This window comes from Nocardia glycosmidis (assembly GCF_052545115.1).
The window spans coordinates 230687-288357 of the sequence record NZ_JBQWRH010000003.1 but is presented as its reverse complement, the minus strand read 5'-3'; the positions used below and the strand labels follow the sequence as shown (position 1 = coordinate 288357).

51 protein-coding genes (2 of these 51 running past the window's edge) are annotated in these 57671 nt (G+C 67.2%); 20 read left to right on the top strand and 31 right to left on the bottom strand.

Going from position 1 to position 57671, the window contains the following annotated elements; all coding sequences use genetic code 11:
* Window positions 1–243, bottom strand: the 5' end (the start) of a protein-coding gene (locus ACT86A_RS05350; RefSeq protein ID WP_445090865.1) for a response regulator. The gene continues 393 nt to the left of window position 1, outside the view; only the first 243 of its 636 coding nucleotides appear in the window; its start codon is at window positions 241–243; the stop codon falls past the left edge of the window.
* 182 nt (window positions 244–425) lie between these two features.
* Window positions 426–1718: an ATP-binding protein gene (locus ACT86A_RS05345; RefSeq protein WP_445090981.1), complete on the bottom strand. Its 1293-nt coding sequence runs from the start codon at window positions 1716–1718 to the stop codon at window positions 426–428.
* A 466-nt stretch (window positions 1719–2184) separates the two neighbouring features.
* Between ACT86A_RS05345 and ACT86A_RS05340 the strand changes: the two genes are divergently transcribed.
* Window positions 2185–3879, top strand: coding sequence for a PspC domain-containing protein (locus ACT86A_RS05340; protein WP_445090864.1), 1695 nt, complete (start codon window positions 2185–2187; stop codon window positions 3877–3879).
* Complete coding sequence (locus ACT86A_RS05335) at window positions 3872–4078, top strand: hypothetical protein (protein ID WP_445090863.1); 207 nt, start codon at window positions 3872–3874, stop codon at window positions 4076–4078. Before ACT86A_RS05340 ends, ACT86A_RS05335 begins: the two co-directional genes overlap by 8 nt.
* Window positions 4079–4094: 16 nt before the next feature.
* Here ACT86A_RS05335 and guaA read toward each other — a convergent pair whose 3' ends face one another.
* The gene (gene guaA, locus ACT86A_RS05330) at window positions 4095–5669 is read right to left on the bottom strand and encodes a glutamine-hydrolyzing GMP synthase (protein WP_445090862.1); all 1575 of its coding nucleotides are present in this window, start codon (window positions 5667–5669) and stop codon (window positions 4095–4097) included.
* A gap of 118 nt (window positions 5670–5787) precedes the next feature.
* Here guaA and ACT86A_RS05325 point away from each other — a divergent pair, with 118 nt between their 5' ends.
* Complete coding sequence (locus ACT86A_RS05325; protein WP_445090861.1) at window positions 5788–6588, top strand: alpha/beta fold hydrolase; 801 nt, start codon at window positions 5788–5790, stop codon at window positions 6586–6588.
* Window positions 6589–6887: 299 nt separating this feature from the next.
* Here the strand turns inward: ACT86A_RS05325 and ACT86A_RS05320 are convergent, their stop codons facing one another.
* A complete protein-coding gene (locus ACT86A_RS05320; RefSeq protein WP_445090860.1) occupies window positions 6888–8051 on the bottom strand; it encodes a GuaB3 family IMP dehydrogenase-related protein in 1164 nt (387 codons plus the stop codon).
* A 293-nt stretch (window positions 8052–8344) separates the two neighbouring features.
* Window positions 8345–9889, bottom strand: coding sequence for an IMP dehydrogenase (gene guaB, locus ACT86A_RS05315; RefSeq protein WP_445090859.1), 1545 nt, complete (start codon window positions 9887–9889; stop codon window positions 8345–8347).
* A 226-nt stretch (window positions 9890–10115) separates the two neighbouring features.
* On the opposite strand from guaB, the gene ACT86A_RS05310 reads away from it, so the two are divergent.
* The gene (locus ACT86A_RS05310; protein WP_011207424.1) at window positions 10116–10529 is read left to right on the top strand and encodes a DUF5319 domain-containing protein; all 414 of its coding nucleotides are present in this window, start codon (window positions 10116–10118) and stop codon (window positions 10527–10529) included.
* Between the two features lie 196 nt (window positions 10530–10725).
* Here the strand turns inward: ACT86A_RS05310 and ACT86A_RS05305 are convergent, their stop codons facing one another.
* The 3 genes from ACT86A_RS05305 to ACT86A_RS05295 all read right to left on the bottom strand — a co-directional run bounded on the left by ACT86A_RS05305 (window position 10726) and on the right by ACT86A_RS05295 (window position 13441).
* Entirely contained in the window at window positions 10726–11856 is a 1131-nt protein-coding gene (locus ACT86A_RS05305) for an anti-sigma-D factor RsdA (protein WP_445090858.1), read from the bottom strand.
* Window positions 11849–12427, bottom strand: a complete 579-nt coding sequence (locus ACT86A_RS05300) for a sigma-70 family RNA polymerase sigma factor (protein ID WP_445090857.1) — start codon at window positions 12425–12427, stop codon at window positions 11849–11851. The genes ACT86A_RS05305 and ACT86A_RS05300 overlap by 8 nt, the downstream gene beginning before the upstream one ends.
* A gap of 129 nt (window positions 12428–12556) precedes the next feature.
* Window positions 12557–13441, bottom strand: a complete 885-nt coding sequence (locus ACT86A_RS05295) for a hypothetical protein (protein WP_445090856.1) — start codon at window positions 13439–13441, stop codon at window positions 12557–12559.
* Window positions 13442–14069: 628 nt separating this feature from the next.
* Between ACT86A_RS05295 and ACT86A_RS05290 the strand changes: the two genes are divergently transcribed.
* The 3 genes from ACT86A_RS05290 to ACT86A_RS05280 all read left to right on the top strand — a co-directional run bounded on the left by ACT86A_RS05290 (window position 14070) and on the right by ACT86A_RS05280 (window position 15681).
* Window positions 14070–14363, top strand: coding sequence for a WhiB family transcriptional regulator (locus ACT86A_RS05290; RefSeq protein ID WP_445090855.1), 294 nt, complete (start codon window positions 14070–14072; stop codon window positions 14361–14363).
* Between the two features lie 489 nt (window positions 14364–14852).
* Window positions 14853–15428: a sigma-70 family RNA polymerase sigma factor gene (locus ACT86A_RS05285; protein WP_445090854.1), complete on the top strand. Its 576-nt coding sequence runs from the start codon at window positions 14853–14855 to the stop codon at window positions 15426–15428.
* Between the two features lies 1 nt (window position 15429).
* A complete protein-coding gene (locus ACT86A_RS05280; protein ID WP_445090853.1) occupies window positions 15430–15681 on the top strand; it encodes an RskA family anti-sigma factor in 252 nt (83 codons plus the stop codon).
* 217 nt (window positions 15682–15898) lie between these two features.
* Here ACT86A_RS05280 and groL read toward each other — a convergent pair whose 3' ends face one another.
* Both groL and groES read right to left on the bottom strand, forming a co-directional pair.
* Complete coding sequence (groL, locus tag ACT86A_RS05275; RefSeq protein WP_445090852.1) at window positions 15899–17515, bottom strand: chaperonin GroEL; 1617 nt, start codon at window positions 17513–17515, stop codon at window positions 15899–15901.
* Window positions 17516–17657: 142 nt separating this feature from the next.
* Window positions 17658–17957 carry a co-chaperone GroES gene (gene groES / locus ACT86A_RS05270; protein ID WP_014981824.1) on the bottom strand — a complete coding sequence of 100 codons (300 nt, stop codon included), beginning with the start codon at window positions 17955–17957 and terminating at the stop codon, window positions 17658–17660.
* 601 nt (window positions 17958–18558) lie between these two features.
* On the opposite strand from groES, the gene ACT86A_RS05265 reads away from it, so the two are divergent.
* Entirely contained in the window at window positions 18559–20112 is a 1554-nt protein-coding gene (locus ACT86A_RS05265) for a DUF7159 family protein (protein ID WP_445090851.1), read from the top strand.
* A gap of 224 nt (window positions 20113–20336) precedes the next feature.
* Here the strand turns inward: ACT86A_RS05265 and tsaD are convergent, their stop codons facing one another.
* The 7 genes from tsaD to ACT86A_RS05230 form a co-directional block, all read right to left on the bottom strand.
* Window positions 20337–21401, bottom strand: coding sequence for a tRNA (adenosine(37)-N6)-threonylcarbamoyltransferase complex transferase subunit TsaD (gene tsaD, locus ACT86A_RS05260; protein ID WP_445090850.1), 1065 nt, complete (start codon window positions 21399–21401; stop codon window positions 20337–20339).
* On the bottom strand, window positions 21398–21913 hold the full coding sequence (gene rimI / locus ACT86A_RS05255) for a ribosomal protein S18-alanine N-acetyltransferase (protein WP_445090849.1): 516 nt from the start codon (window positions 21911–21913) through the stop codon (window positions 21398–21400). Before rimI ends, tsaD begins: the two co-directional genes overlap by 4 nt.
* On the bottom strand, window positions 21910–22602 hold the full coding sequence (gene tsaB, locus ACT86A_RS05250; RefSeq protein WP_445090848.1) for a tRNA (adenosine(37)-N6)-threonylcarbamoyltransferase complex dimerization subunit type 1 TsaB: 693 nt from the start codon (window positions 22600–22602) through the stop codon (window positions 21910–21912). The genes rimI and tsaB overlap by 4 nt, the downstream gene beginning before the upstream one ends.
* 54 nt (window positions 22603–22656) lie before the next feature.
* Window positions 22657–23109, bottom strand: coding sequence for a tRNA (adenosine(37)-N6)-threonylcarbamoyltransferase complex ATPase subunit type 1 TsaE (gene tsaE, locus ACT86A_RS05245; protein WP_445090847.1), 453 nt, complete (start codon window positions 23107–23109; stop codon window positions 22657–22659).
* The gene (locus ACT86A_RS05240; RefSeq protein ID WP_445090846.1) at window positions 23102–24175 is read right to left on the bottom strand and encodes an alpha/beta fold hydrolase; all 1074 of its coding nucleotides are present in this window, start codon (window positions 24173–24175) and stop codon (window positions 23102–23104) included. Before ACT86A_RS05240 ends, tsaE begins: the two co-directional genes overlap by 8 nt.
* 11 nt (window positions 24176–24186) lie before the next feature.
* The gene (gene alr, locus ACT86A_RS05235) at window positions 24187–25410 is read right to left on the bottom strand and encodes an alanine racemase (RefSeq protein ID WP_445090845.1); all 1224 of its coding nucleotides are present in this window, start codon (window positions 25408–25410) and stop codon (window positions 24187–24189) included.
* 518 nt (window positions 25411–25928) lie between these two features.
* Window positions 25929–27374, bottom strand: coding sequence for an NAD(P)H-hydrate dehydratase (locus tag ACT86A_RS05230; RefSeq protein ID WP_445090844.1), 1446 nt, complete (start codon window positions 27372–27374; stop codon window positions 25929–25931).
* A 42-nt stretch (window positions 27375–27416) separates the two neighbouring features.
* Between ACT86A_RS05230 and ACT86A_RS05225 the strand changes: the two genes are divergently transcribed.
* Window positions 27417–27836: a cupredoxin domain-containing protein gene (locus ACT86A_RS05225; protein ID WP_445090843.1), complete on the top strand. Its 420-nt coding sequence runs from the start codon at window positions 27417–27419 to the stop codon at window positions 27834–27836.
* Window positions 27837–28181: 345 nt separating this feature from the next.
* Here ACT86A_RS05225 and glmS read toward each other — a convergent pair whose 3' ends face one another.
* The gene (gene glmS, locus ACT86A_RS05220) at window positions 28182–30065 is read right to left on the bottom strand and encodes a glutamine--fructose-6-phosphate transaminase (isomerizing) (protein ID WP_445090842.1); all 1884 of its coding nucleotides are present in this window, start codon (window positions 30063–30065) and stop codon (window positions 28182–28184) included.
* Window positions 30066–30101: 36 nt separating this feature from the next.
* On the opposite strand from glmS, the gene ACT86A_RS05215 reads away from it, so the two are divergent.
* Window positions 30102–30956, top strand: coding sequence for a poly(ethylene terephthalate) hydrolase family protein (locus ACT86A_RS05215; protein ID WP_445090841.1), 855 nt, complete (start codon window positions 30102–30104; stop codon window positions 30954–30956).
* 10 nt (window positions 30957–30966) lie between these two features.
* On the opposite strand, the gene ACT86A_RS05210 is transcribed toward ACT86A_RS05215, so the two are convergent.
* The 5 genes from ACT86A_RS05210 to ACT86A_RS05190 form a co-directional block, all read right to left on the bottom strand.
* Window positions 30967–31317 carry a hypothetical protein gene (locus tag ACT86A_RS05210; RefSeq protein ID WP_445090840.1) on the bottom strand — a complete coding sequence of 117 codons (351 nt, stop codon included), beginning with the start codon at window positions 31315–31317 and terminating at the stop codon, window positions 30967–30969.
* A 49-nt stretch (window positions 31318–31366) separates the two neighbouring features.
* Window positions 31367–33061, bottom strand: a complete 1695-nt coding sequence (locus ACT86A_RS05205) for a hypothetical protein (RefSeq protein WP_445090839.1) — start codon at window positions 33059–33061, stop codon at window positions 31367–31369.
* A 58-nt stretch (window positions 33062–33119) separates the two neighbouring features.
* Window positions 33120–33431: a hypothetical protein gene (locus ACT86A_RS05200; protein WP_445090838.1), complete on the bottom strand. Its 312-nt coding sequence runs from the start codon at window positions 33429–33431 to the stop codon at window positions 33120–33122.
* 363 nt (window positions 33432–33794) lie between these two features.
* Window positions 33795–34103, bottom strand: coding sequence for a DUF6802 family protein (locus tag ACT86A_RS05195; RefSeq protein WP_445090837.1), 309 nt, complete (start codon window positions 34101–34103; stop codon window positions 33795–33797).
* A 208-nt stretch (window positions 34104–34311) separates the two neighbouring features.
* Window positions 34312–34503 (bottom strand): PspC domain-containing protein, encoded by a 192-nt coding sequence (locus ACT86A_RS05190; RefSeq protein ID WP_445090836.1) that lies wholly within the window; start codon window positions 34501–34503, stop codon window positions 34312–34314.
* Between the two features lie 148 nt (window positions 34504–34651).
* On the opposite strand from ACT86A_RS05190, the gene ACT86A_RS05185 reads away from it, so the two are divergent.
* Window positions 34652–36304: an ABC-F family ATP-binding cassette domain-containing protein gene (locus ACT86A_RS05185; protein ID WP_445090835.1), complete on the top strand. Its 1653-nt coding sequence runs from the start codon at window positions 34652–34654 to the stop codon at window positions 36302–36304.
* Between the two features lie 112 nt (window positions 36305–36416).
* Here ACT86A_RS05185 and glmM read toward each other — a convergent pair whose 3' ends face one another.
* The 5 genes from glmM to ACT86A_RS05160 form a co-directional block, all read right to left on the bottom strand.
* Complete coding sequence (glmM, locus tag ACT86A_RS05180; RefSeq protein WP_445090834.1) at window positions 36417–37793, bottom strand: phosphoglucosamine mutase; 1377 nt, start codon at window positions 37791–37793, stop codon at window positions 36417–36419.
* Between the two features lie 286 nt (window positions 37794–38079).
* Complete coding sequence (gene rpsI, locus ACT86A_RS05175) at window positions 38080–38589, bottom strand: 30S ribosomal protein S9 (protein ID WP_445090833.1); 510 nt, start codon at window positions 38587–38589, stop codon at window positions 38080–38082.
* Window positions 38586–39029, bottom strand: coding sequence for a 50S ribosomal protein L13 (gene rplM, locus ACT86A_RS05170; RefSeq protein ID WP_445090832.1), 444 nt, complete (start codon window positions 39027–39029; stop codon window positions 38586–38588). Before rplM ends, rpsI begins: the two co-directional genes overlap by 4 nt.
* Window positions 39030–39206: 177 nt before the next feature.
* Window positions 39207–40955, bottom strand: a complete 1749-nt coding sequence (locus ACT86A_RS05165) for a hypothetical protein (RefSeq protein WP_445090831.1) — start codon at window positions 40953–40955, stop codon at window positions 39207–39209.
* Between the two features lie 118 nt (window positions 40956–41073).
* Window positions 41074–43566: an FHA domain-containing protein gene (locus ACT86A_RS05160; RefSeq protein WP_445090830.1), complete on the bottom strand. Its 2493-nt coding sequence runs from the start codon at window positions 43564–43566 to the stop codon at window positions 41074–41076.
* Between the two features lie 106 nt (window positions 43567–43672).
* Between ACT86A_RS05160 and ACT86A_RS05155 the strand changes: the two genes are divergently transcribed.
* A complete protein-coding gene (locus tag ACT86A_RS05155; RefSeq protein ID WP_445090829.1) occupies window positions 43673–45118 on the top strand; it encodes a neutral zinc metallopeptidase in 1446 nt (481 codons plus the stop codon).
* Between the two features lie 156 nt (window positions 45119–45274).
* Here the strand turns inward: ACT86A_RS05155 and ACT86A_RS05150 are convergent, their stop codons facing one another.
* Window positions 45275–46600, bottom strand: a complete 1326-nt coding sequence (locus ACT86A_RS05150) for an FHA domain-containing protein (RefSeq protein WP_445090828.1) — start codon at window positions 46598–46600, stop codon at window positions 45275–45277.
* Between the two features lie 144 nt (window positions 46601–46744).
* On the opposite strand from ACT86A_RS05150, the gene ACT86A_RS05145 reads away from it, so the two are divergent.
* The 7 genes from ACT86A_RS05145 (at window position 46745) to ACT86A_RS05115 (ending at window position 54491) form a co-directional block, all read left to right on the top strand.
* Window positions 46745–47950, top strand: coding sequence for a DUF7373 family lipoprotein (locus tag ACT86A_RS05145; protein ID WP_445090827.1), 1206 nt, complete (start codon window positions 46745–46747; stop codon window positions 47948–47950).
* Between the two features lie 101 nt (window positions 47951–48051).
* Window positions 48052–49281 carry a DUF7373 family lipoprotein gene (locus ACT86A_RS05140; RefSeq protein WP_445090826.1) on the top strand — a complete coding sequence of 410 codons (1230 nt, stop codon included), beginning with the start codon at window positions 48052–48054 and terminating at the stop codon, window positions 49279–49281.
* Window positions 49282–49311: 30 nt separating this feature from the next.
* Entirely contained in the window at window positions 49312–50511 is a 1200-nt protein-coding gene (locus ACT86A_RS05135; protein ID WP_445090825.1) for a DUF7373 family lipoprotein, read from the top strand.
* Window positions 50504–51739 (top strand): DUF7373 family lipoprotein, encoded by a 1236-nt coding sequence (locus ACT86A_RS05130; RefSeq protein ID WP_445090824.1) that lies wholly within the window; start codon window positions 50504–50506, stop codon window positions 51737–51739. Before ACT86A_RS05135 ends, ACT86A_RS05130 begins: the two co-directional genes overlap by 8 nt.
* Window positions 51740–51870: 131 nt before the next feature.
* Complete coding sequence (locus ACT86A_RS05125) at window positions 51871–53454, top strand: serine/threonine-protein kinase (protein WP_445090823.1); 1584 nt, start codon at window positions 51871–51873, stop codon at window positions 53452–53454.
* 373 nt (window positions 53455–53827) lie between these two features.
* Complete coding sequence (locus ACT86A_RS05120) at window positions 53828–54151, top strand: WXG100 family type VII secretion target (RefSeq protein WP_445090822.1); 324 nt, start codon at window positions 53828–53830, stop codon at window positions 54149–54151.
* A gap of 34 nt (window positions 54152–54185) precedes the next feature.
* Complete coding sequence (locus tag ACT86A_RS05115) at window positions 54186–54491, top strand: WXG100 family type VII secretion target (protein WP_445090821.1); 306 nt, start codon at window positions 54186–54188, stop codon at window positions 54489–54491.
* Window positions 54492–54596: 105 nt separating this feature from the next.
* Here the strand turns inward: ACT86A_RS05115 and ACT86A_RS05110 are convergent, their stop codons facing one another.
* On the bottom strand, window positions 54597–55325 hold the full coding sequence (locus tag ACT86A_RS05110; protein WP_445090820.1) for a type VII secretion-associated protein: 729 nt from the start codon (window positions 55323–55325) through the stop codon (window positions 54597–54599).
* A gap of 213 nt (window positions 55326–55538) precedes the next feature.
* On the opposite strand from ACT86A_RS05110, the gene ACT86A_RS05105 reads away from it, so the two are divergent.
* Entirely contained in the window at window positions 55539–55802 is a 264-nt protein-coding gene (locus ACT86A_RS05105; RefSeq protein ID WP_445090819.1) for a hypothetical protein, read from the top strand.
* Window positions 55803–56050: 248 nt separating this feature from the next.
* Here the strand turns inward: ACT86A_RS05105 and eccCa are convergent, their stop codons facing one another.
* Window positions 56051–57671: the final stretch of a type VII secretion protein EccCa gene (gene eccCa / locus ACT86A_RS05100; RefSeq protein WP_445090818.1), read on the bottom strand. It continues 2417 nt past the right edge of the window; 1621 of the gene's 4038 nt are visible here — the last part of the coding sequence; its start codon lies off the right edge, out of view; the stop codon is at window positions 56051–56053.

Below are 57671 nucleotides of genomic sequence, written 5' to 3'. Positions count from 1 at the left end.
GTCGGAAACGCTCAGCGCCAGACACACCGGCCCCGGCTCGATGCCCGACAGCACCGCGACGCCGCCGCCGTCGGGCATGTGCACATCGAGCAGGACGACGTCCGGGCGCGCCGCGGTGATTCCAGCGATCGCTTCGGCCACGCCACCGGCCTCACCGACCACCTCCATGTCGGTCTCCCGGCTCAACTCCGCACGCACACCCGATCGGAAAACGGCATGGTCATCGACCAGAAATACCCGCACTGCCCGCCTCCTCCCGCGCCTGTCCGGGCCTCTAGGCGGTACTGGTTGAGTAGCGCCGGATTTCCGTTCAGGTCCTGCGTTGGGTGCCGCTCGGGTTCTGGACGTACCCGACGAGTTACCCATGTCCGCACGAAATCAGTTGTCCGGTTTGCCCTGCCACTTTAACCATCCGTCAGCCCCTGTCACCTGCCGGGGCGCACCGGCTGTCCGGGCATCGGCACCGGTTCGGTCATCGCCGTGGCCGATACAGGAGAATCCTCGGCTGTGGCGGTGGCGTTCGCTTCGCCATCCTGATCGCCGGAATCGCTGCGGGGCATGACGATCCGCACCTCGGTGCCGCGGCCGGGGGCGGACCGGATGTCCACCTGGCCGCCGCGGCGCTCGATCCGGCCGCGAATGGATTTGGCCAGACCCTGGCGGTCCTCGGGCACCGACGCGAGGTCGAATCCGTCGCCGCGATCGCGGACGAAAACGCTCACCTGGTGCGGCTCGGTCTCGGCGAACAGGTCGATCTCCGGGACACCCGCATGCTTCGCGGCATTGACCAGCGCTTCCCGACTCGCGCCGAGCAGCGCGGTGAAATGTTCCTTCGCCAAGCCGGCCCCGGAGCCGTCGACGTCCATCGACACATCCCCGACGGTCACCGGCGCCACCTTCACACCGTGCTGGTCCTCGACCTCGCCCGCGATGGTCCGCAGCGCCGCGGCCAGACTCGACTGAGCCGGACCGGAATCCTCGAACAGCCATTTGCGCAGTTCCCGCTCCTGGCTGCGGGCCAACCGCAGCACCTCCTGCGGGTCGTCGGCCTGCCGCTGGATGAGGGCGAGCGTCTGGAGCACGGAATCGTGCAGGTGGGAGGCGATCTCTTCGCGTTCTTCGTTGCGGATGCGGGCGGAGCGCTCAACGTTGAGCGCACGCATCATGCGCAGCCACAGCGGAACCGTCAGCAGTCCCGCGCCGATCAGCGTGACCGCCACCGCCAGCAACGCGGACCCGAGCGAACTCAGATCGATCCTGGCCAGCACCACCACGCCCAGGCCGACCACGATCAGCGTCGCCCCGCCGACGATGCGCGACCAGGTCACCACCGACGGTCGCGCGGGCAGCCCGAGCAACGAGCGTGGACCGTCGACGTCGTACTCCCGCCAGACCAGCGCCGCGCCGACCGCGACCACGACGATCGGTGCGATCACCTTCCCCGCCGTGCCACTGAACACCCAGGACACCGCCACCGCGAGCCCGAGCCCGAGCAGTGCGAGCCCGATTGCCTGCCGCCGTTCCGCACCGGAGGGCTTCGCCTGGTCCGAGCCGCCCGGCGTGAAGATCCAGAGCAACCCATAGGCGAGGATGCCTGCCCCCGCCAGCGCGGACAGCAAGACGAACGCCATCCGGACCTTGAACACGTCGATACCGAGGTGATCGGCCAGACCACCTGCCACCCCGCCGACGATCCGGCCCCCCGATCGGCGCACCATCCGCACCTGCGGCGGCTCGGGAATCAATGCCGACGCTGGGCCGCGAGCAGCATCGATCCCCCAAGCGTCGAACACGGGAACAGACGGGTACATATCTTCGATACTGGCACGACCACCGGGCGGCCAGCCATCGGTAATCACCCTGATCTCGCCCTATGGGTACCGCCTCGACCAGGCACGGAGCAGTCGTGCCCGTCCACAGTCCGCCCCCGGCGGTGCGGCGTTGCGAGGGTCGCTGCACTGCGTTACTTGCTGCGGATAGCAGCAGGGAATCATAGCTATGTTGTTGCCGTACTGGGCGAATTCCCATCGAGCGAAGCAACCAGCCAGAATTTCCCCCGTATTTACGACATCAGAAAAGTAACTAATTAGTTGCTAAATCGGTTGATCGGTCCAAAGTGTGCGGAATATTTTTCAGGGTTCCCCCCGATGTGCCGATACACAGATCAGGCCCACCATGGGAAACATGACGAAAACCAGCTTCGGCGATCAGCTCCAGCGGATGTGGCAGACGCGCCCGGTACGGTTGCCGCGGCAGGGCCCGATCGCGGGCGTCGCGGCGGGGTTCGCGCGACGCTACGACATCGACCCGGTGCTGGTTCGCGTCGCGTTCGTGGTCTCGACGATCTTCGGCGGCGCGGGCCTGGTGCTCTACCTGCTGGCCTGGCTGCTCCTGAGCGCCTCGGGTGACCCGGCCTCGGCGGCCGAGTCGCTGGTCGGCAAGGGACACAGCTCGCAGTCGCAGACCAAGAGCATCGTGCTGATCGTGGCGCTGGCCATCGCGGTCAGCACCATGGGGCCGGTCGGCGTCGGTCTCGGCGGATCCGGCCTGATCAGCTTCGCGCTGATGCTGGCGGGCTGGTGGATGCTGCACCTGCGCACACCGGTGCCGCCGCCGGGCACCACCGAAGCGTTCGGTGGGTCCACTGCCGACGCCGGGATCACCGCCACCGGTTACCCCGGCGCGGTCTTCCCGCACGGCGCGCCTCGCACCGCCGGCGACATGTACGTGCCGCCCAGCGCCATGTACACGCCGTACACCACCCTGCCGGACGCGTACGTCCCAGAGGCGCCGGTCCGAGCAGCGGATGGCGATGCCGAGACGGTTCTGCTGGACAAGAGAGTGGACGACGCCGAAACGTCGGTGCTCGGCAAGTCCGCCGCGAGTACCTCTGCCGAGCAGGCCGGACCGGCCGAATCGCGGACCCCGCAAGCCGGACCCGACGCGCCTGTCAGCGCCGACTCGATCGACGACCGAGCCGACCTGGCCGCGTCGGTGAGCGACGGTTCCGAATCGGGCGAGTCCGCCCAAAACGCCGGACCGAGCGCGTCCGTCCGCGGTAGCGTCGACCGGGATTCATCCAGCGCCGACAAGGGCGGACCGAGTACGTCGGTCGAACGCGATAGCCACCGCTCGCTCGGCAAAGACTTCGCCGAGACCCCGACCGGCACGAACCACCCCGTAGCAGGGCATCCCTCGATCGTCGGCGCGACCCCACCTTCCTGGGATCCGCTCGGCGTCGCCCCGCTCGCTTGGGACCTTCCGGAACCCGCACCGGTTCGCACCGTCGTGGCGCCACCGGCGAAGCGTCCTCGCTCGCGACTGACCCCGGTGGTGATCGGTCTGGCCATCTTGGCGGCGGCCGGTGCGGGCGCGGCGGCGGCCTCGGGTGTGGAGTGGATGACACCGGGCCGGATCGGCGCGGCAGCGCTGGCGGTGATCGGTCTCGGCCTGGTGCTCGGCGCGTTCCTGCGCCGCGGGTACGGCCTGCTGGTGTTGATCGCGCCGCTCGCCGGATTCGTGCTGCTCGCCTCCGCCGTCGGCCCGATCGATTTCGATCGCGGCGCGATGGGCGACCACATCTGGGCGCCGACCTCGGTCACCGACCTGGCGCCGCAGTACACCGTGACCATGGGCTCCGGCACGCTGGACCTGCGTTCGCTGAAACTGACCGAGAACCGCGCCGTGGACATCGACGCCCACCTGGCCGAGGTCCGCGTGCTGCTGCCCGCGGACCTGACGGTCCGCACCCACTGCACGACGTCCATGGCCGAAGCCCGCTGCGACGACGGCATCAGCGGCCCGAACACTCCTGGCGCACCGGTGCTCGATCTGAACGTCGACGTCCGGTTCGGAAACGTGGAGGTGCGGCGTGGCTGAGCAGAACGACACCGGCGAAGCCCGCCGCGGCCCGGCCGCCTCCCTGCTCATCACCGGACTGCTGGCCCTCGCGGTGAGCGTGTGGGGCTTCATCGGGGCCGCACCTACGTCCAGCATGCTCCCGGTCGGCTGGATCGTGGTGCTCGCCGCGATCGTCATCGGCATCGTACTGGTGATCTCGCCCCGTAAACGCTCGTGATCGACGGAGTGGGCAATCACTCCCACTCAATGGTGCCCGGCGGCTTGCTCGTCACATCGAGGACCACCCGGTTGACTTCCGCCACCTCGTTGGTGATCCGGGTGGAGATGCGTTCGAGCACGTCGTAGGGCAAACGGGTCCAGTCGGCGGTCATCGCGTCCTCGCTGGAAACCGGGCGCAGCACGATGGGATGGCCATAGGTGCGGTTGTCGCCCTGCACGCCGACGCTGCGGACATCCGCCAGCAGCACGACGGGGCACTGCCAGATCTGGCCGTCCAGTCCGGCCGCGGTGAGCTCCTCGCGGGCGATGGCGTCGGCGCGGCGCAGCGTCTCCAGGCGGTCCGCGGTGACCTCACCGACGATCCGGATGGCGAGACCGGGACCCGGGAACGGCTGGCGGGCAACGATTTCCTCCGGCAGGCCGAGTTCGCGCCCCACCGCGCGGACCTCGTCCTTGAACAGCAAACGCAGCGGCTCGACCAGGTCGAATTCCAGGTCCTCGGGCAGCCCGCCGACATTGTGATGGCTCTTGATGTTCGCGGTGCCGCTGCCTCCGCCGGACTCGACGACATCCGGATACAGCGTGCCCTGCACCAGGAATTCGACCTTCGGCGTCGCGCCGTCCGCGGCGCCGTGCTCGAGCACCACCTCGGCCACCGCATCCTCGAAGGACCGGATGAACTCCCGCCCGATGATCTTGCGCTTCTCCTCCGGGTCGGTGACGCCCTTCAACTCGCGCAGGAACTTGTCCACCGCGTCGACGGTCACCAGCTTGGCGCCGGTCGAGGCGACGAAATCCTGCTGCACCTGCTCGCGCTCCCCCGCCCTCAGCAAGCCGTGGTCGACGAAGACACAGGTCAACCGGTCACCGATGGCACGCTGCAGCAGAGCGGCGGCGACCGCGCTGTCCACGCCGCCGGACAGCCCACAGATCGCGTGCCCGGCACCGACCTGCTCGCGCACCGAAGTGATCAGCGATTCGGCGATGTTCGCCGGGGTCCACGCGGCGGGGATGTCCGCGAGTTCGTGCAGGAACCGGCTGAGCACCTGTTGGCCGTGCGGCGAGTGCAGCACCTCCGGGTGGTACTGCACCCCGGCCAGGCGGCGTGCGCGATCCTCGAACGCCGCGACCGGGGCACCGGCGGTGGTGCCGGTGACCTCGAAGCCTTCCGGCGCGGCGGTGACCGCGTCACCGTGACTCATCCACACCGGCTGAATGGTGGGCAGGCCGCCGTGCAGCAGACCACCGTCGATATTGAGTTCGGTGCGGCCGTACTCGCGCGTGCCGGTGCGCGCGACCGTGCCGCCCAGCGCCTGCGCCATCGCTTGGAAGCCATAGCAAATGCCGAATACCGGCAGTCCCAGCTCGAACAGCCGCGGATCCAGCTGCGGCGCGCCCTCGGTGTACACGCTGGCCGGACCACCGGAGAGGATCACGGCGAGCGGTTGCTTCTCGGCGATCTCCTCCACCGTCGTGGTATGCGGTACCACCTCGGAGAACACACTCGACTCGCGAACCCGCCGTGCGATCAGCTGCGCGTACTGGGCTCCGAAGTCGATGACAAGTACTGGTCTCTGGGTTTGTGCCACCCACCCAGTTTAGTGAGCGGCGAAACGCGCGAATCATCGGCCGCAGCGTCCTCCACCCCGAGGAGTCGACAGACCGAATCGTCCCGCGCGACCCGCCTCGCTGGATATCCTTCTGCTCGTGCCCTTCGCCCGCGCGATCGATGCCGACATTCACTACGAGGACAGCGGCGGGGACGGCCCGGTGGTACTGCTAGCGCACGAGTTCTTCATGGACCGCACCATGTTCGCCGCCCAAATGGCCGCGCTGGCACCGGAATTCCGGATCGTCTCCTGGGACGCACGCGGCCACGGCCGCACCCGGGACGAGGGCCTACCGTTCACCTACTGGACCGCCGCACGCGACGCGCTGACCGTGCTCGATCACCTCGGCGCTGAACAGGCTGTGGTCGGCGGCACCTCGCAAGGCGGTTTCACGGCGCTGCGTACCGCTCTGATCGCGCCGGAACGGGTCTCCGCGCTGATCCTGATCAGCACCGAGGCGCACGGCCCCACGCCGGAGCAGTCCGCCGCCACCCAGAAGTTCCTCGAACAGTGGTACGACACCGGTTCCCGCGAACGTGCCGCGCAACAACTCGCCTCCTGGCTGATCGGCGACGATGAGTGGTATCGCACGATATGGACCCAGCGCTGGCTGGTGCGCGACGGACGCGACCTCGAAGCCGCCGCGGGCTGCCTGCTCAGCCGGGACTCGGTCATCGACAGGCTCCGCGAAATCGCCTGTCCCGCCTTGGTGATTCACCCCACCGACTGCGGTATGGACCGCGAGCGGGCGCGGCAGCTTGCCCACGGCCTGTCCGGCGCCACATTGGTCGAAATCGCAAACGCCCGCCTGGCGGTGACGATGACCCATCCGGAGCCGGTCAACCACGCGATCCAGCAGTTCCTGCGCACTGGAACGAAACCCACCCGAGTGCCGTGAACACCCTCGCGAGTACTCCGTAGGCAACCGAAACCCGTTACAGGACAACACCTGTGAAGCATCCGCGGCCACCGCCGGCAGCGCGCGAACCGTGACTGGAGTGCGTCACGACGTGAACTGCCTGCTTCCGCAGGCACCCCGTGCGAGTCCTACGAGCGCCGCACCCGACCCCACCCGCATCAAACCCACCACCCCTGCGCCACCGAGGCGCGAGTCTTACGAGCGCCGTTCGCGGCCCGGCTCGCGGTCCAGCGGCCGAAGCGCATGCGCCGCAGGCGCTGCAAATAAAACACAGCACCTCAAGCGCGGACGCTGAGACCGACCTTCTGGAACTCCTTCAGATCCGAGTAACCGGCCTTGGCCATCGAACGCCGGAGACCGCCAACGAGATTCAGCGCCCCGAACGGGTCGTCCGACGGACCGTAGAGAACGCGCTCCAGGCTAGGGCGCACGACACCGCCCTCCGGCTCGCCGCCGAGGTCCCACGGATCGTCCACATGCAGCAGCGAACCACGCGGCACCGACGGATGCGCCGCTGCCGACGGCCAATACCAGCCGCGACCCGGCGCCTGCGCGGCCGCGGCGAGCGGCACCCCGAGCATGGCGGCATCCGCCCCGCACGCGATGGCCTTGGCCAACTGGCCGGAGGTGGCGATATCTCCGTCCGCGATGACATGCACATAGCGGCCGCCGGTCTCGTCGAGGTAGTCGCGGCGGGCGGCGGCGGCATCCGCGATCGCGGTCGCCATCGGCACCCCGATGCCGAGTACCTCACCGGTGGTGGTCGCACCGGGGTACGAACCGTAACCGACGATCACGCCGGCCGCCCCGGTCCGCATCAGGTGCAGCGCGGTGCGGTGATCGCTCACACCACCGGCGACCACGGGCACATCCAGCTCGGCGATGAAGGTCTTGAGGTTCAGCGGTTCACCGTCGCCGACATGCTCGGCGGAGATGATCGTGCCGTGCACCACCAGCAGATCGATACCCGCCTGCACCAGCGCCGGGGTGAGAGCGCGCGCGTTCTGCGGGCTGACCCGCACCGCGACCGTGACTCCGGCGGCACGGACCTGCGCGACCGCTGCGGCGAGCAGATCCGCCTGCATCGGCGCGGCGTGCAATTCCTGCAGCAACGCTACGGCGCGCTCGTAGCCGCCCTTGCCGACGAGTTCGAGCAACTGGTCGATCTTCGCGGAGACATCCGCGTGCCGCGCCCACAGGCCCTCGCCGTTGATCACGCCGAGCCCGCCGAGGCGCCCGAGTTCGATGGCGAACTCCGGCGACACCAGCGCATCGGTCGGATGCGCCAGGCACGGGATCTCGAAACGGTAGGCGTCCAGCTGCCAGGACAGCGACACCTGCTTCGACGAGCGGGTCCGGCGCGAGGGGACGATGTCGACGTCGTCCAGCTCGTAGGTACGCCGGGCGGTGCGGCCCATGCCGATCTCCACCATGTCGCGCACGCGAATTCTCCTTGTCTAATTTGCAGCGCCTGCGGCGCTGCGGGGTTCGCGGCCCCTTTATGGCTCGCGTTCCAGCGGCCGAGACTCGCGCCTGCGGCGCATGCGCTTCGGCCGCTGGACCGCGAGCCGGGCCGCGAACGGCGCTCGTAAGACTCGCGCCTTCAGTCCTTGACCAGTGCGGACAGTCAGCGAATGTCGTGCCGCGATGACTGTCGGATTGCTCGCGCCGCCCGTAGCTCGGAGCAAGCTCAATCATGCACGGACCGGTCGGTCCTGTACATGAACGTAGCGGGCTAGCCGCGGCCGGTGTAGTTCGGGGCCTCGACAGTCATTGTGATGTCGTGCGGGTGGCTCTCCTTGAGACCCGCCGCGGTGATCTGCACGAACTGCGCCTGCTGGAGGTCCGCGACCGACTGCGAACCGGTGTAGCCCATGGCGGCGCGCAGGCCCCCGACCAATTGGTGGATGACCTGGTTGACCGGCCCACGGAACGGCACGCGGCCTTCGATCCCCTCTGGCACCAGCTTGTCCTCGGCCAGCACGTCGTCCTGGAAGTAACGGTCCTTCGAGAACGACTTGGCCTGTCCTCGGCCCTGCATGGCGCCCAGCGAGCCCATGCCGCGGTAGCTCTTGAACTGCTTGCCGCCGACCAGGATCAGCTCACCCGGTGATTCGGCGGTACCGGCGAGCAGCGAGCCGAGCATCACGCTGGACGCGCCCGCGGCGATGGCCTTGGCGATGTCACCGGAGAACTGGATGCCACCGTCGGCGATCACCGGGACACCCGCGGGCTTGCAGACCGCGACCGCCTCCAGGATCGCGGTGATCTGCGGCGCGCCGACACCGGCGACGACCCGGGTGGTGCAGATGGAACCGGGGCCGACACCGACCTTGACCGCGTCCGCGCCCGCCTCGACCAGCGCCGCCGCGCCCGCCCTGGTGGCCACGTTGCCGCCGACGACCTGGATCCGGTCGCCGACCTCGGTCTTGACCTTGGTCACCATCTGCAGCACCTGCGCCTGGTGACCGTGTGCGGTGTCCACCACGAGTACGTCGGCGCCCGCGTCGGCGAGCGTCATGGCGCGCGACCACGCGTCCTCGCCGACGCCGACCCCGGCGCCGACCAGCAGGCGACCGTCCCGGTCCTTGGTGGCGTTCGGGTACTGATCGGTCTTGACGAAGTCCTTGACGGTGATGAGTCCGCGCAGCCGTCCGTTACCGTCGACGATCGGGAGCTTCTCCACCTTGTGCCTGCGCAGCAGACCGAGCGCGGCCTCGGCGGTGACACCTTCCTGCGCGGTGATCAGCGGGGCCTTGGTCATCACGTCGGCGACACGCCGATTCTGGTCCACCTCGAAGCGCATGTCGCGATTGGTGATGATGCCCACGAGCGCGCCGGTCTCGTCCACCACCGGCAGCCCGGAGATGCGGAAGCGGGCGCACATCGCGTCGACTTCGGCGAGGGTGTCGGTCGGGCGGCAGGTGACCGGGTCGGTGACCATACCCGCCTCGGACCGCTTGACCGTCTCCACCTGAGCTGCCTGGTCGGCCGCCGAAAGGTTGCGGTGCAACACGCCCATACCGCCCGCGCGGGCCATGGCGATTGCCATCCGCGCCTCGGTCACCGTGTCCATCGCCGAGCTGACCAGCGGAGTATGCAGGCGGACCTCCCTGGTCAACAGACTGGCGGTCTCCACAGTGCTGGGGATGAGATCCGACGCGGCCGGCAGTAGCAACACGTCATCGAACGTGAGGCCGAGCATGGCGATCTTGTTCGGATCGTCACCACCCGTAGGAGGGCGGACTGCGATTCGTTCGCCCGATACGGGATTACTCATTCGGATCGACCCCTCCTGGACGTCGATAGCGACCGCCGCCGGACGAACCGGCGTCGGGACGGCTGATGGGATGGACGGCGGCGTTCGGCGGCCGTGCTGTCCGGCCGGCCGTAGCCTTCGGTCCATGGTATCTGTCCGGTGAACTCGCCGACGAAGCGAGGTCGCCACCGAAACTGGCGGGCCGCATAGCTGGCGCAGAGCACCCTGTTCTGCGTACCGTGGGGATGTGCGCGACCATCTACCACCTGGCTTGCCGCCGGATCCGTTCGCCGGAGACCCCTCCGACCCGTCCGCCGCGCTCGATGCCATCGAGCCCGGCGAACCGCTGGATCCCCACGAGCGCCTTGCGGTCGAGGAAGATCTCGCCGACCTCGCGGTATACGAGGCGCTGCTGGCCCACCGCGGTATCCGCGGACTCGTGGTCAGCTGCGAAGACTGTAGGCAGGACCACTACCACGACTGGGACATGTTGCGCGCCAACCTGCTTCAGTTGCTGGTCGACGGCACGGTCCGCCCGCATGAGCCCGCCTACGACCCGACGCCGGAGGCGTATGTCACCTGGGATTACTGTCGCGGCTACGCGGACGCCTCGATGAACGAGGCCTTCCACGGCGACGGATTCGACGGATTCGACAGCTGAAACGACCCTTCCGAGGGAGCGCGGCCCGCTCGCGGCTCGCGTAACTCACCGCTCGCCACTGTGATTTTCGACGCACACGATCACGGTGGTCGGTGGACGACGCCCAGCTGGCCGGCCGACGCGGGGAGAGCCGGATAAACAGAAAGCCGACCGCCGGAAGGCGATCGGTTGAGGTCGTGTTCGGGGATTGCGCTGCTCAGCGACGGGGTGTGAACGTACCCGGACCAATGGGGACGCTGGGCACGCCGAACGTCGGCAGCTGGCTGTTGTCCTGGGTCGGCACCCGCGTGGGAGGTTGCTGCTGTGGCGCCGTCGGAGGCCCCCCGGTGTCCGCCGTCGGCTCCGCGGTGGGCGGCTTCACCTCCGTGGTCGGCGGCTGCGGCTGCGTCGTCGGTTCCGGGGTGGCCTGCGACGGCGTGGTAGCCGCAGGCGACCCGGTAGTCACGGGCGGAACGGTGGTCGGCGCGCCGCCGCCGTTCGGCGTGGTCGCATCCGTCGGTTGGGTCGGTTTGCCGGACGGCTCGGCCGGCTGCTGCAGGATCGTCGGGCCGGTGCTGCCGGTCGTCGGCGTCGGCCGCGTTGTCGCACTGGTGCCCGGGGTGGTCGCGCGCGGCTCACTGGTCTGCGGCGCCGTCGACTCCAGCTGATCCGCCAGCTCGGGCTTCACTTTGCGCAGCTCTTCGAGCAACCGCTGCCACTCGGTCAGCAGCTCGTTGCGCTTCTGCGGATCGCTGACCTGCTCGGCGTTATCCCTGGCTTGTTCCAGCCGCACCTTCGCCTGCGTCGGGTTCTGCGAGACCAGCGTCGACGCCTGGTTCAGATCGTTGCCGGCGCGCTGCACCACGGTCGTCTGGGCCTGTTCACTGAACACGACCTCCTTGACCCGCCACAGCGGATCGCCCGGCTCCGCGTTGTACGAGAACGCTGTCATACCCCCGATGACCAGGGCCAGTGCCGCGGCGGCACCCATGATCGGGCGCAGCAGCCGCAGCCGCCCACCGGTTTGCGCCCCGAGGCGAGCCTGTCGCGCGCCGATCTCCTGGTTGACCGCGGCCACGATGGCATCCAGGTCCGGCTCCGCGGACATCGGTGGGGCGATCAGCTCCGCCCGCCAATCCGCGAGCAATATCGCGAGCTGATGCTCCTCGGCGCTCTCGGTATGGACCGGACCATCGCCGGCGATGGCGTCGATCAGAGCATCGTCGCGGCGGACCGCGGCGATGTCGACCGGGCCGGTGTCACCGGACGCCTCGGCGTAGGGACCGCTGTTCCGCGATCCAAGCCGCGCTTTCCAGTCACCCCGACCGCGCTCGCCATCCCTAGCCATACATTTCACCTGCCCTCGCCACTTGTGACTTGAGTTTCGCGAGTGCCCTGTGTTGGGCCACCCGTATCGCGCCCGCCGTACTGCCCACGGCGACCGCGGTTTCTTCCGCTGACAAACCCATGACCAAGCGCAGGATCAAGATCTCCCGATGCTTCTCAGGAAGCGTGGCGAGCAGCCGGTTCATCTGTCTGCTCGTCTCGGATTCGAGAGCTCGTTGTTCCGGTCCCTGGTCGGTGGATATGACATCTGGTACTTCGGCCATCGCGTCCGCCTTGTTACGGGCGGCACTGCGATGCGCGTCGGCGACCTTGTGCGAAGCGATTCCGTATACGAAGGCCATGAAGGGCCTGCCCTGGTCTTGATACCTGGGCAAGGCGGTCATCACGGCCAGGCAAACCTCCTGCGCAACGTCGTCCGCGGAGAGCTGCCCACGCTCCGCGGCTCCGATCCGCGCGCGGCAGTAGCGCACCACCAGCGGACGGATCATTCCGAGTACCTGAGCTAAAGCGGATCTGTCGCCCTGCGCAGCGGCAGCGACGGCGAGGTCCAACTCTTCGCCCGTGTGCGTCATCGTCAGAGATATTCCTGGCGTTACAAGTGGCACGGTCCGGTGACGACCAGTGCTTCCGCCGAAGGGGCGGAACGGATCTAACAATAGCGACCCAGGGGCGGGAACTTGGCAACACGGTGTTGTCAGTGATCATCTCCGCGCCCCGAGCGGGCGCAGCGCCCCGCCGCGATGAGCGACGATCGCGGCGCACTCCTGCGCCTCCGCCGCCGCGCGTTCGACGCCCAGTCCGGCCCGCAGCATGGCGCAGGCCCAGCGCAGTGGGAGCAGATCGTGCTCGCGACACTGTTCGGCTACTTCCTCGCTCAACGCGACCGATCGCTCGCGCGCGTCGCACGCCGCCGCGGCGGCGGCCACCAGCAGGCGGGATTTGACCTGGTGCCGCACCGAGGGGGCGCGTTCGGCCAGTTCCAGCGCGGCCGCCGCGCGCTCGGCGGCGGCCGCGGAATCCCCTGCCACCAAAGCGATTTCCGCGGACACCCAGTGCAGCCGGATGGCCGGGCGCCAGCTGATCGGCTGCGGCGCCACCGCCGCGCTGCGCCGCAGCAGCCGATCGGCGAGCGCGAGCCGACCGGTGCCGAGCGCGTCGGCGGCGAGTCCGGTGAGTGCGTCGCACATGGCGTCGGCACGGCCGGGACGATAGTGAGCGACCGCGCCGGCGGCGTTCCCGGTCACGATGGCTTCGGTCCCGGCATCGCTCGTGAGGATCGAAGCGGCGGCCCGTCCATCCGACGCCGAGGCGTGCTCGTGCCGGCCGAGCTGCCGAAGAAACGATCCTGCGGTACTTCCCGCCAGTGAGAGCAGGACCGGGTCAGCACTGTGATCGCGTATTTTTCGCAGCTCGACCCGCGCCGCGGCGTAGCGTCCCTGACCACCGAGAACCACCGCGCGATACCACCAGCCGAGCGCCTCCGACGCGGGCGGCAATTCGGTGGCAGCACGACCTGGATCGGTCCCGAAGGCGGCCTCGGCGAGAACCGCGAGACGAGGATCTGCGAGCGGAGCGGGCGCGGACACGGGCGCACTCTATCCTGCGCCGGGCAGGGCAGGCCGGGAGGAAAGCTGCACAGCGGACCACTGGCAACCTTTCAGCATTTCCACCGCCGGCACGATGTTGCCATTAGGTAAATCTCACTGGCGCAATCGCCCAGCAGACCGCGTCGGGAATTCATGCGCGTTTCGCACCATTAACCTGCCCGCCCCGTTTACGCCATCTCCGACCCACGCGAGGCGAACGGCACCGTACAGCCGAAGGATCGCCGTCATACCGCCGATAACCAGCAAGCGCGACACAGCGCGATCGGAAAAATCGCCGCCACCTGCGGAAATCTTACTTCTTTCCATGCACGACGCAGCCACGGACCTCCGGCCAACCGAACAGTATCGCCGGAACCAATGCTAAAAGTAAACATCTCGGAGGTTAAATTTTGTAGCGCGAGATTTAGACAACTGCTGCGTCGAACTATTGACGGAATTTCGCGGCTGGACCTAACGTAACTCATCGTCACGGACGGCGCGCGCGAAATTGCAGCGACCGCGAAGGGCGGGCCCGACGGGCCCGTGGCCGACGCGGCGCCGTGGCCCACCACTGTTGCAGAACAACTGCTCGACAATGCTGACGAGCTCGCACTACGAGGAGTTCACCATGCCCATGCCGACCCACCTTCCGGGACCTAATGCCGATGTCTGGGATTGGCAGATGCGAGGGTCTTGCCGCGGGCAGGATTCCGCGGTGTTCTTTCACCCCGATGGCGAGCGTGGCCGGGCCCGCACCGCCCGCGAGATGCGCGCCAAGGAAATCTGCCGCACCTGCCCGGTGCTCATGCAGTGCCGTACGCACGCACTGAAAGTCAGCGAGCCGTACGGCATCTGGGGTGGCATGTCGGAGACCGAGCGTGAGATGCATGCGCGGCGCAACCGCCGCCGCTTGGCCGTCTGAGCCGAATCCCCTCCCATCCGCACACCGCCGGGCGTCGAATGCCTAGCAAACAACGGGCCACTACAACAGAATCCGGCTGAGCCGCACACGTAACACGGTGATCGGTGCAGCCCAGGGGCTCGGCATGTGGGTTTCGATCGGTCACCACCGATCGACCGGCGGCCGTAGCGCACGCCCGAAGGTCCATGCAGCTATCGGTCCGGCGCGTTGCGGGCACGCTCGCAGGTGCGAGCGGCCGACCCGCAGACAGCAGTTTGCGTCACCAGGGACGGTCGGGCGGGAGTGCCGCCGATCGGACACAGCGGTGCTGTCCGGCGGGTCGCAGTTTCGCAAAGCCGTCGGCCTACCGCCAGTTTGCGGCACCCACCGAAAGGGAGGTCATAGCGACGCGCTACGGTGGTGACTGATGACACAGAATGGAGCGTTGTGACAACGCGGCCGTCAGCCGCAGAGGGCGACTCGTTCCGAAGAGAAGCCTTCCCACCCACGGTGGATTCTGCGGTTACGGCACGCGCAGCCGAAAGTATCGAGCTCGCCGCCCTTTTGCGTCGGTGCGGCCATGCCGACCAGGAAGCATTCGCCGAGTTGTACGACCGGACGTGTGCGCGCGTCTTCGGTTTGGTGTTGCGGGTGCTGCATGATCCGGGATACGCGGAGGAGACCACCCAGGAGGTCTACCTGCAGATCTGGCGGATGGCAGCGAGTTTCGACCCGGCAAAGGGCTCAGCGGTCACGTGGTTGATGACCCTCGCGCATCGGCGCGCCGTCGACCGGGTCCGCGCCGAGCAAGCCCACACCCAACGCGAAGTCGCCTACGGGATACGGGTTCTCGGCAACGAATTCGATGAGGTCACCGAAGAGGTCGAGCGCAGGTTCGAACAGCAGGCGGTCCTGGCCGGTCTCGCCACACTCACGGAGACCCAGCGGGAAGCCATCTCGCTCGCCTACTACGGCGGGCGAACCTATGCGGAGGTAGCCACCTACCTCGATGTAGGTTTACCGACCGTGAAGTCCCGGATCCGGGACGGATTGACACGACTGAAAAGAAGTTTGGGGGTGACGTGAGATGAACGAACGCCAGATCGATCTCGCGCACGCCGTCGCGTTCGGATCGATCGACGACGAAGACCACCACGAAGTACAAGAACTGCTGGACAGCGAGGACCCCGTGCTACGCGCGGAGTTCGCCGCGCACATCACCGACACGAGACGAGCTCTTTCCGCTTTTGCCACAGCTACGGCGGCCACCCCGCCGCCGTCGCTGCGTGTTCGGCTACTCGCGGCCATCGCCGCTGAACGGCCACCGGTCGCCAGCTGAATCCGGCTCCGCCACAGCTTTCCGTTCCACGCTCACCGATCAGTAGCAGTCGAACCGTTCAGGATCGACTTCCAGTTCTGCGGCAGACAGCGTGTCGAGCTTCCGGAATACCGGTAACCACCAAACCTGACATCAGGTTGTCGCGTGCCCGACAAGGCCCCCGAACCCAAGAGTGGTTCGGGGGCCTGTCATCCGGTCGGCTCGAACCGTGCCCGGCTCAGTGCGCGTGACCGTGGCCGTGGCCGTGGTTGTTCTGCTCCTCGGCCGCGGGCTTGTCGACCACGGCGCTCTCGGTGGTGAGCACCATGCGCGCGACCGACGCCGCGTTCACGACGGCCGAGCGGGTCACCTTCACCGGATCGACGACACCGTCGGTGAGCAGGTCGCCGTAGCTGAGGGTCGCCGCGTTGAAGCCCTCCTTGCCCTCGGCCACCTTGCTGACCACCACCGCGCCGTCCACGCCCGCGTTGGTCGCGATCCAGTACAGCGGCGCCCGCAGTGCTACCCGGACCACCTCGACGCCGATGGCCTCGTCACCGGACAACGCGTCGCGCAGCTCGATCAGCTTGCCGCTCGCCTGCACCAGCGCGGTGCCGCCGCCGGGCACGATCCCCTCTTCGACGGCGGCCTTGGCAGCGCTCACCGCGTCCTCGACGCGGTACTTGCGCTCCTTGAGCGCGGTCTCGGTGGCCGCGCCGACCTTGATCACCGCGACGCCACCGGCCAGCTTGGCCAGCCGCTCCTCGAGCTTCTCGCGATCCCAGTCGGAATCGCTGGCTTCGATCTCGCGGCGCAGCTGCGCGACGCGGGACTCGATGTCCGCCGCGGAACCAGCGCCGTCGATGATGGTGGTGTCGTCTTTGGTGACGACGACGCGACGCGCCTTGCCGAGCGTGTCGATACCGGCCTCACGCAGGGAGATGCCCAGGTCGGGGTTCACGACCGTGCCATTGGTGACCACGGCGAGGTCGTCGAGGAACGCCTTGCGGCGGTCGCCGAAGAACGGCGCCTTCACCGCGACCGCCTTGATCGTCTTGCGGATCGCGTTGACCACCAGGGTGGACAGCGCCTCGCCCTCGATGTCCTCGGCGATGATCAGCACGGGCCGGCCGCTCTCGGCGATCTTCTCCAGCAGCGGCAGGAAGTCCGGCAACGAGCTGATCTTATCGCGGTGCAGCAGGACGAACGCGTCCTCGAGGACGGCCTGCTGGCTGTCCGCATCCGTGACGAAGTACGGCGAGAGGTAGCCCTTGTCGAACTGCACGCCCTCGGTGACGACGAGTTCGGTCTGCAGGGTGGAGGACTCCTCGACGGTGACCACGCCGTCCTTGCCGACCGTGGTCAGCGCCTTGCCGACCATCTCGCCGATCTCCTCATCGCGCGAGGACACGGTGGCGACCTGCGCGATGGCCTGCTCGCCGGAGACCGGGGTGGCCAGCGCCAGCAGCGCCTCGGAGACCGCGTCGGCGGCCTTGGCGATGCCGGAACCGATCGCGATCGGGTTCGCGCCCGCCGCAACGTTCTTCAGCCCGGTGCGCACCAGCGCCTGGGCCAGCACGGTGGCGGTCGTCGTGCCGTCGCCCGCGACATCGTTGGTCTTGGTGGCGACGCTCTTGACCAGCTGCGCGCCGAGGTTCTCGAACGGGTCGTCCAGCTCGATGTCGCGCGCGATGGTGACGCCGTCGTTGGTCACGGTCGGGCCGCCGAAGGCCTTCGCGAGTACAACGTGACGTCCGCGCGGGCCGAGGGTGACCTTCACCGCGTCGGCGAGCTTGTCGACGCCGCGTTCCAGAGCCCGACGAGCTTTCTCGTCGAACTCGATCTGCTTTGCCATGTGTTCTGCTCCTGTATCGGGTTCGCGGCGCTCCGGGTGGTTTACCGAAGCCATCCCAGGCAATACGCCGAAGGCGCTGGCCAACGCACTCCGCCCCGGGTCCCGAAAGACACCGGGGCGGAACGCATGCGTGCCTGATCGGCTACTTGGTGACGACGGCCAGCACGTCGCGCGCCGACAGGATGAGGTACTCCTCGCCCTGGTACTTGATCTCGGTGCCGCCGTACTTGCTGTAGATGACGGTGTCACCCTCCTTGACATCGACCGGGATCCGGTCACCCTTGTCGGTGACGCGTCCTTCGCCGACGGCGATAACGGTGCCCTCCTGCGGCTTCTCCTTCGCCGTGTCGGGGATGACCAGGCCGGAGGCCGTCGTCGTCTCGGCCTCGTTGGCCTGGACGAGGATCTTGTCCTCGAGCGGCTTGATGTTCACGCTCGCCACGTTGAGCCCTCCACTTTCAGGGGATGTCGGTCGCCCGGAACTGTTGTCCCGGACTCATCATTTCGGTCACGGTGCTGACCCTGGGCATAGCCCCGTCGTCGCGGGTGCCGGGACCCCTGCTCAGTAGTCAAGCTGCTGGCACAAGCGCTACACACAGTGCCGACTAGCACTCTATACATGAGAGTGCCAGCGCTCAAGGCTGGGCGCTGCCAACTTTGCGCGGCGCGCCCATCACACTCGGAGCTTGGCGATCTGTTCAGTAAAACAGTAACGTTCGGATAACGGATTGTGACACTATGGACGACGGTCGCCGCCCGGCCTCGTCGCTCGCCACCATCCGGCGATCTCGAGGCCGCGCAGGGTACGCCGGCGGCGCCGAAACACCCAGCGCCACAGCACCATCGTTGCACCACCCGCTTCACCAGAGAGCAAGTTCACCAGAGAGCAAGTCACACGTGATTCATGGCCGGTCCCCGCGACCTCACCCGGACGAGGACCGGTTCGATTCCTGGTCCGGCTCGCACGTCATCCACATCGCGGTCCGGCAGTTCATTCGAGATGGTCGGCCACAGCATGACCATCCGCTCGAAGGGAGGTGAACATGCGAACATCCCTCGGCATCTCGGCCGGGACAGATGTCGTCTGCTCGGCGCTGGTCGCCACCGCGCCCAACGGCGCGCAGAGCTTCGACTACCGTGTCGTCTCCGCCGACCCGGCCCATTCCGACCTCGGTGACTTGGTGGCGTCCTCGATCGAACTGATGACCACCCAACTGCCGACCACCCGGCCGCCACGCGCGATCGGTGCGCCCGCCGGTGGTCACTTCGCCGGTGTGCCACGCGATTTCGAGTCCGCGACCAGGCGCCCGCCCACCAGTGTCGCGGTCGCCTACCGCACCACGGAGCAGGCGCAGGTCATCCGCTCGGCCACCGGCAAACAACGTGATCTGCGGTTGATCCCGGAGGGCACCGCCGCGCTGACGTTTCTGCGCCACACGGGTCTGCTCGACCGTTACGACACGGTAGCCATCGTCGATCTCGGCGCGTCCGGGCTCACCGTCACCGTCGCCGACCTCACCGACGACTCCCTGCTCCGTTCCGATCGCACCGCCGCGGTCAGCGGGAAGGTCATCGACAACCTGATCTACCACCATCTGGTGGACCTGCACTTCGCTCGGCGTGGCACCCGCCCGAACCGCGGCATGCTGACCAACCGGGGCCGCGCGGCCAAGGAGCACCTGTCCGGTGCGCCCGCGGTCACCATCGACCATGTCGCCGGTCGCCCGCTGAAACTGACCAGGGCCGACTTCGAAGAGTTGATCGCCGACCTGCTGCGCGACTTGACGGTGTTCGTCGTCGCAGCCTTCACTCGTGCGCCGCGGCAACCGCAGGCGGTGGCGGTGATCGGCGGCGGCGCGAACATTCCCGCGGTGCTCGACCGGTTGACCACCGCCCTGGACATGCCGGTGTTCACCGTGCCCGATCCGGAGGCGGTGACCGCGAAAGGCGCGGCGCTGGTCGCGGACTCGGTGCAGCCGTCGGTGTTCCCGGTGGGCGCGCTCGGCGGCGACGCGCCCGCCGGGACGTTCGCCAAGGTGTTCGGCACACTGGCCGGCGCGATCGTGGTCCTCGGCCTGATCGTCGGCTACGGCGTGAAGACCTTCGCGCCGACCTCGGATGACGAGGTCTCCCCAGCGGGGACCACGAGCAGCGCCGCGCACCTGCCGACGCCGGTGCCCGGCCCGCCGCCGACCCCGGCAACTACCGGCCGCGACCAGGACAGCACCGGCACACCCACCAGGGGCAGCGGCGCGCCGACCACCGCTGACCACGAGGTACCGGGCACCGGCCTCTCGTCGACCACGCAGACCCAGCCCACGCAGACCCAGCCCACACTGCGCCCGGACCCGAACCTCCCGCCGATCCCGTTCCCCGAGTTGTTCGGTCCGATACTCGGCAACCGCACCGCGCCACTGGGCGCTTCGTCCGATGCCGAGCCGAACGGGGGTGCGGGCACCCCGGTCGGTGCCGCCGGACCCGATGCGGGATCGGCCCAGGCCCCCGCGCGGTCACGCCTGCCGCTCCTTCCGCGACCGAACTCCGGGTCGGCGACCAACCCCGAGTTCGTCCCGGAACTGCTCATTACGCCGAACTGATCCGTTTCCCGCGAATCCGGTGTCGGCTTTGATCCGGACTCCCGAGTGGCAGAGCGTGCGAAGGCCAGGGCGGCGTCGAGCCCTGGATTGCCCGACTCGAACCGTTCGGTGACCAGACAGCCGAACTTCGGCCCCCGGTGCACCCCATCGCGCCACGTCTGGAACTCGAGCGGCAACCAACGCAGGATCTGAACGCCGGCCCCGGGTCACCCGACTCGTACGGCCTAAAGACCCGGAGGGGCGCAGCCCGAGACCAGGCTCACCGACACCGGCAGACCCGGGTCGGTGGCGACCGTCAGCGGTGACGGCGGTGCGCCACCCGCGATCACGTGCGCGCCGAGCGCCGCGATCATCACCCCGTTGTCCGTGCACAACCGCGGCTTGGGCATGCGCAGGGTCAACCCGGCTGCGGCGCAACGCTCCTGGGCCATCGATCGGATCCGTGAGTTCGCCGTCGCGCCGCCGCCGAGCACCAACGTGCCGACACCGACATCCTCGGCCGCCCGCACGGCCTTCATGGTGAGCACGTCCGCGACCGACTCCTGGAACGACGCCGCGATGTCCGGGATCGGCAGCTCCTCGGCGGCCATGCCTTCGCGCTGCGCGGCCTCCACATAGCGGGCCACCGCGGTCTTGAGGCCGGAGAAGGAGAAGTCGTAACGCGGGTCGCGCGGTCCGGTCATGCCCCGGGGGAACGCGATGGCGTGCGGATTACCGGTCGCCGCGGCGGCATCGAGCGCGGGACCGCCGGGAAAGCCCAGTCCGAGCAGCCGCGCCACCTTGTCGAACGCTTCCCCGGCGGCGTCGTCGACAGTGCTGCCCAGTTCGACGATCGGCTCGGCCAGGTCGGTGACGTGCAGCAGATGGGTGTGCCCGCCGGAGACCAGCAGCGCGACGCACGGCGGCATCGGCCCATGCTCCAGGGTGTCCACCGCGACGTGCCCGCCGAGATGGTTGAGCGCGTAGAACGGCACATCCCACGCCGCCGCATACGCTTTCGCCGCCGCGACCCCGACCAGCAGCGCGCCGGCCAGCCCCGGACCGATGGTCACCGCGAGCGCGTCCGGCTTCGCGATACCCGCCACGGACAGCGCGCGGCGCATCGCGGGCACGATCGCCTCGAGGTGTGCGCGCGAGGCGATTTCAGGGACCACGCCGCCGAAACGCGCATGCTGGTCGACGCTGGAAGCGACCTCGTCGGCGAGTAGTTCGCAGGTGCCGTCGGCATTCCTGCGGACGATGCCGACACCGGTTTCGTCGCAGGAGCTTTCGATCCCCATGATGATCACGAGAGCACCTCGTCCGGTGTGCGCCACTCCCGGTCCGCGCAGGTCAGCGCTGGGCGGCGCATCGTGTACGCGTCGGCGCCGCTGGGGTGGTAGTAGTTCTTGCGCAATCCGATGATGTGGAAGCCGTGCTTGGCGTAGAGCGCGATAGCAGGCGTGTTGTCGGTGCGGACTTCCAGGAAAACCGGTCCACCGCGCCTGCCCGCCTCCGCGAGCAACGCCTCCAGCAGCAGTGTGCCGATGCCCGCGCCATGGCAGTCCGGGTCGACACCGATGGTGTGCACTTCGGCCTCGGGGTGTTCGGCATCACCCAGCAGGGCGATGCCCGCGTAGCCGACCATTCGCCCGGCTTCGTCGCGCGCGGTGATGTAGCGGTTGTGCGAACCGGTCAGCTCGGACTGGAACGCCACCGCGGCCCATGGGTCGTCTTCCGGGAACAGCAATTGCTCGAGCTCGACGCAGCGCGCGATGTCCGCGGCCACCATCGGTTCGATTCGGACGGCCACCGGTGTCATGCCCCCGTCCGATCGAGGCTGCGATAGGCGTTCTCGACCGCGTCCGGCCTGCGCAGATACAGCGGGACCAGCGGCTGCGGCAGAGTGCGGGCGAGCAGCTCGGCCGCCGCGACGCGCACCAATCCCGCAGGCGACGGCGTCTCGGCCGGGAGCACGGGAAGATCGAAGAAGTCCACGTGCGAAGCGGATCCGGCGATGGTCGTCGCCGGTCCCGCGTCCAGTTCACTCGGCTTGCATACCTCGGGTCCCGCGACGCGCGCACCTTCGCGATATCGCGCCCAGTACACCTCCCGCCGACGCGCGTCGGTCACCACGAGCAGCTCGCCGGTCGGTGGAAGTTCCTCCGCTGCGTCCGCGGCGATCGCGTCGAGACTGCACACGCCGTACACCGGGATACCGAGCGCGTCACCGAATGCGGCCGCGGTCGCCATCCCCACCCGTAAGCCGGTGAACGGGCCGGGACCGACGCCGACCACGATCGCGGCGATATCGGTCCTGGAACGGTCTGCCTCGGTGAGGCATTCGAGAATCTGGGGGGTGAGCACCTCGGCATGGGCGCGGGGGTCGACCCGCACCCGGGATGCGAGGGTGCGCGCCTGGACGAAACCGCCCGCGTCGGCGCCTTGATCCAGGTCCACCAGTCCCGCTGTGACGGCGGGTGTCGCGGTATCGACGGCGAGTACAAGCATGATTGGCCCAACGATACCGGGTGGCAGACAGCACCCATTCGGGCTACCTGGTAGCTAATCCACCCATTCCCAGATCGCGGTGCGCACATCCGAATCCGGCTCGCGGGCCAGCAGCACCCGCAGATGCCGCTCCGTGAGGTGCTCCACCACCCCGCGTCCCCACTCCACCACGACCACCGCCTGGTGCAGATCGGTGTCCAGGTCCAAGGCGTCGAGTTCGTCCAGGTCGCCGCCGAGCCGATAAGCGTCCACATGCACCATGGGCACCGCGGGCGCGCCCACACGATGCCCCGCCCGATGCTGACGGGCGATGATGAACGTCGGCGAGCTGACCCGGCCCTGCACGCCGAGCCCGTCCGCGATGCCGCGGGTCAGCGCGGTTTTGCCCGCCCCGAGCGGGCCGTCCAGCACCACCAGATCGCCGGCGCGCAGGTCCGCGGCCAGTTCGCGGCCGAGGGCTTCGGTATCGGCGACGGTGGGCAGAACCCGTTGCTGGCGATCAGTCACCGGCCACCTCCGAGGCGTCGTGCGGCATCGGACCGATCGCCCCCGCGCGCACCAGTAACCGGTCCAGTGCGGTGTTGACGATCTCCGGGTACTGCAGATGGGGCATGTGCGCGGCGCCCTCCAGCCGGATCAGCTCGCTGGACGGCAATGCGGCGGCGAGGGCGCGGGAATTGCGGAACGGGATCACCAGATCGCGGCTGCCGCCGAGCACCAGGGCCGCAGTGCCCGCCAGGGCGGGCAATGCCGCCGACTCGTCGTGCAGTTCGATGGCCTCGAGGAACTTCACGATGGTTTCCACCGGCGTCCGATCGATCATCCTGGTCGTGAAGCGCGACAGGGTTGGGCTCACCGGGCCGTGGAACGAGCTGACGTGCAGCAACGGCGTGATCACATGCCGCGCGGTGACGCGGCCCGCCTGGACCAGCGCGGGCGAGGCGCGCACGGCCAGCCGGAAGCCGTCGATCGCGGGGTTGCGCAGCAACTGGCCGATGCCTGCCGCGGTGACCTCGGCGGCGGTCGTCGAAAGCAGTGCGATCCCGATCACCCGGGCCGCGAACAACTCCGGGAAGCGTGCGGCCGCGGCGAGGATCGCCATTCCCCCCAGCGAATGCCCGACCAGCACCACCGGTCCGGTCGGCGTGGTGGCCGTCAGCACGGCGGCCAGATCGTGCCCGAGCTGGGCGACGGTACAGCTCGCGGTGCTCGGCATGCCGGAACGACCGTGCCCGCGCAGATCGAACAACACCAGGCGAACCTGTGCGCCCCAGCGCTTTTCCAAGTCGCGGCGCTGGAAGTGGAAGGACTCCATGCTGTTGCAGAAACCGTGCACGAAGATCACTGTGACCGGCGCGTCATCGGGGCCGCAGGTCCTGGTGGCCAGAGGCACCCCGTCGGCGGCGAGCACCGTGCCCGCGCGGTCCGCATCGATCAGCCCGAAATCATCGTCACTGTAGTCGTCGCCCCGAGCGGGCCACAGCACGTGCGCGCCGGCACGACGCAGGGCGTGCGCGCCCGCCAGCGCACCGACCACACCGACCGTGGCCAGCCCGCCACGCAGGGGCGTCACCCGAAGGCGGCTCACCGGTGACCACCGACGTAACGCCGGGTGACCCGGCCGCGTGGCGAACACACCACTTCGTAGTGAATGGTGCCGAGCAGGTCTGCCCAATCCTGGGCGTGCGGTTGCGTCCCGAAAAGGATCGCGGTGTCGCCTTCCTGAACGCCCGCCGCATTGTCACCGAGATCCACTACGAATTGGTCCATACAGACCCGGCCGACGTTTCGGCGCCGAGCGCCGCCCAGCCAAACATCGAACCGTCCACTCAAAGGGCGGAATACGCCGTCGGCGTAGCCCGCGGGAATCAGCGCGACGATGGTGTCACGCGGCGCGATCCACTGATGTCCGTACGATACGCCCTCGCCCGCCGCAACCCGCTTGACCAGCGCGACCCGGGCTTGGAAGGTCATCGCCGGACGCAGGCCGAAGTCGTCATCGGGTATCGGGGAAAGGCCATATATGGCAATGCCCGGGCGGACCAGGTCGAAGGCCAGATCGGGGCGGGTCAAGGTGGCGGCCGAGTTGGCGATGTGCACCAGCTCGGGTTCGAGGCCATGCTCCGCGGCCGCGGCGATCGCGTCCAGAAACCGGGCGCGCTGCACGTCGTTATTGGGATGTTCCGGTTCGTCGGCGTGCGCCAGATGCGAGAAGATCGCGCGCAACCGCACCGCCTGCTCGTCGACAAGCGCCCGCAGTGGCGTCAGGACCTGTGGATATTCGTCCGGTAGTACGCCGTTGCGGTGCAGGCCGGTATCCACCTTCACGCTGACTGTCGCGCGTCGTCCCGTCTCGCGGGCCGCAGCCGCGACCGCCCGCAGATGAGCCGGCGCGGAGACACCGATCTCGATGTCGGCGGCTACCGCGGCGGCGAAGTCCGCATCCGCGTTGTTGAGCCAGCACAGAATAGGCGCGGTGATCCCGGCCGCGCGCAACTGCAACGCCTCGGCCACCGTCGTGACACCCAACTCGGCCGCCCCCGCTGCCAGCGCCGCCCGCGCCACCTCGACCGCACCGTGGTTGTAGCCGTCGGCCTTCACCACCGCCATCACCGCGGCACCCCCTGCGTGTTCCCGCAGAATCCGCACGTTGTGCGCGACGGCATCCAGATCGATGACCGTTTCCACCTGCGCTCGCCCACCTATCCCGGTCCTCGGGCCGTACCGGTCGGGTTGCGCGGAATTCTCGTTCAGGTCCTGCGCTCGGTGCGGTTTCAATCCGGACGTACCCGCCGACAAGCTACCCATCTGCTGTTCCGCCTCTCTGTACCGCCTCTCCGGTCTTCAGGCCGTACGAGTCGGGTGACACGGGACCGGCGTTCAGGTCCCGCGTTGGTTGCCGCTCGAGTTCAGACGTGCCCGGCGAGTTACCCGTGTGGTCTGGAAACCAGTTGTTGCGTTGGTTCTGGTCGAGTCTATTGGCTCGCTCGGACCCCCATCGCAGCCGGTTTGACGCGTGAGGGCGCAAGCGCGAGAGGAATGTGAATCGCCAGTTACGGGTCCGGCGTGCCGTTGAGGAGCTGAGGAGAGTTTTCACACCAGCTCAGCAGGAGTACGTGTCCGTGCAGGTCCCGAACCGAGAGAGCGGCCGTTGCCGGGTGGAGGCGAGTCCCGGCTGATGCACCGGCTCGGCCGCAAACCACCCGTCGAGTACGAAGCCGACTACTACGCACTTCACGCCGAACAACCGGCTGGAGGCAGATAACCGGGTGTGCACAGAACCCCCGGGATTCACAGCTGCGGGCGGTGCACGCAAGGTGACCAGGTCAGAACGGATTGGCGAGGCGGCGGAGGATGCCGATCGCGGGGCGGACATGAGCCGACAGCAGGCCGGCCGAGATGGGGGCCGCGGCGGGTGCGTCAGCGTGGGCGGCGAGGTTCGCTGCCAGCGCGTGCACGCGCGCTGCCGCGGCGGCACACCAGACGGGGTCGCGGCCCGTCGCGAGCAGAGCACCGATGATGCCCGAGAGCACGTCGCCCGCGCCGGCGGTCGCGGCCCAGGAACCGCCGGCGTCGTTGACCAGGACGGGGCGCCGCGGTGCCGCGACGAGCGTGGCCCGCCCCTTCAGCAGTACGGTGACCTGCCAGGAATCCGCGAGCTCGCGGACGGCGGCCACCCGGTCCGCGCCGACCTCGCGACCGGTGATGCGGGCGAACTCGCCGGCGTGCGGGGTCAGCACGGTCGGGGCGGTACGGTCGCGCACCAGCCACGGTTCGACGGCGACCAGGGTCAGGCCATCGGCATCGACGACGACCGGAAGATCGGTGGACAGGATCTCGGCAAGGCGGCTCCTGGCGTCGGCGTCGGTACCGGCCCCGGGACCGAAGACCCAGGACTGGACGCGCCCGGCGGAGGCGACCCGCTGTGTGGCGATCACTTCCGGGAAGTGGTTCAGCACCTCGGCCGCTCCGGTTCCGGCATACCGCACCATGCCCGAAGTGGCCGCGACGGCGGCCCCGGCGCACAGCACCGCGGCGCCCGGATACGTTGCGCTGCCTGCGCACACGCCCGTGACACCTTGCGTGTACTTGTCGTCCGCCGGGCCCGGAACCGGCCACGCGGCGCCGATCGACGCGGGCTCCAGCGCAGCGAGGCCCGGTTCGGGCAGGCGTAAACCGATGGAAATCAGCTCGATTCGACCGCAGTGCGCCGCAGCGAGGGCATGCACCGGTTTGTAGGCGCCGAAGGCGACGGTGACGTCCGCGCGGACGGCGGCCCCTTCGATCGCACCGGTGTCGGGGTCGACGCCGCTGGGCAGGTCGGCCGCGACGATCGGAGCGTCCAGCGCCGCGACTATGTTCGCCGCGCGCGGCCGCAGTGCGCCGTGACCGGAGATACCGACGATGCCGTCGATCACCAGGTCCGGGTCGCCGACGTGAGCGGCGACCCGGCCACCCGCCTTGCGCAACGCCGCAAGCCCTTTCGGGTGGGCGCGGTCCGGGCTCAACAGCACCGCGGTCACGGCGACGCCGCGGCGGCGCAGCTCGGCACCGGCCCAGAGCGCGTCGCCGCCGTTGTCGCCGGACCCGACCAGCAAAGTCACCGCACGTCCCGCGATACCGCCGGTGCGCTCCCGGAGTTCGCCCGCGACCACGGTGGCCAGGCCGTGCGCCGCACGGCGCATGGGCACGCCCTCCGCCACCCGGGTGAACAGCTCGGCCTCCGCCGCGCGCACCTCCTCGACGGTGAAATAGCCCCGCTGGGTGGACATCGCCGCTCCCTCCGTCGGTGTGGCCTACTACGCTTGGCCATCATGCCAAGCGTCCGCCGCCGCACAAGGACCATCCAGGTGGTCGCGGGGATCGCTATCGGTGTGCTGCTGACCGGATGCGGCGGCGAACCCGGTTCGGCTACCACGCCCACGAAACCGGTCCGCCCGGCGACCACCACCGCGCAGCCGACCGGCGAACGCAAGCCCGCCGCCGTCACCGTCACGGTCGATGACATGAAATTCTCTCCCGCCGAGGTCACCATCCGGGTCGGCGACACGGTCACCTGGAAATTCGACGACAAGGTCCCGCACACCGTGCAGGGCATAGGCGACAAGGCGATGGGCATCAACAGCCGCATCTTCGACAGGGGCGAGTGGAGCTATACCTTCACCAGCCCGGGAACCTACCGCTACCTCTGCGCACTCCACCCGGAGATGCGTGGGTCGGTCACCGTCGAATAGTGCGGACGCCGGTCCCCGGCGGCCAGAGTGCCGACCCGGGCTTACTCCGGCAACATCGGAGCGTTCAAGCCTCGATGCCGTCGCCGCCCGGCTGCGCGCTCGTCTCATCGCCGCCGGGCTCAGGTACCTGCTCCAGCTGAGTCGGCACCTTGGTCGTAAATGCGCCCGGTCTCGGCCGGGTACCCGGCCCCGAGCTCCTGTCCGCCGCCTGGAACCGCACTACCTCGACTGTCGAGGCTCAACACTGGCCCCGACCACCCGTCCGGACACGCCGACGCTGAGCGGGGCGTGTGGTCGCGACGTTCGTGTTCGGTAGCCGCGCCCCCGAGGTGCGCGGCTGCTGATCTATTCGACAGTGACGGATTTCGCCAGGTTACGAGGCTTGTCGACGTCGTAGCCGCGGGCCTGGGCCACCTCGGCGGCGAAGATCTGCAGCGGGACAGTCGACAGCAGTGGCTGGAACAAGGTCGGCGCGCTCGGGATCTCGATGAGATCGTCGGCGAACGGACGAACCGTATCGTCGCCTTCCTCCGCGATCACGATGGTGCGCGCGCCGCGGGCCTGGATCTCCCGGATATTGCTCAGCAGCTTCGAGTGCAACACCGCGCGGCCCTTCGGGGACGGCATGACCACGATCACCGGCAGCCCCTCCTCGATCAGGGCGATCGGACCGTGCTTGAGCTCGCCCGCCGCGAAACCCTCGGCGTGCATGTAGGCCAGCTCTTTGAGCTTCAGCGCTCCCTCCAGGGCCACCGGGTAGCCGACGTGCCGGCCAAGGAACAGCACGGTCGGCACGTGGGCGAGTTCGCGCGCGATGGTCCGCACCTGTGGCGCCGTCTCCAGCACCCGCTCCACCAGCCGCGGCATCGCCTCCAGTTCGGCGAACTCGCGCCCGACCTCATCCGGGTACTTGGTGCCGCGCGCCTGCGCCAACGCGAGCCCGACCAGGTAATTCGCGGTCACCTGGGCCAGAAACGCCTTGGTGGAGGCGACACCGATCTCCGGCCCGGCCCGGGTGTAGAGCACCGCGTCGGACTCGCGAGGTATCTGCGCGCCGTTGGTGTTGCAGATCGCGAGGACGCGCGCCTTCTGCTCCTTGGCATGGCGCACCGCCTCCAGCGTGTCGGCCGTCTCGCCGGACTGGGAGATCGCCACCACCAGCGTGGACCGGTCCAGAACCGGATCACGGTAGCGGAATTCGCTGGCCAGCTCGACCTCGACGGGCAGCCGGGTCCAATGCTCGATGGCGTATTTGGCCAGCAGACCGGAGTGATAGGCGCTGCCGCACGCGACGACGAACACCTTGTCGAAGTCACGCAACTCTTGGTCGGCGAGGCGCTGCTCGTCCAGCACGATCCGGCCCCCGCCGTCCTGATCGGTGCTGAAATGCCCCATCAGCGTGTCCGCGACCGCGGCGGGCTGCTCCTCGATCTCCTTGAGCATGAAGTAATCGTGACCGCCCTTCTCAGCGGCAGCCAGATCCCAGTCGATCGTGAACGGGCGGGTACGCGAAACGGCGTCCTCGCCGGCGAAGTCGGTCACCCGATAGCTGTCCGCGGTGATCACCAGGGCTTGATCCTGGCCGAGCTCGATCGCCTCGCGGGTGTGCTCGATGAACGCCGTGACATCGGAGGCGATGAACATCTCGCCCTTGCCGACGCCGATCACCAGCGGTGTCGAGCGTCGTGCCGCCACGATCATGCCTGGATGGTCGGCGTGCGTGAAGACCAGCGTGAACGCGCCCTCCAGGCGGCGCAGCACGGCCAGCGCGCTCGCCACGAAGTCACCAGCGGTCCGGCCATCGGCATACGCCCGGGCCACCAGATGCACGGCGACCTCGGTGTCGGTGTCGCTGTGCAACTCGACCCCGGCGTCTTCCAACTCACGACGCAGCGGAGCGAAATTCTCGATGATGCCGTTGTGCACCACGGCGACCTTGCCACTGTGGTCGCGATGCGGATGCGCGTTACGGTCGGTCGGCCCGCCGTGCGTGGCCCAACGGGTGTGCCCGATGCCGGTGGTGCCCGCGAAACGAGCGATCCCGTTGTCCGACAGCTCGGCCTCCAAGTTGGCCAGCCGACCGGCCTTGCGTTCCACCGCCAGCCCGCCCGCGCCGTCCAGGATCGCCACACCCGCGGAGTCGTAGCCGCGATATTCCATGCGGCGCAACGCGTCAACGACGACGCCGAGCGCGTCTCGGTACCCGACGTACCCCACGATTCCGCACATGGCTCACCACACTACTTATCGGATAACGTTCACGTCGTGTCGGCGTCTGTGAAATCGCTCCTGAGCACCCTGACCAGCCGGGGCCCGCACCGTGTGCTGCGTGGCAATCTGGCCATCGCCGGCCAGCCGGGGGTGGTGTTCACCCCCGAGTCGGGGCGCAATCTCCCTGCCGTCGCCTTCGGCCACGGGTGGCTGACCGGGGCCGGACACTACCGCGGCCTGCTCGAGCACCTCGCTTCCTGGGGAATCGTGGCCGCCGCCCCGGACACCGAGCGCGGGCCAATTCCGTCACATCTGGGACTGGCCGCCGATTTGCTCACCACGCTGGACATCTGCACCGGCGTACGGCTCGGGGACGGCGAGATCAGCGTGCATCCCGAGCGTCTCGGCCTGGCCGGACACGGCATGGGCGCCGGTGCCGCCGTCATCGCCGCCGGCCGGCGGACGGTCGTCACCGTCGCGGCGCTGTTCCCCGCGCCGACCGCCCCAGCCGCCGAAGATATCGCCGCCGACCTCGACGTGCCCGCGCTGTTCTTGGCGGGCGCGACCGACATCACCTCGGTCAGCTCCAACGCCATCCCACTGGCCACTACCTGGGGCGGTCCCGCGATCCTGCGCGCCATCGACAACGCCTCGCGCAACGGCATCATCGAGGGCCGTCGCGTCCTTGCCGTGGTGGGTGTCGGAAAGCACGAACCCAAGGCGGCCCGCATCACCCGCGCCCTGCTGACCGGCTACCTGCTCGCGACGCTGGCGGGCGACAAGACCTACCGCCCCTTCGCCGAGTCCGAGGCAGTCATTCCGCACACCACGGTGATCGACCCCCTAGCGCCCAACGAGGACTCGCCGAAGCTGAAGCTGGGCCAGCTGGCGGCGCTGCTGCGGCGCTGAGCACCGCGGCTCAGATAAGCCAGCTCTTGCGCTGGTAGAACCGCGCCTCTTCGTCCTCCTCGTCGACCGGGGTGACAGTCTGGTTCGCTCTTCGGGCCGCCATCGATCGCGCGATCGCCTCCCGTTGCTCGCGCGCCTGCGCCTCCAGCCGTTCTTTCTCCTCGGCCTCCGCGCGAGCCCGGTCCAGCTCGGCAGCATGTTCGGTCCGGAATTGAGCCATCTCGGCCGCCAAGTTGTCGGCGAATTCGCGGCCTCGCGCCGCGGTTCGATCGTTGATCTCCTGGATCTCGTCGAGCAGGATCGCCATCCGGCGCTGATTTTCCTCGGCGAGTCGCCTCGCCTCCTCGGCGTAGTTCACCATACGGAATCTTCTCGCTCGTCCTGTGCCGCCGCACTCCCGACGCCAGGGCTCACAGCGGTCCCGCCTCGGCCAGTTCCGCGCCACTGTCGACCGGTCCCGCCTCGGCCAGTTTCGCGCCGCTGTCGACCGGGGCCGCCGATGTCGGTTCGCCCTGCTCCGGTAGGGGCTTCGGCCAATGCTCGCCGTCTTCTTCGCGTCGCGTGGGTGGCGCAGTTCCGGAAGGCACGCCTGGCGGGCCGGTGCTCGGTTCCGGAGCGGGTGCGGCGTCGACCGGCTTGTCTTTGCCCGGCGGTTCCGGGGCCGGAGTGTCGGCCGGAGGCACCGGCTCTTTCAGCTCGTTCATCGAGATGACCGGCATCCCATGCTCGTCCAGCTCGAGCTCGAACTCTTGCTGCTTGCCCGCCTCGTCGGACAGGACCAGTTTCACCTGGCCGTCCGGGCCCATCTCGAACGTCACATGCTTTCCGGCGATATCGAACTCGGCCTTCGGCTTGTCGTCTTTGTCGGCGTCCTTCGGATCGATGCTCGCTGTGAGCTTTTCGATCGCGTCGTCGATTCCGCTCTTGATTGTTCCGCTCAGCGCGGAGATGCCCTGCTGGACCGCTTGGGTCAGACCCGTCGTCAATGGCGACAGTTCCTTCGCGACCTGACTGATCGCGGCCAGGCCGTCCAGTGCCGGCAGCTTGGGGGCCAGCGGCGCGGGAGTCGTCGGCGTGGTCGGCACCGTCGGTGTGGTGCTCGCCGGAACTGTGCTCGGCGTGGTGCTCGCCGGGACCGTGCTCGGCGTAGTGCTCGCCGGAACTGCACTCGGCGTGGTGCTCGCCGGAACCGTGGCGGGCGACGGCGTGCCGGGAGTGCCCGGCGGCGGGGAAGGATCGGGCTGATTCTGCTTGTCCGGCTTATCCTGGGACGGCTTCGTCGGCCCCTCCGGGCGCGGGTACGCCCGGTCGGGCACGGTTGCCAACGCAGTGGACAGGTTCTTGTACTGCCACTCGAAGTGATCATCGGTCTCTGTGCAGGCGTCGATGTAGCGCACCAGTTTGGCCTCGAAGTCCCGTTTGAAGGGGTCGTTCAGCCAATCGTTGACGGTACTGTGAATCTTTTTGCCGAGCGGGGTGTCCAGCGGGACCTTGGCGAATTGTCCGGATAAGTCGAGTGCGGGGAAGATCCGGTAGAGGTCGCTTGCCTGCTTCGCACTGATCCACTCGCGCGCATTGTGCACGTCGACCATGAGTTTCACATCTTCCGGAGTCTTGCCGCCGATCGTCACCGCCCCGCTGCCGTTACCCGAAACTTCCAGCAGCCGCAGTGCCATATCGGCTTTGCCGGCGACCGACTCGCGCAGCGAATTCGCCATCGGCTCGATCGCGTTCCACGCACTTCGTGCGTGCTGCCGATCTTCGTCAGCAAGCACGGACTGCTTGGTGAGCATGTCGAGCGCGGCGTTGGCCGCCGCTCCCTGCCACAGCCCGCGCAGGCGGCCGGCGTAGCCGCGTTGCGCGTCCCACTGGGTATCCACCTCGGCCAGCGCGAGTTTCAGCGCTTCCCCCGTGTGCTCCAGATTCTCCACGCGCGTGCCGCGTTGCTCGTCGTACATCGCGAGCAGTTTGTCCCGATCCCCGCGGCCACCGTTGTTGCCGAACGCCGCCTCGTACAGCGGCATGAATTCGATCCAGTACTGCAGCCCGTGACTGCCTTCGTCCAGGATCGCGTCGATCGTCTTACCCTGCCAGGAAACAGTCATGATTGCCGCTCCGCGAATGTCCGGCGTTCAGTGGAAAACGTGTCGTCATCCGGGAGCCTCATATCTTGGGTGTCTCCGCCGCGCGCTGCCGGTCGGTATCCGAGTAAGCCACGACCGCCGCCCCCAGCGCGTCAGCGGTCGCGGTGGTGGCATCGCTCCAGTTCTTCAGCCACGCGTTGATCCGCTGCAACCCCTGATGCACCGCGACCCCCTGCTGCGCGTAGTTGCGCCCCGCCTCCCCGCCCTCGCCGAACATGTGCTCGGCGACCCGTTTGGCTTGGTTGCGAACAGCTTCCGCCGATCTCCGATAGTCATCCCCCAGCGCACCGAGCTCTCCGGTCCGAACCCCGACCATCTCCGACCCACCCACGGTCCCCTCCGTCCTCGTAGTCTCAACCCGCCGGGCGCCGAATCTCCTGCACGCCGACTGGCGCCATACTTCCTTCGACGCGAAACACCGCCACTCGGTTCCCCCGAATTCGATGCGATATCCGTAGCAACCTACTGTCCACGCCCAGCGGCCACAACCAGCACAGATCCGTGCGGCAACTCCCGGACAGGCGGCAATCGCGGCCCTTCGACCGATGCAACCAATGCCTGCCTATCCGATAGCCGACGCCGTCATCGGCCTCGGAACCGGAGAAGATGATGCAGGTGGGTCAAGCGGTCAAGAGGCGGCTCGTCTGCGTGACGCCGCCCCGGCACCGAATTTGGGCGAGGCAGGCGAGTCGCGTCAGTTGCCGATCTTGCCCTGGTCGGTACGGATCCATTCGGAAGTGCCGTCGGGGTGGCGATGGAATTCCCAAGCGGCGTAGTCGCCGTCGTTTTCCACCACGGTGACGTGGTCGGCGAAACCGTCGTGGTCGAAGTCGGTCCAGACCTGCATCGCCTCGTCGCCGGTGGTAGTGATGGTGTCGAGGGTGCCGTCACCGTCGATGTCCTGAGCGGGGTGCTGTAGTTCGACCGCACCCAGTCCGTTCAGTGACGACGACGCGTCGATGCCAGGTAGGTCCAGACCTGGGAATTCGCCCGAGGTGATCATGGCTGCTCCTCAGCGGGGCTCGTGCGGTGGCGCGGTGCCGTACCGGCGGCATCGCACCATCCTGACATCCGCGCGGGCTCGGCGCACGTGCTCGCTTGCCGCCGGCGCAGCCTCCAGGGCCGTATAGATGCAGCCTCCCGGCCGGTGTAGCCGCAGTCTCCCGGTTCGTATTCGACACGGGCCCGGCGTCACCGACGCAGTCCTCGACTCACTTCTTCGGCATCAACAGCCACAGCACCAGGTAGATGACGACCTGCGGGCCGGGCAGCAGGCACGAAAGCACGAACAGCAGCCGGACGACGTTGGCGTTCCAGCCCAGATACTCGGCGATGCCGCCGCAGACGCCTGCGATCCACTTGTCCTGGGTGGAGCGGGCGAAGCGGCGGGTAGGGGCAGTCATTGGTCTTCCCTCTCTGGCGATGATCGCTACGACCTCCACTGTGCCCGCCGCCGCACGCTCACGGCATCGGTGCGGTGACCGATACCAACCCTGATTTCTCCCGGGGCCGACCTCAGGGTGCAACCCTGAGCACGGCAGACTTGTGCTGGTGAGCACCACTCTGCATGCCCGCGGCCTGTCGGCCGGTCACGGCGAGCGCACGCTGTTCGCCGACCTCGATCTGACCCTGGCACCGGGTGACGTGATCGGCCTGGTCGGCGTGAACGGCGCGGGCAAGTCGACGCTGCTGCGGATGCTCGCCGACCGACACACGCCGACGGGCAGTATCACCCTCAGTCCACCGGACGCGACGGTCGGCTACCTGGCCCAGGAAGCACAGCGCGTGCCGGGCGAAACCCTGCTCGAATTCCTCGGCCGGCGCACGGGAGTCACCTCGGCGCAGCGGGCGATGGACGCGGCGGCCGAGCGCCTCGGCGAAGGCGGCCCGGACGAATACTCCCCCGCGCTGGAACGCTGGCTCGCCCTCGGCGGCGCCGATCTGGACCAGCGCGTGCACGAGGTGTCGGCCGACCTCGGCCTCATCGAGAGCCTCCCGAGTGGCCTCGGTACCGCGATGACCGGCTTGTCCGGCGGCCAGGCCGCGCGCGCCGGACTGGCCTCGGTCCTGTTGTCCCGCTTCGACATCCTGCTGCTGGACGAGCCGACCAACGATCTGGACCTGGACGGCCTGGCGCGCCTGGAGCAGTTCGTCGCCGGGGTCCGGGTCCCGCTGATGGTGATCAGCCACGACCGAGAGTTCTTGGCGCGCACCGTGAATCGCATTGTGGAGCTGGATCTCGCCCAGCAGCAGGTCGGGCTGTTCGACGGCGGCTACGAGTCCTACCTGATGGAGCGGGAGATCGCCCGCCGGCATGCCCGCGAGGCCTATGAGGAGTACGCGGACACCAAGACGGGCCTGGAAGCACGAGCGCAGATGCAGCGCAACTGGCTCGAACACGGCGTCCGCACCGCGCGCCGCAAAGCGCGCGACCCCAGGAAAGTGGACTCCGACAAAGCGGGCCGCAAGATGCGGGCAGAGGCCACCGAGAAGCAAGCGGCCAAGGCCAGGCAGACCCAGCGCCGCATCGAGCGACTCGAGGTGGTGGAGGAACCACGCAAGGAGTGGGAGTTGCGCATGAGCATCGGCGCTGCCCCGCGCAGTGGTTCGGTGGTCGCGACACTGTCCGACGCGACCGTCACTCGTGGCGATTTCACGCTCGGTCCGATCAGCACCCAGATCGACTGGGCCGACCGCATCGTGCTCACCGGGGCCAACGGCTCCGGAAAGTCCACCCTCCTGGCCATGCTGCTGGGAGGTATCCAGCCGGACCGCGGGACCGCGAGCCTCGGCTCCGGCGTCGCGATCGGCGAGGTGGACCAGGCGCGCGGTCTGTTTCGCGGGTCCGGGGCACTGTCGCAGACCTTCGGCGCCGAACTCCCGGACTGGCCGGATGCGGACGTGCGCACGCTCCTGGCCAAGTTCGGCCTGCGCGGGCCCCATGTGCTGCGCTCCTGCGACACACTCTCCCCCGGCGAGCGCACCCGCGCCGCCCTCGCGCTGCTGCAAGCGCGCGGCGTCAATCTGCTCGTGCTGGACGAGCCGACCAACCACTTGGACCTGCCCGCCATCGAACAACTGGAACAGGCCGTCGAATCCTTCACCGGCACGCTTTTGCTCGTCACGCACGACCGCCGCATGCTCGACACGGTCCGCGCGACACGCCGCTGGCACATGGCCGCCGGCGTACTCACCGAATCGTAGAAGGCGACCGCGCCACATCGCGTCCGCTAGCGACGAACCCCTTCGCTCAGCGGCCGCCGAAGTACCTGCGAATCCTGCCCTTTCGATGAGTGCGACCGGACTCGCGCGGAAATCACACCGAGCTGACGCGTTTGGCCAGGTCTTCGGCCAGTTGCCGCGCCTGCGCCGGGTCGGTGGCCTCTACCATGACTCGCACCAATTCCTCGGTGCCGCTGGGCCGCAGGAGAACTCGGCCGGAGTCGCCGAGTATCCGTTCGGCCTCGAGTACCGCTTCCCGCACCTCGGGTGCTCCCGCGACCAGGGACTTATCGCCGACCGGCACGTTCACCAGAACCTGCGGCACGGTGCTCAGCACGCTCGCCAGATCGGCCAGCGTGCGCCCGGTCTGCGCCATCCGCGCCATCAGGCGTAAGCCGGTCAGGATGCCATCGCCGGTGGTGCCGTAGCGCGGGAAAACCACGTGTCCGGACTGCTCACCGCCCAGCGTGAATCCGCCGCGCCGCAACTCCTCCAGCACGTAGCGGTCGCCGACGGCAGTGGTGCGCACTGTGATTCCGGCCGCCCGCATGGCGATATGCAGGCCGAGATTGCTCATCACCGTGGCGACCAGAGTGTCGTGGACCAGTTCGCCTGCCTCGTGCATGGCGAGGGTCAGAATCGCCAGAATCGCGTCGCCGTCGACGATGGCGCCGCCGGCGTCCACGGCCAGGCAGCGGTCGGCGTCGCCGTCGTGCGCGAGGCCCAGATCGGCGCCGTGCTCCAGCACCGCGGCCCGGACCTGGTCGAGATGGGTGGAGCCGCAGCCGTCGTTGATGTTCAGCCCATCGGGCTCGGCATTGATGGCGATGACGGTCGCGCCCGCCGCGCGATAGGCGGCCGGTCCGACCTCCGCGGCGGCGCCGTGCGCACAGTCGACCACGACAGTCAGTCCGGACAAGTCCTGTCCGGTCGCGTCCACCAGGTGCTCCACATAGCGCTCATGGGTGCCCGTGAGGCTGTATTGATCCGGGATCACCAGCCCGTGATCGCGCGCGCCCGCGGCGTTGCGCACTCGGCCGATACCCGCGCCGGTCGGGCGCGACGGCGTGTCCGCGGCCACAAGCGCCTCGATCCGGTCCTCGATGGCGTCATCGAGTTTGTGCCCGCCCGCGGCGAAGATCTTGATCCCGTTATCCGGCATGGGGTTGTGCGAGGCGGAGATCATCACCCCGAGGCACGCATCGTACAAACCGGTGAGGTAGGCGACGGCCGGTGTCGGCAACACCCCTACCGAGAGCACGTCGACGCCCGCCGCGGTCAGCCCCGCGGTCACCGCGGCCTCGAGCATCTCGCCGCTGGCCCGCGGGTCGCGTCCGACCACCGCGAGCGCGCGCTTGTTGCCACGACTCAGGGTCTGCGCGGCCGCGCCGGATACGCGCAGCGCGAGTTCCGGACTCAGCGACTCGTTCGCAAGCCCGCGGACTCCGTCGGTGCCGAACAAACGTCCCATACCTCGCCCCTACATCGGTGGATCCGCGGTGTGAGCGACAGCCTGGCGACGGCAACCTGTGCACTGACGCAGGCACCGCGAACACCGCGAGTTCATACAGCACAAGAGCAGGCGACCAGCCGTTCGCTGGGAGCCTGCTCTCGGATAGCTACCGCGTCGACCGTACCGTATGAATGCGGCGAATGCGGGCCCCTGACGGGTTGCGCCGCGACGTCGCCTCCTGCCACAGGTCCAACCGCATCCGGCGCCGCAGGGGCACCGGATGCGGTGGTCGACGCTGCCGAAATCAGCGCTTCGAGTACTGCGGCGCCTTACGCGCCTTCTTCAGACCGTACTTCTTACGCTCGGTGGCACGCGGGTCGCGGGTCAGGAATCCGGCCCGCTTCAGGGCGGGACGATCCTCCGGGGTGACCTCGATCAGCGCGCGGGCGATGGCCAGCCGCAGGGCGCCTGCCTGGCCCGAGGGGCCGCCGCCGACCAGGCGGGCGTGGATGTCGAAGGACTCGGTGCGCTCGACGGTCACCAGCGGTGACTTGACCAACTGCTGGTGCACCTTGTTCGGGAAGTAGTTCTCGATGGTGCGGCCATTGAGCACGAAGTTGCCGGTGCCGGGCAGCAGGCGCACACGGACGACAGCTTCCTTGCGGCGGCCGACGGTCTGCACCGGGCGGTCGATGACGATCGGCGCGAAGGACGGCGAGTCCTCGGTCTCCTCGTAGCCCGCGCCGTCCTCGACGGCCTCGGCGGCGTCGAATTCCTCGGCGTAGTCCTCGTTGAATTCCTCGGGAGCGGTCACTGGGCCACCTGCTTGATCTCGAATGGAATGGGCTGCTGGGCGGCGTGCGGATGCGTCGGGCCCGCGTAGACCTTCAGCTTGCTCGCGATCGCGTTGCCGAGCTTGTTCTTCGGGATCATGCCCTTGACCGCCTTCTCGACAAGCCGATCGGGCCTGGTCTCCAACACCTGACCGACGGTCCGCGACTTGAGGCCGCCCGGGTGCCCGGAGTGGTGGTGGATCAGCTTGTCCTGCCGCTTGTTGCCGCTGATGGCAACTTTGTCGGCATTGATGATGATGACGAAATCGCCACCATCGACGTGCGGAGCGTAGGTCGGCTTCGTCTTGCCGCGCAGCAGATTCGCTGCCTGAACGGCGAGACGGCCGAGCACTACGTCAGTGGCGTCGATGACGTACCACTTGCGGGTCACGTCACCCGCCTTGGGGCTGTACGTAGGCACAGTGCTTCCCTGTCTGTCGTCGGTGTTGCCGGCCGAGCATGTGGTCGAGGGGTTCCCGGCGGCCGGTGGAGACCCGGGACTCGGCGCACGACCGGACGATTCATCAGGAGATCGCCCAGGCGTTCCACACGCCAGCAAGCCACGATACCAGCGGGGTGGCGACCGTGAGAAATCGCGTCAGATCGCCATCGGTGGCCCGGGGTCGATGGCTCCCGGCGGCCCTGGGACCTGGTAGCGCAAAGTGTCGATGCCGGGCGGCGCGCAATCGGCGACGCCGCCCGGCTGTTCGAATCGGTCGCCCCGTACGGTGGAAATCCCCGGCTTCGGCTGATTGATGGCGTAAGGCGTCAGCGAGCACGCCATCGGCTCGGCCTCGTCCGCGGCCGCCACCTCGTCCAGCGTGACCGAGCCCACGTCGAGACCTGCCGCCCGCGCGGCCGGTTCGATCTGGCCTGCACCGCACACCAGCGCGAGCACGGCCAGCGCCACCGCCCCGGCAACGGCATCGGCCCCGAACAGATTGCCCTTCATCTTGTTCCAGATCTTGCCCTTCCGAGCCTGATCCTCGGCGTCATCGGACTCCGCAACCGGTTCCTGCCACCCGCCGTGGCGGTGTTGCTCCGGCGTACCCTGCTGAGGTTCAGGCGCTCCCGGGTACGGCGGCTGCGGCCCGAGCGGCGGCACCGACGACGGACCGGGCACATCGCCCTGTGGCTGCCCGAGCGCGCTGGACCGCTGGTCGTCCGTCGCGCTCGGTGGCCGAGTGAACCGGCTGCCGAGATCGGCGAGATTCGGCGAGAGAGCGCGCGGGACCTCGTCACGCCCGATCCTGGTCGTCGCCTCGTCCTGCTGGGCGGGGTGGCCCGGACCGTAGTGGACGCCGGGCGCCGGCGGCTGTTCCGGTCGGCGCCGGACCGGGTCCGATAGCTGCTGATCCTCCGGTCGCGGCGTGGCATGCTCGACGGAACCCTGTGCCTTCGCTGCGCGCCACTGCTCGTATTCGGCCTGCTGCCGTGGATCCACCGGATGCTGTGGCAGGGGCGCGGGCGCATAACTGCCCGGCGGCTCCGGCTCGGCCGCCTCCGTGTCGCTCACCAGCAGGTGCGCGGCACCGAGCACGAGCGCGTGCATGGGATGGTCGGCCACCTGCAGCCGGTGCCCGAGATGGTTCTGGAAGGCCAGGCGCAGCGCGTCGTTGAAGCGCACGTTTCCGCAGAGCAGGACCGTCGAGGTGTCCGCGCCGATCGAACGCGCGGCAGCCATCACCTCGATCACCACATTGTCCGCGGACCTGGCATCGCGCATGGCCTCCGCCTCCACCGGCACCTCGACCGACTCGGTGGGCTGCTCGTCGTCACCATGGACGGCGACCACCAGCATGCTGCGACCGTCGGAGTACACGCCGGTCGCGCCGACGCCGTGTGGTCTGGCCCGGTCCGGTGGCTGCACCAGTCCGAGCGCGCGGACGTAACCCGACAGCGCCACGCTCTCCGGTAGCGGCTCGACGATGACGTCGAGCTGCTCCACCATCGAGGCGTAGATCTCGACCTTCTCGTCCGGCCAGCCATCCGGGAACGGCAGCGCCACGAGGTCCGGTTTGCCGCGCAGGTGTTTGCCGATCGCCGCGAGCGGGTTGTACATCCGTGCACGGAACACCAGTTCGGCAGGCCACGTCGCGCCGGCCACGACGATCTGCGGATGACCCAGAATGTCGCGCACGTCGGCGATCGCCATGCCCAGATCGGGCCGGTTGCGTTCCACACCGGCCGTGTGCAGCCGTCCCGACGAATCCGCAAGCAGATACGCCGGAGGCGTCCACACACCCTCGACCTGCACCGGGCGGATCGGAATGCCGCCGCCGCCCGCGGCCACGGACACCACATCCCAGCCGAGATGCACTGCCCCTACTCGCACCGTCACAGGCATAAGTCTGCCCGGTCCGCAGCCGAGATGCGCGCCGTTGCGGTCCGGCCCCGGTCGTCGCCGTTTTCCCGCGCCGACCACCCGAGGCCCTCCGGGACGCCCGGCAGCCGTGCGGGACGCATCACGCCGCCGACTTCTTCAGTCGCAGCCGGCGCCACGTGACCATCGCGAGCGCCAGGGTGATCAACAGCAGCACCACGATGTCCAGCGCCCAGATCCCCGGTTTGTGCTGCCAGAGCGTGTCGGGCTCCGCGTTGAGGAACAACTCGCGGATATTCACCGTCGATGCGCCGGCGGCATAACCCCAGCGGGCCGGAAACAACCAGGACACCTGCTCGAGCACCAGCCGGCCGGTAACCGGGATCAAGCCGCCCGCCATCACGAACTGACACATGACGACCACCACCAGCAGTGGCATCACCTGCTCGTTCGACCTCGCCAGCGACGAGAGCAACAGCCCGACGACCACGCAACAGACCGCGGTCAACCCGATGTCGATGTACAGCTCCGCACTCCCGGACGCCAGCACCGCGCCCTCGCCGGGTCGCTTCTTGCCCACCAGCGTGATGCCGACCAGCACCGCCGACTGCAGCAGCGCGGTGATGCTGAACACCACGATCTTCGCCATCAAGTACGCCGAAGGCAGCAACCCGACCGCGCGTTCGCGATGGAAGATCGTCCGTTCGCCGACCAGGTCGCGCACCGTGAGCGTGGAGCCCATGAAGCAGGCGCCGAGAATCAGCACCACCAGCAGTTGCTGGGTCTCGCCGCCACCTACCGGCACGAACGTGCCATCGGACAGCGCCTTCAACGCGCCGCGCTGGAAACCGTTCTTGCCGGGCACCACCAGCGATAGCCCGCCGAGGATGAACGGCAGGATCACCAGGAACGTCAAGTAGCCGCGGTCGGCCAGAATCAGCCGGATCTGCCTGCGCGCCAAGGTCGAGAACTGTTTGCCGAGGCTGGACTGCGGCGGATTGCCCGCCGGTCCATACGGTTGCGGCGGGGGCGCGGGAGGTGGCGCGAATGCCTGCCGGGAGCGGTAGGCCGCGAACGCCTGATCCGGGTTGGCCGCGACATCGGCGAAGATCTCCGCCCAATCGCTGGTGCCGAGCGCCGCGCCGACACCGGCCGGGTTGCCGCAGTAGGCGGTCTTGCCGCCGGGCGCGAGCAGCAGCACCTGATCGCACATGTCCAGGTGCGCCACCGAGTGGGTCACCACGATCACCACGCGGCCCGCGTCGGCGAGTTCGCGCAGCATCACCATGACCTGCCGGTCCAGGGCCGGGTCCAAGCCGGAGGTCGGTTCGTCCAGGATGAGCAGCGACGGGCCGGTCAGCAGCTCCAGCGCCACCGAGGCACGCTTGCGCTGACCGCCGGAGAGCCGGTCGACCCGGGTATCGGCGTGTTCGGTGAGCGAAAGCTCATGCAGCACACCGTCGATCACCTGCTGCCGGTCTTCCTTACTGTTGTCGGGTGGCAGCCGCAGCTCGGCCGCGAAACCGAGCGCCTGGCGCACCGTGAGCTGGCGGTGCAGCACGTCGTCCTGCGGCACCATGCCGATACGCGAGCGCAGCGCCTCGTACTCGGCGTGCAAGTTACGGCCCTCGAAGGTGACCGCGCCGCCCGAAGGCCGGGTGGTGCCCGCGATCAGACGCGACAGCGTCGACTTGCCCGCGCCGGAGGGGCCGATCAGCGCGGTCAGGGTCCCGCGGCCGGCCGACATGTTCACGTCGACGAGCAATTGCTTGTTGCCCTCGACGGTGAACCCGACCCCGTGCACCGCGAGGCCCTGCTCGGCAACCGGTTTCTGCCGGTGCACCAGCGCGCCCTGCTGGACAACGAAATCGACATTGCCGATGGTGATGATGTCCCGCTCGCGCAGCACCACCCGCTGCCGGCGGTTCCCGTTGACGAAGGTGCCGTTCGCCGAACCGAGATCCTCGATGACCAGCCCCTCGGCGGAGGCGACCAGGCGGGCGTGCTTGCGGGAGGCCAGCGGATCGTTGACGACGATCTGGTTGTCGGTGGTACGGCCGATGGCCAGACCGGTGGGGGGAATCCGGTCGGAGCGGGCGATCGCCGCCGTGGCTGCCCTGGCCCGGACCGGCGGCATGTTCGACGTGTCGGCCCTGGTCGTCATGTTGACGTTCACCGCGGGCGCGGGCGCATCCTGCGGTGGTGAATACTGCGGAGTCGAATGCTGTGGTGGCGAATACTGCGGACGCGAATTCTGCGGATGGTGAAACTGTTGCGCGGGCCGCCGAACCGCCTGCGACGGTCTCGAAGGCTGCGGCTGCGGGTTCGCCGGAAGCAGATGCAGCAGCGGGCCGCTGATCGCGTCACCGAGCCGCACCTGGGTGGGGCGATCGATCGACACCGGCTGGGTCACCCTGCGCGCGTCGACGAACACGCCGTTGGTGCTCTTGTTGTCGGTCAACACCCAGGCACTGCCCTGCCAGGCGAGCATCGCGTGCACACGCGAAACGAGCGGGCTGTCGACGAACAGCGTCACTTCCGGCGCGCGGCCCATCGTGACCTGCTGGCTCGAATCGAATACTCGTTCGTTTCCATCATGGCGCACGGTGATGGTCTGCGCCCCCGGTGAAGACATGCAGCGGATACTATTCCATCACCCGGACATCAGCGGTGCCCCCGACGCGCCTTTGCCCCGATCCGGTGGATGATGTGTATGCGATACCGGCCGACCAGGGGGAACCATGCCGACAGCCAAAGCGACCGCACTTGTTACCGCGCTGCTCAGTGTTCTGGTACTGGTCGGGGGCTGCACGCGATTCGTGGACGGCCATGCCGTCTCCATCTACGACGATCCGTTCAAGGTCGCCGGATTGCCCACCACGAGCGGGCCGAGCGGACCACGCGCCGGTGTTCCGGACAGTACGCTCACCGCGGCCAACGGCGACCGCGGCCCGGTGGACACCCTGGCGCTCAACGCCGTCGACGACATCCAGACCTACTGGCGCGGTGAGTTCGGCAAGGAATTCCAAGGCGAATTCAAGCCCGTCGAGAAGCTGATTTCATGGAGCGCGAAGGCCGGCCGCAGCGAGGCGATCGAGTTCTGTAAGGAAAGCACCTACCGTCTGGTGAACGCCGCCTACTGCCGACTGGACAATTCCATCGGCTGGGATCGTTCCGTCCTACTTCCCACCATGGAGAACACCTTCGGGAAGATGGCCGTGGTGATGGTGCTCGCGCACGAGTACGGACACGCTGTACAGACCATGGCCAAGCTCGTCGGACCGAAGGATCCGGTAATCGTCAAGGAGCAGCAGGCCGACTGCTTCGCGGGCGCGTTCATGCGCCACGTCGCCGAGGGCAAGGCGAAGCACTTCACCATCAACACCTCCGACGGCCTCAACTCGGTACTGGCTGCCACCGTGGCCATCCGCGACTCCGACCCGGACGACCCGGAAAGCGTGCACGGCTCCGCCTTCGAGCGGGTCACCGCCGTGCAGGTCGGCTTCACCGATGGGCCGCGTGCCTGCAAGGGCATCGATATCGACGAGATCAACCAGCGGCGTGGCAACCTGCCGCAGGGTTTCGGTGGCGACCAAGGGCGCGGCGAGTTCCCCATCACAAAGGAAACCCTGGTCGAACTCACCAAGGCGCTCAAAGCCATTCTGCCGGTAGACAACGATCCGACCTACGACTACTCCCGGGCAACGATCGAATGCCGCAACGGCGTTGTCACGGAACCGGTGTCGTACTGTCCCGCCACGAACACGATCGCCTCCGACGTACCGGCCCTCGCCGAGCGAGGTACGTCCAACTCCCGCAAGGACGACCCGTTGCCGCTCAAGGTGACCGGCGACTACAACGGCTACATCGTGTTCATCTCTCGATACACGCTGGCCGTCCAGCAGAGTCACGGCCAGAGTCTCGTCGGCGCAAAGACCGGTCTGCGCGCGGCCTGCCTGTCCGGAGTTGTCACCGGCAAACTCGCTGAATCCGGGCGGCCGGTCAGCCAGGGCGACATCATGCTCTCCGCAGGCGATCTCGATGAGGCGGTCTCGGGCCTGCTCACCGACGGGCTGGCAGCCAGTGACGCACAGGGTCAGACCGTGCGCAGTGGCTTCTCCCGTGTCGACGCATTTCGCGCGGGCGTCATGAACGGCGAAAAGGCCTGCACGGCACGATATTCTTGAGCAGCTTCCGGTCCGCGCGGCCGGACGGTTCGGGCTCGGTGAACGCGCTCGCAGCTGCAATGCCGCTCTGGGAGCAGTTGCCCGCTACTGCTGGGTGCCTCAGCGCCGCGATCGGCTCCATCGAGTTCCAGCGGGACGAGGGAGCCATCTCGGCTTTCAGCGGCCGAAGGGTGGCGGTGCGGCGAGCTCGAAGCGCAGTACACGGTTTCCGAGCATGATTTCGGCGCCGGGGGCAAGCACCATGGGCTGGTTCGGCGCCAGACGCACCCAATCCCGATAGCCGGGCAAGCGGGTGTGGGTGCCGTTGGTCGAATCCCGATCCACCACGGTGACATCCCAATTCACCAAGCGGATCTCGGCGTGCGCCCGCGACATACCGCCGGAGGCGTCGTCGACACGCAGCGGCATGAGGCCGCGCTCAGCCGCCTCGGAATGCTCCGGGTCACGGCCGATCACCGCGTCCGCGGCGAGCATGTATGTCATACCGTCGTCGAGGATCAGCATGCCCAGCGGCGGGCGCACCACCTCGATCAGTCGCTGCGTCTGGTCCACCGGCATCCCGCAGACGGTGCAGAACGCCGCGCGCGGATCGCTGGGGTGCGCACGCGCACACTTGAATCCCATCACCTTGACGGTGAGCGCGGTGGCCCGCGCGGTCGCCTCCAGGCGACGCTGTAATTCCGGGTCCGGCCGCGGAGCGGGGTTGGTGCCGCCCAGCTGCGTCGGCGCGTGGTGCGGGTCGATCGGCAGCTGCTCGGAATCGCCGTCGTGCACGGCGGTGGACGGCGCCGACCGGTCGACCGCGCGTTGGGGTTCGGGGTGTTGTCTTTCGGACGCGGCGGGTGGCTCGTGCTCGATCCGCGCGGTCGGCAGTGGTCGTGCCACAGGGCGGCGATGCGCGCCCTCGGGGCGGGCTGCCCCGCCGCTCGTCGGCACTCGGCCGCGGGCGCCTTCGGACCAGACGATCGCGCCGCCTGCCTGCGCGACACCTTCGATCAGCCGGCCGATGCCTCGCTCCGGCGGCAGATCCGGGACGCGACCCTTCGCGTCATCGACGAACAACGCCACCGCCCGAGTCGGAACCTCGGCGACCCGATCCACCGTGAACGCCGCATCGCTGCCGCGATACTGCTCGACCGAGCCGTCATCGGCCAGCACGGCGGTGACCGCGCCGTGCAGGAAGATCGCCAGGCCGCCGTTCTCGGCGGTCGAGAGGATGCCGAAGTCGATCGGTTCGCCCGGACTGATCTGCTCGGCCTGCTTCATGAGCCAGCGCGTCGCCTGCCGTGCCACCGCGGCGCCGGGCGCGTCCGGCTCCCGATCCGTTGCCTGGCCTACCAGCTCGGACAGCGATTCGAGTGCCACGAGGGCGGGCGAATCGCGGACCGGCCTGCCCGGCCGACGGTGCGCGACAACGATCACCGCCCCCGCGACCCTGGCCACGGCATGACTGCCTGCGACGACCTCGACCTGCCGATCCATCACCGGAATCGGTCTCCACCCGAGGTGCAGTGCAGGGTCGTTGCCACATCTACAAGGGTATTGCAATACGACAGCATCGGCCTCCCTCCCCGGCATCCGTCGGGTAACTTCAGTGTGAGCAACGGGAGGAACGAGGGGCCTGAGATGGTTCGGACGCAACGCATCGCACTCACCGCGTCATGTCTGGCATTGGCAGGATTGCTGACCGGATGCGGGGGCGTGGTGGGTAAGGCAACGGCGGGGGAGATCGATGTGCGGACATTGGAAGTCGGCACCTATCCCGTCGATCGGCACCAGTACGAGCAAGACTCGAACGGCAAGGGCGCACTGCTCGAGGGCATGCGGATGTCCGACGCGGTGGTCCCGAGCGTGCGCATCGATCCCGCTCTGAAGGTGGGACGCGGCAGCACCGTCGTCGCGGACAGCGAGCAGGCACTCGACTTCGTGGCCAAGGTGTCCAAACCGGTCTTCGACAACCGCAAGCTCGTCGTCGGGTACGCCGTCAGCGGCGCCGACCGCCCCGATCCTGCGGGGCAGTCCAATCCGGCCCCCGCAGCCACAGCGGTCACCAACGCCGTATTCCGCTTCCCCGACGAGGCCACCGCAAAGCTCGCCGCCCGCGAGCTCGAAGACGTCGATATCGCTGTGTCACCGGACAACCGGAAATTGCCGTCCACCAGATATCCCGATGCCTACATTCACTGGCGCCCAGGCGTTCCCACAGTCGGCACCTTCATGGCCCACAAGGAATTCGTGATCTCCTTGTTCATCCAACGGCCCACGGCCGACGCCGACGACCTGGCGAAATGGGTCGACAAGACCCTCGCCGCCCAGGTCTCGCAGCTGGACAAGTTCACTCCGACGCCCGTCACCAAACTCGACAACCTGAAGGTCGACCCCGACAACCTGCTCGCTCGTATCGCGGTCGCCGACCGCGCAAACCGCACACCCGACCCGTCGACCTTCGCGTCGTACGGCGGCTACTACACCGTCCACCGCGCCGACGACGAGGCCGCGCACCTGCGCCTGCTCGAGGCCGCGGGCGCGGACCATACCGCCATCGCCGACGACAGTTACGTCATCCGCACCCGCGATGCGGCCGCCGCCTCGAAGCTGGTCACCGGCCTGCTGGAAAGCGAAGGCGCGCACTATGATCCCCTCGGCGCACCCAAGGACGTCCCGGACGCCAAGTGCCTCCAGCTCAACAGCAAAGGCGACCCGGAACGGGAGTACAAGTACCGCTGTTACGTCGCGTACAAGCGCTACGTCGGTGTCGTGACCAGCGACAAGGAACCGGACGTGCGACAGAAGGTCGCCGCGGAGTATGCGCTGCTGGCGAATAGCCTGTGAGTCGGGGGCGCGGCGGCAAGCAGGTATGCACTACCGGCCCGGTAGACCGAACGTCCCTCGAGTAGTATCCGCGACAAGTACGCGAACGAAGGGGGACAGCATTGAAGCACGCCGTGAGATCGATTCGGCTTCGAACCGCGTATGCCCTTGCAACGGTAGGCATTCTGGTGACAGCGGCTAGCGCCTGCGGCTCCGAGGTAACCGGCAATCCCGGCCGCATCGAGACCGATATTTCGCAGCTGAATGTCGGAAACTACCAAACGAAGCCACGCGAGATCGGCAACGCCAAGAGCGATACGCAGGCCAGGGCACGCGAGGCGCAGCGGCTGGCCGACTACGTGGCGTTGCCATACGAAGCGGATCAGACATACGTCGAAGACGCATGGACTGTCCGGCCACATATCGTGCTCAACAGAAAGACTCTGGGCCAGCTGATAATCAATGACACCTTCGATGATGTCGCCAAAGACCTGGTGGCGGGATGGGTCAATGCTTGGGCGACCGCCGACAACCCGGATCACAAACAGCGCACACTGAACCTCGCGGTGCTTATGTTCCCTGACGCTCAGACCGCCAAGACCGTTGGCCCAACACTCGAACACGACGACTTCACCTACAACAACGGCAATGAGCCGGTCTCGATCCCCAACTATCCGAACACGACTGCGCATTGGCGGCCGACCGTCTCATCCATCGGTTCGTGGACTGTCCACGACCGGTACGTCATCTTTATAAAGGTCGTCGATGACACCTCGGCGCCCGACCTCCCCGCGCTGACCGCGCAGGTCGAAAAGATGCTCGACGTACAACTCCCGCTGCTGGACAAGTTCCAGCCGACCCCGGCGGCAGAACTCCAACGCATTCCCCTCGACCCGCAAGGTCTTCTCGGTCGTACCCTCCCCAGCAATCCGGAGAAGCCGATACGTGCCGAGCCGGATGGCATCTATACCGGACGGGGATCACTGACGCTGCTGTTGAGTCCAGGACAGGAAATGCTGCCAGAACTCGAACGCACTGAAGTCGATCTGGTCTCCTTCGGCGACGCCGTCGTATTTCGAAGCAGATCCCAGAAGGGCGCCGAAGCCCTCTGGCTGGAGTGGCAGCCGTCGACACACCTACGGCCTGGCGAAAAGCAAGTCGAGGCACCACCAGGACTCGGCCAGAACATCGAATGCTACGCGCAGACGACCCAGTCTCTGGACAAAGAGCTCGTAACAATGAACCTCTGCGCCTTTCAGGTCGATCGATATGTCGCGCAAGCGGCTTCGAAGCAGCTCCAGGATCTTCATCAAAAAATCTCTGCCCAGTACGCTCTCCTGATAGCACGATGAGGACGATCCATGAAGAAACGATTGTCCGCTATGGCCGTCCTGACTGTTGCGCTGATTGCGGGCACCAGTTGCGCCAGCTCGATCGACGGTAAACCGCTGCCAGGCTTGGCGCCCGTCGATTTATCCTCTCTTAGAACCGGGGCAGCAGCCACCACACCCTCACCGTTCAAACTAGAATACGGCGCCAGCACGGCCATGCCCATCCGGTTCATCGAAGCACGCCGAATGCTCAACTACCTTGTGCATCCCTTCGATGTGGACAGCGATCTGACGCAAGTCGGATTTGTCAGGCTGATCGCCGACCCGTACACCATGACCCGGGATGGCGCACTGCCCGCAGCATACGCGCCCGTCGCCGAAAATAATAATCTCATCGCCGGTGCATACGTGTCGCGAACAAACGGCAGTTTACGCAGCACCAAGAAGCTGATCGTATCGATTCTGCGATTCGCGTCAGAAACTGACAGCAAGAACGCGGCAGACGATTTCATGAGAATAACCACTGAACTGAGCGAGCGTCATGCCTTTCCGATCGATGGGCACGCCGATGCACGGGCGACGTCCGCCGACGACCGTGGCGCGACTGCATTCCAACCACACGGCCCGTATGTCATCGTGATCAGCGCGGGGCTACCGGAGCCGGACAGGGACAAGGTCGCCGGAACCATAAAAAAGACGATAGAACTTCAGATAGCCCAACTCGATCGGCAGAAGCCTGTGCCACTCGACGACCTGCTGGATCTGCCGCTGGACCCCGATGGCATCATGCGGCGAGCGGCACCAAGAGCGAAAGACTACTCTGACCCGTTCCTGAGCAGCATTTACGACGAAGATTTCGGCTCTTTCGAACCCTCCGGGATACTCCATTTCGAGCGAAATCCGATCGAGGTCCGGAAGGCCTTCGAAGAAGGCGGCGTGGATCTGATCGGCCGGCGGGCCAGCACTGTCTATCGAGCCCGGGACCTCGCCGCCGCGATTCGACTACAAACCGCATTAACAAAACCCGGCAAGAACGATACTGTACTCGACCCGCCTCCAGGTCTCGGCGATGCACGATGCATACGGCTCGACGTGGCCGACCTGAATCGACTGTACAGTAGCTTTTGCGCGATTGTCTACGACCGCTACGTTGCCGTCGTTTTATCCAAATTCCCCGACCTGGCAAGGGTTGATCGACCTCTCGAGGAGCGGACAGCTGGTCAGTACTCAATTCTAGTGAAGAGTGAGTGATCGAATCATGCGGCGAAGCCTTCGCATATGCACCACTGCCTTTGCATTGATATTCGCGTTGTCCGCAAGTTCTTGCGGAGGCGACGATTCTATCCATAGCGATGCGGCAATCGACATATCGAAACTGGATTCGGGTAACTATCCAACCACCCCGAGGGATATCGACAGCACCAGGACCGACGACACGAGCGCGATCCGTGAAGCAATTCGAATCGGCGAAGCAACTCCTCTCGTCATGGACATTGACAACCGATTCATCTTCGACTATCACAAGTTCATCAGTCGAACAATCACCCCGCAGAGCTCTCCTAACTTCACTGGGATCAAATTGGAGTCTGGCGAGTTCAACGCAATTGCCCCCGGACTCGTAGCGGGCTGGTACACCTTCGGTCAGCGCCGGGAAAAATCAGACGCTGGGCGTGAGATCGAAATGGAAGTGATCCGCTTTTCCAGCGCGGATCGCGCCAAAACCGCGACGCAAGCGTTGGCCGACCGGACAGCCGGAGAGAGTTTCCGCATCCCGGAATATCCGGAGGCCCGCACTACCTACACCGCAAAGGTTGCATACGGTTCGCCATGGCTGGTGTCTTGGCTCGCCCATGGTGACATGCTTCTTTACGTGCGGGTCTATGACCCGATCAGCATCCCGTTCAATCCGGCTGAACAAGCTGACCTGGTGAAGCGGGCATTCGACAAACAGGTCGAGATGCTCAAGGGCTACTCCCCCACCCCGCTCGACCAGATCGAGTCGCTGCCACTCGACGTTGACGGGCTGCTCAGCCGCACGCTGCCTTTTGACAAGGACAACAAGCCCGGAGGATCCGACCGATCCGACCCCTCAGCGATCTTTCCCAAGCACGCGGCACTGCACTTCGACAGGCGTCCGAACGTGGCTATGGCCGCGTTCAACGACGCGGGACTCGACAACATCGCAGTATCGGCCACCACCATCTACCGCACACGTGACGCACCGAGCACCTCCCGGCTGATTGCCGCCCTGGAAGCGCCGGTTGTCGACGAGGACAACTACGCCAAGGTCGACAGCCCGGCTAACCTTCCCGCTGCGCATTGCTACAACGCCAAGCCCGGCATCTCTCGGGCGTCCGATTACCCACCGGTGTGTTGGATAGCGTTCGATCGGTACGTCGCAAAGGTGACCGGGCGCAACATCCAGGATCTACACCAGCGAACAGCGGCGCAATACAAACTACTGGCGAGCGGACGTTGATGGAGAAGACGGTCGACTCTGTGGGGCTCGACATTCCGCGGCTGATGCGAGTCGAACACCGGGCCACGGCTTGCTAGATTTCTCCGGAAGGCTCGTGTGTCCGGGCATTCGAATCATTGAGGGAGGACCGAATGGGGTTGCGGCCCGGTGCAATCGTTGGTGGGTACCGGGTGCTGCAGGTTCTCGGCAGCGGCGGGATGGGAACCGTCTATCTGGCTCAGAACCCAATCCTCCCACGTCGTGACGCACTGAAGGTCCTCAGTGCCGATCTCTCTACTGATGATGAGTTCCGGGCGCGATTCGAGCGGGAAGCCAACCTCGCTGCCGGACTGGACCATCCGAACATCGTTGCGGTGTACAACCGCGGCGAGGAGGACGGCCAACTGTGGATCGCCATGCAGTACGTCGACGGAGTCGACGCGGCCGACGAAGCCAGGAAGGGCCCTGCGGTCATGACCCCGCAACGGGCACTACGCATCGTGTCAGAGGTAGGTAAAGGGCTCGACTACGCACATCGACGCGGGCTCTTGCACCGAGACGTCAAGCCGGCCAACTTTCTCCTGTCCGCCGCCGAGGCGGGTGACGAGGAACGAGTCCTGCTAACCGACTTCGGCGTCGCGAAGTCAGCCGAGGACGGCCAAGACCTGACCGCAACAGGCAATTTCATGGCCACGGTTGCCTACGCACCGCCAGAACAGTTGGTCGGCACCAGTTTGGATCATCGCGCAGACATCTACAGCCTCGGCTGCTCGTTCTTCAAACTGCTGACAGGGCATAACCCGTATCCATCAACCATGCCCGCGGTTGTCATGATGGGGCACCTCCATGAGCCGCCGCCCACGTTGAGCGCGGTCCGCCCGGGGCTTCCCGCCGCACTCGATGCCGTGATCGAAAGGGTCATGGCGAAAGATCCCGCTCACCGATATAGCACGTGTCGGGAGTTCACACAGGATGCTGAGGCCGCGCTGTACGGCACTGCTCAGTTCATGGCGCCCGGCCCATCCCACGCCACTGATCCGAAGAACCCTCTGGCGACGCACCCGACTACAGCACCGTTCTCGCCACAGCCAGCAGCCCTCCGTTCGACCTATCCAACCGAGTCACATCGGCGCGAAGACACTGACCAGAGCCTGATCGCGACCCAGCGAAACAGTGGCGCCCGCCGCTTCCGCGTCCGCCGTCTCCTGGTGCCTGCCGTGATCACCTTCGTCGTCGCGGCCGCCGTAGCGGCTGGAACGTTCATCTTTGCCAATCAGTCGGATTCCACCGACGCTGGAGGCAGCGACCGGCTGGCCGAGGTGCGCAAGGCCCATCCGGAATTCGATGGCAAATCTGTTACTGCGTTCCACTTCGGCAACGCAACACTGTCCGTGACACTGACTCCGAGCACCCAGTCGAAGTTTCTGCAGGACATCGGTTTTAGATACAGCCCGAAATACAAGGCCGTCGGTGACGAGAAGTCTCCGCGTCCGCTTTCTGTCAACACCTATTCCTTGGACATCGACAGCGACGTCATCATCGTGCTCAGAGCGGATAGCAAAGCCGGAAACGGTGGCTTGGCTGCTCTTCCGAGCGGATTGTTGAACACCCAAGCCAAAATCGTGGTCGTAGACGATCCGTCGGCTGTTCAGGCCTTCCAGGTGTGGACCGACCAGTCACCCAAAGTGCTTGCGAACAAGATGATCCCCACTATCGCCAAGATCGTGACGAAGTAGACCGGGACGGTCGCCACGTCGTGACTGTGCCGAACTCTCGTACCTGACGCGGGATCTCGCCGATTGTTTGTGTCATGAATCGCACCTGTGGCAGAGGGTAGCGTCGCATCTCGAGGTACGGTACCGTGGGCACACGCCGGGGGGCTCACTCGTCGGCGATAGTGAGTATGCGGAGCGAGGGGGCGCAGGCATGGCAGATCGCGATAAGGGGATTGCTGGGGTCCAGCTCGGAGGGATCCCGTCGGCAAGTCTGGGCCGCTCCTCTGATCGACCGAACTTTCTCCGAGATTGATGGAACCGATCCATCCTCACTCGCGTCCAATCAGATGAAGAGGCCGATTGGGATCATCGGCCGGAACCGAAGGGAGCCACAGTGGCACCAAAGGCAAGCGTAGATGCGGCAGCGCTCAAGACCTTCGCGCACCAATGCGAAGACAAGCACTCCCGGCTGGTTCAGGAGATCCAGCGAGTCAGGGCGCATGAGGATGCCGTCACCGCCACATGGAGCGGCGAGGCTCGCGGAGCCTTCGATTCGTTCATGGAGCGCTACTACTACCAGGCCGATAAGCTGAACGACAAGCTGCTTCAGACGGTGGAGAACCTGGTGAATTCCAGTGGAAAGTTCAGCGCGCAAGACCAAGCATTCCAGCAGAGCGTGCAGTCGCGCGCCTCGAGCCTCGACCTTCCTCCGCTGTAATCAGTAGTTGCGATCAGGACTTTAAGGAGCTGACATGGCGACAAACGCCGTCAACAAAATTTCCGCTGACTTCTCTGCCGTCGAAGCCGGTGCTGCGGACATCCAGAACCAGGCCCAGGGCATCATGACCATGCTCGACGACTTTAAGAGCGAGGTCTTGAAGTTCGTGCAGGATAACTGGGAAGAAGGCGCAGCCTCCGAGGCATTCCGCCAGCTGCAAAGCATGTGGAACCAGCACGCAGAACAGTTGAACGTGACACTTAAGGGCGCGGGCCAACTTGTGAGCACCGGCAACGCCGAACTGCAAGGTACCGACAAGGCGCTCGCAGATCTCTTCTGAGTTTCGACAATTCGTGCCCTCGGCAGATTGCCGGGGGCACGAATTGTTTTGCGGGACACCGGAGTAAGCTCAGGCCGCATCACCTTGTCCTACTGGGAGAAGGATTTACGGCGTCGTCTGTATGGACGCCGCAAACTGCTCGCAGGTCGACGCGATCGAGTCCCAGCCGCCGATGTACTGGCATCCCGTACTGACCTGAAGTCCATACTCCACCAACACATGCCAGTTCACGGTTGAGCCGTCGCCGGGCTGTTCGGTGTAGGCAAGGCCCGATTTGCCGCCGAAGACGACGTCGCGCTTCAGCTCACTGACCGAGCCGCTTGGCCGCTGCTTCATCTGGGCGTCGAGATTCGCAGCGACCTGTTCATATCCGGTGCCCGCGGCGACTGTAGTCTGGATCACGGTGATGCGCACCCGATTTCCGTCCAAGGGGACGAGATCGACCCGAGACTTGCTCGAGTCGGGTGCCTGCACGAATCGCCATCCGGTCGGCATCTGGAAGCTGACGCGCCCAACGGTTTCCGACGCGGATTTCGGTGTAGTTGTCGGCGCCGGCAGCGCACCGGTCGACTGAGGCGCCGGGCCCGTGGCCACAGGTGTGCTCGTTGTGGAGGCGGTAGGTTTGTCTTCCGAGCTATCGAACGCGGACACGGCACCGATGGCAGCTGCGGCGACCACTCCGACCGCGGCAACGGCACCCAGCACATACATTTTGGTATTGCGACCGGACGGCTGCATCGCCGCAGCTCGCTGACGTAACGGCTGCACCCATCCCGTGGTTGGCAACGGCGCGACTTCGGGTTGATATGCCGGCTCCTGCTGCCGCCCCCGCACCAGATCGACACCAGCGATCGGACGAAGCTCGACATCAGGTCCGCAGACCTCCGAGACCGCCGACCTGATCAGATTCAACTTCGCGGGGTCGGAAACACCCACTGCCTGAACTACATCGGCGGGCTGCCCCGCGAGTAGGCGATCGACGAGCACGGACAATTCCGCCAGACCGTTCGAGTTCGGCTCGGCGGCGGCCAACGAAAGATTCGGTTCGTGCTCACAGGATTCAATGTGGATGCCCTGATGACTCCGGACAACTGCAGTTGCGGTGGTCGAAAGCGGACCGAATTCCAGGACGACCGTGCGCCTGCTGCGGCCAGTCCCGGCATCGGCGGCCACCGCGCGAACCGCCATATCCTCGAATACGACATCGGTGGCGACCCGGCGCACGGCGCTATCGACATCGGCTCGACGCCGACTGCCCCATTCGGTCGGGCATACCACGGTGACATGCGCACACGGGACGGGGATGCCTAGGTTCTGCATCACGGTACCGACCACCGCGGTCATTGCCTCAGCGGTGCTCGGAACGCGCGGCAGCAGTGCGATCCGGTCCGCTCCCACATACTGCACCGCGGAGATGACCTGTGTCGGCGGAGTAAGCGGCTCTCCTACAACAAGTTCCCCGTTGCTGCCCAAGAGCACTGACGGTGGCGCATCCCAATGTGTAGTAGGGCCACGCGCCCACACGCGGGTGTCCGTCAACACCAGATCGACTGTCGGCATCACTCCGCCGGAGGCATCCACGCGAGCTGGATCAGGCCCTCGCCGTTTCGCGTGACGTAGGTGCCGCGGCCGGGCGGCTTCGGGCCCGGTCGGGTCGTACCCATGAGCACACCTTCATCCCTGCTGCAGCTCATGATCAACCCTGCCGATCCGAGATCCTTCATCCTCGATAGAGCGGCGTCGTACATCGCGCGGCTCGCACCGCCGGATCGGCGGGCAATGATCACGTGGAAACCGAGATCCCGGGCATGCGGCAGGTGCTCCACCAGCGCCGACACCGGATTGCCGCTCGACGAGGCGACCAGGTCATAGTCGTCGACGATGACATAGAGTTCCGGGCCGCTCCACCAGGAGCGGTTGCGCAACTGCTGCGGTGTCACCTCGGGTCCCGGCGTTCGCTGGGTGACGTAGGCCGCAAGATCGGCCATGTTCTGGGTGAATTGTGCTGCGGTCGAACCGTAGCCGGCCAGATATCCGTCCGGCACAAGTCCGAGCATGCCGCGCCGGTAGTCACCAATTATGAAGCGCGCCTCGTTCGGGGTGTTCGACGCAGCGATGCCCTCGATAATCGAACGAAGCAGCGTCGTCTTGCCGCTCTCGGTGTCGCCGATGACGATGAAGTGCGGGCTTTCGTTGAAGTCGAGGTACGTCGGCGCCAGCTCGGATTCGTTGATACCAAGCGGAATACGCATGCACTTGACACCTGGCGTGACCTGCGACGGCCAGTGGCCCGCGAGCTCGAGCAACTGCTCTCGCGGCAGCATCTCCGGCAACATACGAGCTGCGGGCGCGGGGCGGCCAGGCGTCAGGCGGGCGATCGTGGCTACCGCATCCGAGACTGCTCGACCGAGGGTAGTTTGCTCGGAGCTGCCGTCGATCCGTGGCAGACCCGTCAACATGTGCAGGCACTCCGGCGTCATACCGCGACCGGGGCGACTCTGCGGGACCAACGCGGCGAACTTGCGGCCGAGGTCGGAATCCATGGGGTCACCCAGGCGGAGTTCGATGCGGGTGCCGATTTGGTCCTTCAGGGCGGGTCGTGCTTCGGCCCAGCGGTTGAGCGCGATGACGATGTGTACGCCGTAGGAAAGGCCCTGTACCGCAAGGTTCATGATCGGCTGCTCGAGCGGCTCGAAGTCCTGGCGGATCGAGCTGAAGCCGTCGATCACCAGGAAGACGTCGCCGAATGGATCTTCGTGGGCACCGGCTGCCGCGGGGCTGCTTGCCGGGTCCATGGCGCGCAGGCGGCGGAATTCGATCATCGACTCGATGCCGAGTTGACGGAACCGCGCCTCACGCTGGCGGACCACGGTGGTCATCTCCGCGATGGTGCGGCGAACCTTGTCCTCATCCAGTCGGCTCGCGACCGAACCAACATGCGGCAACCCCTCCAGGCTGGCCAGCGTGCCACCGCCGAAGTCGAGGCAGTAGAACTGCACTTGCTCGGCGGTGTGGGTCAACGACATCGCCATGATCAGGGTGCGCAGCGCGGTCGACTTGCCGGACTGCGGCCCGCCGACGACGGCGACGTTGCCGCGCGAACCGGACAGGTCGATGATCATCGGGTCACGGCGCTGGTCGTAGGGCCGGTCCACGATGCCGATCGGGGCGCGCAGCGTA

Bases quoted from the DNA above. Each gene is read 5' to 3' on its own strand.
- ACT86A_RS05345 (WP_445090981.1), bottom strand. From the start codon at position 1,718: ATGGTGCGCCGATCGGGGGGCCGGATCGTCGGCGGGGTGGCAGGTGGT.
- ACT86A_RS05340 (WP_445090864.1), top strand. From the start codon at position 2,185: ATGACGAAAACCAGCTTCGGCGATCAGCTCCAGCGGATGTGGCAGACG.
- guaB (WP_445090859.1), bottom strand. From the start codon at position 9,889: ATGAGTAATCCCGTATCGGGCGAACGAATCGCAGTCCGCCCTCCTACG.
- ACT86A_RS05305 (WP_445090858.1), bottom strand. From the start codon at position 11,856: ATGGCTAGGGATGGCGAGCGCGGTCGGGGTGACTGGAAAGCGCGGCTT.
- ACT86A_RS05300 (WP_445090857.1), bottom strand. From the start codon at position 12,427: ATGACGCACACGGGCGAAGAGTTGGACCTCGCCGTCGCTGCCGCTGCG.
- ACT86A_RS05290 (WP_445090855.1), top strand. From the start codon at position 14,070: ATGCCCATGCCGACCCACCTTCCGGGACCTAATGCCGATGTCTGGGAT.
- ACT86A_RS05280 (WP_445090853.1), top strand. From the start codon at position 15,430: ATGAACGAACGCCAGATCGATCTCGCGCACGCCGTCGCGTTCGGATCG.
- groL (WP_445090852.1), bottom strand. From the start codon at position 17,515: ATGGCAAAGCAGATCGAGTTCGACGAGAAAGCTCGTCGGGCTCTGGAA.
- ACT86A_RS05265 (WP_445090851.1), top strand. From the start codon at position 18,559: ATGCGAACATCCCTCGGCATCTCGGCCGGGACAGATGTCGTCTGCTCG.
- rimI (WP_445090849.1), bottom strand. From the start codon at position 21,913: ATGACACCGGTGGCCGTCCGAATCGAACCGATGGTGGCCGCGGACATC.
- tsaB (WP_445090848.1), bottom strand. From the start codon at position 22,602: ATGCTTGTACTCGCCGTCGATACCGCGACACCCGCCGTCACAGCGGGA.
- alr (WP_445090845.1), bottom strand. From the start codon at position 25,410: ATGGGTAGCTTGTCGGCGGGTACGTCCGGATTGAAACCGCACCGAGCG.
- ACT86A_RS05230 (WP_445090844.1), bottom strand. From the start codon at position 27,374: ATGTCCACCCAGCGGGGCTATTTCACCGTCGAGGAGGTGCGCGCGGCG.
- ACT86A_RS05225 (WP_445090843.1), top strand. From the start codon at position 27,417: ATGCCAAGCGTCCGCCGCCGCACAAGGACCATCCAGGTGGTCGCGGGG.
- glmS (WP_445090842.1), bottom strand. From the start codon at position 30,065: ATGTGCGGAATCGTGGGGTACGTCGGGTACCGAGACGCGCTCGGCGTC.
- ACT86A_RS05210 (WP_445090840.1), bottom strand. From the start codon at position 31,317: ATGGTGAACTACGCCGAGGAGGCGAGGCGACTCGCCGAGGAAAATCAG.
- ACT86A_RS05205 (WP_445090839.1), bottom strand. From the start codon at position 33,061: ATGACTGTTTCCTGGCAGGGTAAGACGATCGACGCGATCCTGGACGAA.
- ACT86A_RS05195 (WP_445090837.1), bottom strand. From the start codon at position 34,103: ATGATCACCTCGGGCGAATTCCCAGGTCTGGACCTACCTGGCATCGAC.
- ACT86A_RS05190 (WP_445090836.1), bottom strand. From the start codon at position 34,503: ATGACTGCCCCTACCCGCCGCTTCGCCCGCTCCACCCAGGACAAGTGG.
- glmM (WP_445090834.1), bottom strand. From the start codon at position 37,793: ATGGGACGTTTGTTCGGCACCGACGGAGTCCGCGGGCTTGCGAACGAG.
- ACT86A_RS05165 (WP_445090831.1), bottom strand. From the start codon at position 40,955: ATGCCTGTGACGGTGCGAGTAGGGGCAGTGCATCTCGGCTGGGATGTG.
- ACT86A_RS05160 (WP_445090830.1), bottom strand. From the start codon at position 43,566: ATGTCTTCACCGGGGGCGCAGACCATCACCGTGCGCCATGATGGAAAC.
- ACT86A_RS05155 (WP_445090829.1), top strand. From the start codon at position 43,673: ATGCCGACAGCCAAAGCGACCGCACTTGTTACCGCGCTGCTCAGTGTT.
- ACT86A_RS05150 (WP_445090828.1), bottom strand. From the start codon at position 46,600: ATGGATCGGCAGGTCGAGGTCGTCGCAGGCAGTCATGCCGTGGCCAGG.
- ACT86A_RS05145 (WP_445090827.1), top strand. From the start codon at position 46,745: ATGGTTCGGACGCAACGCATCGCACTCACCGCGTCATGTCTGGCATTG.
- ACT86A_RS05135 (WP_445090825.1), top strand. From the start codon at position 49,312: ATGGCCGTCCTGACTGTTGCGCTGATTGCGGGCACCAGTTGCGCCAGC.
- ACT86A_RS05125 (WP_445090823.1), top strand. From the start codon at position 51,871: ATGGGGTTGCGGCCCGGTGCAATCGTTGGTGGGTACCGGGTGCTGCAG.
- ACT86A_RS05115 (WP_445090821.1), top strand. From the start codon at position 54,186: ATGGCGACAAACGCCGTCAACAAAATTTCCGCTGACTTCTCTGCCGTC.